The following is a 57,671-nucleotide window of genomic DNA, read 5'->3' as shown; positions in this document are numbered from 1 at the left end:
CTTACGGCCAGGATATGTGCTACCCCCGTAGCCGAAAAACGGTTCCGCACCTCCCGACTCATAGCTTGCCGGTAACCGACAGTGATAGTGGCCAGTACAGATTTCTCTTCATCGGTCAGATTTAGTTTTGCGATCGGTTCCAATAATCGTTGCTGTTCTTCCTGCGCCCAACGGGAAAGAAGGGAAACCGGATGTTCCGACGAGGATTCAGACTGCGAATAAGCAGTCTTTTGTATCGAAAGGAAAAGCAACAGAGACAAGAAAACCGCTCCCCACAGCCAACGGGTTTCATAACAAACATGCTCCTGCCCTCTCAAGGCAAGACCGGCTGTGGTAATGATAATAACAGGGAGCAATAGTAATACCCAGGAATAAGTACAACACGAAAAAACGGTCTGTAGTATAATCCCCGCAATCCAGACAAGCAGCGGACGGGCAAAGGGACGGATCTGTAATTCTTTTATCATAATGTAAGGTTTTGAAATGGTTGGTTTAAGGCTTGATCGGTATTGCACAAAAGACGTCATTCCGTAGGGGCAGGGCTCTGCTCTGCCCAAAGGACGTCATTTTCCGTAGGGGCAGGGCTCTGCTCTGCCCAAAGGACGTCATTTTCCGTAGGGGCAGGGCTCTGCTCTGCCCATTACATCCAATAAAGGTAGATTCTGACTGGGCGGAGTAGAACCCCGCCCCTACGAGGCGACATTATAATCCTTTCAGTTCCCGGATCGTCTTCAACGGGTCGGAAGAACGGAAGACAAAACTGCCGGCAACCAGCACATCCGCTCCTACTTCGAGCAGAGGTTTCGCGGTCTGCATGTTTACTCCGCCATCGACTTCGATCAAGGTGTCCGACCCTTTTGCCAGGATCATATCTTTCAGGCGAGCTGTTTTGTCTATCGAATGTTCAATAAACTTCTGTCCGCCGTAGCCCGGATTCACCGACATGAGCAACACCATATCCAAATCCTGCAGGATATCTTCCAACAAGGAAATCGGCGTATGCGGGTTCAATGTGACGGCCGCCTTCATCCCCGCTTCTTTGATTGCCGCCACCGTACGGTGCAGATGCGTGCACGCTTCATAATGCACATTCATCATATAAGCGCCCGTAGCGGCTACTTCGGGGATGAACTTCTGCGGTTCCACGATCATCAGATGGACATCCATCGGTTTTTTGCAGATTGGTTTCAATGCTTCCAAAACCGGAAAGCCAAACGATATATTAGGCACGAACACGCCGTCCATTATATCCAGATGCAACCAATCGGCATCACTCTCGTTAATCATTTCCACTTCTCGCTGCAAGTTCAGAAAATCAGCAGCCAGCAGAGAAGGGGCTATTTTATGTTTCATACTTTTTTTGCTTTTTGCAAAGGTAACCTCAGTTCATTACAAAACCACAAAATTCCGTGCGTAAAGCGGGTTCTGAATGATAAACCCTCGCAAATTGAGTAAGGAAATCAAGTGTTTGCCGACGTGGCGTTGTTTTCCTTTCTTTCCGGTTTCTGTCTGTTTTATTTTCTATTTCATTCATACATTGAGTAGAAAGTCTCTTCATAGGCAACTCGTTTTTTTATCTTGTTCGATAATAAAACGGTCTGCCTCTCTCCTTATTGTATGACAAGAAAATAAATTTTCAACATTCGATGTCCATCAATCAAGCCATCGACAGCTCGATGCTGTTTTCTTCCGCCATGCGGCGCATATTCAGAATCGCATAGCGCATGCGTCCCAAAGCCGTATTGATGCTCACACCGGTAATATCGGCAATTTCCTTAAAACTGAGATCCTGATAATAACGCATTTCCAATACTTCACGCTGGCTGTCGGGAAGATGTTTCACCAGTTTTTTCACATCAGACAACACCTGATGGCGCACGATGTTATCTTCGATCGTGCTGTCGCAAAGTTTGATATTATTGAAAAGATCCACTTCCACTTCGTCATTGGAAACCGTGTTTTCATTGCGTTCCTGACGGAAGTAGTCGATAATCAGGTTATGAGCGATACGGGTAATCCATGCCTTAAACTTACCGTTTTCGGTATAACGGCCTTGTTTGATAGTCATAATCACCTTGACAAAAGTCTCCTGAAAGATATCTTCGGTGAGATCTTTGTTATGAACTATAAAGTAAATGTAGGAGTGTATGCTGCTTTTATAACGATTCAACAACACGTCGAAAGCAGCATTATTACCTTCTGCATAAAGAACGACCAACTCTTCGTCAGTCATCATTCTTAAAGTTTTCATTACTTCTATATTTTTAGTTTTTTCTTGAGTAATGTTTATGCTATAGGCAATGATATTTAAAATTGTTAGACAATGATATTATTTATATTTACAAAGACAAAAGAACGAAAAGTATTTTAAATAGGCAAACATTTCCTTTTTTTTCACACAAAAAAGCCCCCTGTCCGTACGTTTCATGTACAAACAGGGGGCTTTTATGAACTAAACTGCATTTCAAGCGATGGGCTTAACTATTTCAATTCTTAGACCAAGTGCATTTATAATTCGGTAAAAAGTTGCAGCACTTGGATTGATAGCGCCATTCTCAATACGTGAAATATACGATTTGGTTGCATTGATTCTCTTTGCAAGCTCGGATTGCGTAACTTTTGCTTCTCGCCTTGCATCCAACAATATTTGACCAGTATAAAATGCGTAGGCTTCTTCATCAAATTTAGTGCGTTCAGGAGTTCCAGGTGCACCAAATTCATTATCAAGTTCCGCGCTGATATCAGTCAGCATGTTGTCTTTTGTACTCATAATATTCCTCCTTTATCTTTAATGCCTTCTCTATCTCTGACGGTGGAGTTTTAGGGGTCTTTTTCTGAAAACCATTAAACAATACTACTATTTGTCCTTCATCAAAAATAAAGAAGATACGGTAAATATTTCCATTGTATGATATTCGCAATTCATATAGACCATCACACATAATCTTTATGAACTTTACTGGCATCCGGTCTTCTGTTTCAAGCAGTGAAAGCACATACTTCACCTTTTGGAGCTCTTTTTCAGTCAAAGTCTTCAAAAAATCTTTATAATATCGACCGTATGCTACAATTTTTCTTCTCATGATACAAAGATACAAAAAGTTTCAATATCATACAACATTAAATACACATAGAATTTAGCGACCAACTATCTCATTGTACGACCAAAAACAAATGCTCCCTATCCATACATTACAATATAGGAACAGGAGTATATACCGTTGTTCTTATAACAGCCAATCCTCTCTCTGTAACTTTTTAATGTACGGAGAGAGGATTTACAATAACATCTATATATTTTTTAGAACTTGTAGCCTAAAGTCAATGCAACCTTTGTCGTGTTTCCTGACTTCGCCAACGTGTCACCCAAAAACAGGTGACACAAAATCACAAAATACTATTTATCAATCAATTATAATATTAGCATTCTTTGAGTGACGAAGTCAGAAAAAAAGCCCCCTGTCCGTACGTTTTATGTACAAACAGGGGACTTTTATGAACTAAACTGCATTTCACAACAGGCTGAATTTAATAAATTCTTCTATCTCTTGTGCAGTAACAGAATAAACAGGTTGCAATTGATCGAAACCGACATCTCTGGTGAAACGATTGCTATTAGTAAGCATTGCCAACAAATTTTTAGATTTCAACTTATGCCCTGAATAACTCAATGCCAAAGATATTAAATCATTTATAGACACACCACTCTTCAAAATAGAAAAGATATCATAATAATCACGGAAATTACTTCGCCGTAACATGACTTCCATCTTCATTGCCCCTATAGATCTGACATCTGCCAATCTGATGTTATTCAAATAATTCACTGGATTATTGACAGGAGAATACTTAGGACACGCGTAAAACGACAACTTTACCCCAGACACAAGAAACTCCACATGGTCTATATCCAATATATCTTTATGCTGAATTTCTCCAACCGAAGCAAGCTCTTTTTCTATCTGAAACCAAGCGACTTCCATGTTCTCTGTTTTTGAGGTACGCCATTTCATAAAGTCCAAATCTTCACTTTGGCGAGTTCCTATCTGTAGAGACAAAGCTGTGCCACCAACTAAAAGATAAGGCTTTATACACTCCAGATTAGAGACAGCCTCAAAAATTGCCTGTGTATACGGAGCCAATCCCTTCATACTAACATTTTATTAAGATGGCGAGTAGCCATAGATTTGATATAGGCATCCGGTTTCTTTACTTTAAAGTAATACCAGGCTAAAAAGCGGTTCAACGTATAAAGATATTCCTCTTGGGGAATAAGATAGTTCAGCCACACTTGTTTTATTTTCTTGAATGAAAATATCTGAAACAATTGGTTGATTTCTTCCAAATCCAAATGCAACAAAGTTTTCTCTATCAATATTTCATCCGAAACCTCATTGACAGAACTTTCATTGTACGACCAGAAACAATGCTCTTGTTTCAACTTCCCCAACAATTCTTGTTTTACCGCATCTACAAACATTACCTTCAGTTTTTAGAACTTGTAGCCTAAAGTCAATGCAACCTTTGTCGTGTTTGTTTTCAGTGTGGCGGGAACAGATTCCACCAGAACATTCTTATCGCTGTCAATCAGATGCGGGAATGGATAAACCTCCTCTTTCTGCATGCGATACACGCAAGCCAAATCCATATAGAAATTAGGAGTGAAACGATAGCCTAAACCCACCGTATAATAATTCACATGATGATCTACCGTATAAGCTGTACGCGTTCCGGTAGGAAGAACTTCCACTATGCTTCCTGTTTCACTATATTTCATGTGCTCCTGAACCGGACTATTTTGCCAAGCGCCTCCCAAACGAATTGCAAATTGAGGGGTGACCTTATATTCTGCTCCGACTTTCAGCATACCGCTGACACGAAAATCATCCTTTATATCACCATTATCTCCTTCCTGATCATATCCGTCCCGGTCCTGCAAACGCATCGATTTATTGTTTGTCAATTCATAATCAACACTGATAAGAGCATCCTGCCCTAAAATGGCTGCTGCACTGAATATCCACTTATCAGATGTACGAAGACGATACTCGGTATAGAAGTCCGTTGGTGTTTCAGCCTTCCGAGACATATCCGGATTATTCGGATCTATCGGATTCTGTTTGTCTCCTGCATAATAATCAAAGATATAAGCCTGGCTCTCCGCACTATAATAATTGGTCATCTTATACCAGGTAGGCGAATTATAAGCTACTCCCAAACGTAAAAAGTCGGTCGGACGAGCAATCACTCCTAAATTAAAAGAATAGCCCGTTCCATTTAACGATGAATAATTATCCCAATAAAGCTGATCCCTGAAATTATTTTTTTCAGCTTCCGCATTGAAATATCCAAAATCCTCATCATAAAGAGTCGTTGCATTATAATCGATATCTGTTACAGATACAGTTGCACCGATAAAAAAACGGTTTGATATATTCGTGGCAAACGAAAAGTCATATTTATCTATAGCCCCCTTTTCGGAGACAAACATATCAGCAGATTGCACCTCTAAAGATTGCCATTTATTGTTTTCGTCCTTATATCCAAAGGGAGAATAGAAACTTCCCGCTTGATTCTTATTGTCTGTATCAATCAGACCTCCGTTATAAGCCAACGTCGGCAGCCAATCTTGATATAAGTATGGATTATATGAATCTGTCGACCAAAGATCATTACCGGTCAACCCTTTATCAGTTACAGGGTCTTTCCACAAATTTGCATAACCGGCCATATAATCAGAGATGGAAAAACCTCCGGCTCCCCGCCCCATCCGATACTGACGGTTAAAATTTTTCACCCGGTTATAGGCGAAACCGACATTCCATCCGACCAGGCCTTCGTCATTTCCTGTAGGGAAATAACCGACATAAGCTATATTGTCAAAATTAAACCGGGTCTTCTTATCATCCATCCCGATTCCTAACCAATCCGTTTTTGTCTGAATAGAAGACAGACTTACTGTCGTCACGATCTCGGAACTTCTATAGATAGCCAAACCTGCAGGATTGGTTCTCATTGCCGAGATATCACCGCCCAATGCTCCGAAAGCACCTCCCATAGACAAATAACGGGCTGTCCCGTTCAAATCATATTGTGAGAACTTATAAGCATCCATTTCTCCTTGTGCGAACATAGAACCACTACCTAAAAGTAATGCTGATGCACATAAACAAATCACCTTCTTCATTGTCTCTCTTATTTCTAAATATCTTAATAAAGCAAGGACACGACTCGCGTGTCCTTTAATTATATGACTCTCTTATCCTATCTGCTACGTCCGCCACCACTGGAACGTCCGCCGCCGCCACCATAACTGCCTCCGGATGAACGGGAACCTCCGGATGAAGATGTTCCGATTGAACTCCGGCTACCGCTACTACTTCTCGAAGGAGAAAAAGTGCTGTTGCTACGCTGGGTACTTCTTTCATAAGTGCCTGAAGAACGGGTGGTAGAGTTGCTACTTCTTGCCGGAGCCGTGTATTGGCGATTCGAAGAACGGGTAGAACCGGAACCGACTGCACTCTCACGAGAAATCCGTGTACGTCCTTCTGTTACAGCAGATGAACGCGTTGAAGAAGATGTACGTGCAGAAGTACCTACGCTTGTACGACTTCTTGTTCCCGTACTTGTACGACCATTTATCTCCGAACTTGTACGCCCCCGAACTCCTTCTGCCGAACGTACACGTCCCGTACTGCTACTGCCTCGCAAAGATGTTGCGTTTCTGCTGCCGGCAGAAGTTCGGCTTCCAACCGATGATGCGCGGGAAACTCTGTTTCCGCTTGTGCTTGCATACGAACGACGCCCTACGGAAGTTCTCGAACCTACATAATTGTGTCTATACGGCGAAGCATAATGGTGATGATGCCCCCAGTAGCCACCGCCCCAGTAACCGCCGCCCCAATAGCCGGGTCCCCAACCCCAAGACGGGCCCCAGTAGCCGGCATAGAAGCCGCCCCAACCCCAGCCGAAGCCGAAGGACGGACCGTAGCCCCAATAACGGGCCGGACTGTAGATCCAAGGATCATACCAACCGCCGTACCAGCCGCCATACCAGCCGTTGTACCACGGGTCATAGTAACCACCCCAGCCGTTGCCGATGTTCACATTGACACTTACGTTGGTCAGGCCATCGGAATAATCCGTATCGTAGCCATAACCGTAATACCCGTCACTCAGATACAGATCGACCTGGTCTGCTCCGGCAATCGTTATCTTGCTCGGTGAATGGTAACGGATGATACGTTCGGTATATTCCGTATCCGAACGGCGTTCCTTTTTAGAAACGGAAGCAGCCGTTTTATCATTATCCATATCGTCGTTGTATTCAGCCAGGACTTCACCGTCCGAATCTTCATCATACGGTTCTTCCACATCGACCGAAGCATAGCGGCGGTTATATTCGTCTACATCGCGTTCTTCAGCAGACACGGTGCTTTTTCTTTTATCCGTGCTGTATGTAGACGCCATTGTCGTACGCGCGGCATTCTCTTTAGGCTGTATAACCTTCTCTTCTGTTTTTTCCTTTTTATCTTTTTTGCTGGAAGAGAAATACACATCATCAAAGAACTCCTCCTGGGCCGCGGCACTGAAGCCTACCAGAAGCATAACCATCAAAGATGTTAATTTCATGGGTTTCATATTCGTTTCTCCTCTACTTTATAATATTTCTACTCTTTAGACTAAATACCAAGGGGCAGGTTTAATACCTTTTCAGCCTCATTAATATAAACTATCCATTTTATTCACAAATATAGCTGTTTCCAAATAGCTTCCAAGCATTTATATATACTTTAACCATCCGGGCAGCATCATTGTCCGATAATCTCTATTTACAGATAAGATGCTTCAAAAAAAAGAAACGCTGCACTGCATCGCTAAAAGACCGTGTATCAAAATGCCGGAGACGCATCATTACGGCCGGATATATTCAACTTTCGGTTCCGTTTATATAACGCGCCAGCATATCCCGCATCCGACCGGTTGCTTTCTGCAATTGCACATCGACCGTATTGACGCTTATGCCCAACTCTTTGGCGACCTCGGCATAGGACTGCTTTTCTTCACGTACACGGATGAAGACTTCACGGCATCGCTCCGGCAGGCGGTCGAGGGCTTTGACATAGTGGGCGAAAAGCTCCTCGCTGACCAGGATGTCTTCTGGCGATTCGCCGGATATGGTCGTACCGTCAAAAGCATCCGCCGCCACGTCTTTCCGGCGTTGCTCTTTTTCGAGATAGTTCAGGGAAGCATTTTTTATCGTGATAAAGAAATAATCTTCCAGGTTGGCGATATGATGCAAGGACTCGCGGCGTTCCCACATTTTCAGAAACACATCGAGGACAACCTCCTGCGCCCATTCTTCCGTATGCAGGTAGTAGTAGGCAATACGGAAAAAACGGTCGAAGCACAGATTATAAAAGCTACGCAAAGCAGTCTGGGAATTTTCCTCTTCGATCTGTCTCAAATATTTTCTTATCTCCTGCTCAGTCATTGTCTCATCATCTTCTATAACCTGCACAAAAATAGTCAAATTTTCAAACTATGTTCATCTTAATAAAAAAATCAGGACGAAGCATAGGGTATTCGCCGGCTGAACCATCTTAGTAATACGAACAAGAGTATTAACTTATTAAACTATATGAGATATGAAAACGATGCATAAACAACTATGGGGCTGCTTGCTCATCACATTGTTGCTGGCAGGACTCGCTCCTCTGCAAGCTCAAACGGATCCGGCTGACGAAAAGGACTATATCACGGTCAGTGGTATCGTTAAAGACAAAAAGAGCAAAAAGAGCCTGGAATATGTCAATATTTCCATTCCGGGCAGTACGACCGGCACGGTCACGAACGCCGACGGCGAATTTTCTTTCAAGGTGAAGGATTCCATCCAGGCCAAAGAAGTGGAGATTTCGCACCTCGGATATTTCAACAGCAAAATAGAACTCAACGGCAAAGACGTGAAAGAACAGATCGTATGGCTGACCCCTTACACGAATATGCTCGACGAAGTCGTTATCCATGCCCGCGACCCGCGTTACTTGGTGGAAGAAGCAATCAAAAAGATTCCGGCCAACTACAATTCGAAGCATAGCCTCCTGACCGGGTTCTACCGCGAGACGGCTCAGAAAGGACGCCGGTACATCAACATTTCGGAAGCGGTGATCGATATCTACAAGACTCCTTACGACGAGGGAGTAGACCGCGATCGCGTACAGATATTCAAAGGCCGCAAGCTGCTCAGCCAGAAAGCGAGCGATACATTGGCTGTCAAGCTATTGGGAGGTCCTAACATGTCCGTCTATGTGGACGTGGTGAAGAATCCGGATGTCTTGCTCGACCTCGAAAGCCTTCCTTACTACAAATTCCGGATGGAAGAAGCGACAACGATCAACGACAGGCCACAATATGTCATCAATTTCGAACCGCAAGCCATATTGCCGTATGCCCTTTATTACGGAAAACTATATATCGACAAGGAACGGCTCTCTTTCACACGGGCCGAGTTCTTCCTCGACATGAACGACAGCAACAAGGCCACACAGGCGATCCTCCGGAAAAAGCCGTTCGGACTGCGGTTCAAACCGGTCGAAGTCTCTTTCCTGGTCAACTACAAGGAGCGTGACGGACTGACTTATCTGAGCTACATACGCAACGGCGTCCGTTTCAAGTGCGACTGGAAACGCAAGTTGTTCTCGACCAACTATACCATCCTTTCGGAAATGGTCGTAACGGACGGCAAGGATAGCAACGCCAACTCCATCCCCTACAAGATGGCATTCAAGCAGAACCAGTCCTTATCGGACAAGGTTTCCAACTTTGCCGACGAAGATTTCTGGGGTTCCTACAACATCATCGAACCAACGGAATCACTGGAGCACGCTGTCAACAAACTAAAGAAGCAACGTAGATAATATGCCAATTGAATAATGTGCCAATTTGCCAATAAAGATATTAATGTATAAATTAGCGACATTTCCTAATTGGCACATTGGCTCATTATCTCATTGAATAATTATTAAACATGAAAGACCTGCTTACACTTACAAAGATCAAAAATGGAGACGTCAAGGCTTTTGAAGAAGTTTTCCGTCTGTACTATATGCCTCTTTGTATGTATGCAGCCGGTATAACCGGGAGAATGGATATCGCGGAAGAGATCGTACAGGAATTATTCTATGTGTTTTGGAAAGAAAGGGAACGGTTACAAATGTTCCACACGATAAAAAGCTATTTGTATGGAGCCGTGCGCAACCAATCACTCCAGTATTGGGAACATCAGGATGTACGAAACCGCTACAAGGAAGCCGTCCTCTCCCGTCCGGACAAAGACGGCACACGAGACGACCCGCAAGAGCTGATCGAATACAAAGAATTGGAAGCCCTGATTAACCGGACACTCGATAAGCTCCCCGAACGCCGCCTCCGCATATTCCGGATGCATCGCTTCGAAGGGAAAAAATATGCGGAGATCGCTTCCTGCCTTTCCCTGTCGGTCAAGACCGTCGAAGCTGAAATGACAAAAGCACTCCGGACATTACGAGACGAATTAGAAAAATATATGAAATCATGATTGAAACAGAAAGAAATAAAAGAAAAACCGACCGGGCGTGGAACACGCTGTATCAACGTCTGGATAAAGAAGGCCTGCTTCCGGGCAAACCTGTTTCGCCGTTCAGAAACCTTGCATGGAAAGGGGGTGTGGCCGCTGCTGCCGTCGCCCTTCTCTGCCTGCTTGTGTCTGTGGCCTATCTGAACAACACCGGGCGGGATACGGACCCGAATCTGCTCACCCGTCAGAACAGCGAGACGGCAACGACATTGGTAACCACTCTCGAGGATGGTTCTGTGGTCTATCTGGCAGGAAACACGTCATTGAAGTTTCCCGAACATTTCTCTTCCGACCGGCGGGAAGTAAGCCTGCAGGGAAATGCCTTGTTCGACGTAACCGGCAACCGCAAACGGCCGTTTGTGATCGAAACCGAAGATACGCGTATCGAAGTGTTAGGAACTGCTTTCAACGTGAAAAGCAACGGTAGCTCCCCTTTCGAACTGTCCGTACAACGGGGGAAAGTGAAAGTGACATTGAAAAAGAGCGGCCAAGACATACACGTCAAAGCCGGGGAAACCGTTACCCTCCTCTCCCGGAGACTGCAATTGAGCACGACGCCCGATCCGGCGCTGTTCGACCGCTATACCGAACGAATCAGATTCAAGGATGAAAAGTTAGGCGATATCCTGCGGGTGATCAATCTGCAAAATCCGGAACTCCGGTTGGAAACGACACCGGAACTATGGAACCGGACGCTCACCGTCACCTTCTCCAACGATACGCCCGAAGCAATGGCCGAACTGATCTGCCTCGCCCTCGGCTTGAAGACAACACGGCAGGACAACACGATCCTTTTATTCAATTGACAATTAAATATTATTTGTAACAGGATGAAGATAATGGTTCGGATTTTTCGCTTTCTTTTTCTGTGCCTTTGGATGCTTTTGTTTCCGGCAGGCCTGTTACGCGCAGAGGAAGGCGATGATGTTCTGGCTCGCATGATTCATTTTCCCAAAGAAAAAAACACCGTCTACCGCTTGCTTGACAAAGTATCGGAACAAACCGGCTTTCTCTTTATCTATGACAGCAAACTGATCGATAATGAAAAAACGGTACACGTCCCGAAAGGCGACTACACCATCCGGCAGGCAATCTATCTGATCGTGGGAAACAAAAAGTTGAACTTGCGTGTCATAGGCGATCACATCCTGATCTCCGGACCGCAACCTGTCAGCCAAACAGCCACCCCCGACACCATTCCTCCGAAAGAGACTGACAGCCATTTTATTGTCAAAGGAATCCTGCAAGATAAACAGACGAATGAACCGATCGAGGCGGGCACCATAGGAGTCCTCAATACTTCGATCGGCAGCATCACCAATGCAAACGGGGAGTTTCGGCTCACACTGCCCGATTCGCTCCGCCAGTCCACACTCTACTTCTCCCACCTGGGCTACGAGCCACACAAGATTGAGACCTCCCTCCTCGCCGGGCAACACACGGTAATCGCGCTCGATGCCAAAATGATCCCGATCCAGGAAGTCGTCGTACGTATCGTCAACCCGCTCCGCCTGCTTCACGACATGAAAGAGAGCATCAGGAAGAACTATCCGCAATCGCCTGCTTACCTGACAACTTTCTACCGGGAAGGGATCGAACGGAAAAACAAATTCGTCGGGTTGACGGAGGCAGTGTTCAAAGTATACAAATCCGCCTACAAACACAATCCGGCACCGGATCAGGTCAAGCTGCTCAAAATGCGCCGGATCATCAGCCAACAGGAAAAAGACACGCTCATCGCCCGGATGAAATCGGGAATCAACGCCAGCCTTAACCTGGACCTGATAAAGGAATTGCCCGACTTTCTTCTGACGGATGAAAAAGCTGAACCTTATATGTATGCCTCTACCGACATCGCCGTGATCGACGACCGGTTGGCCCACGTGGTCTATTTCGATCAAAAAGAGAATATCAATTCCGCTCTTTACCGGGGAGAACTGTATATCGACACGGAAAACAACGCGTTGCTCCGCGCCCACTTCGAAATCAACCCGAAACATATCAAACAGGCTACCGGAATGCTGGTAGAGAAAAAAAGCCGTAACCTGAAGATCACTCCCCAGAAAGTGACCTATACCGTAACGTACAAACCCTACAACGGCCAGTATTACATCAACCATGTCCGGGGCGACCTCTTTTTCAAGATAAAGAAAAGGAAACAACTGTTCGGGACTTTTCCGCTGCATACCTGGTTCGAGATGGTTACCTGCAAAATAGACACGAACCAGGTGAGCCGCTTTGCCCGTAGCGAGGCACTACCGACACGGACAATCTTTGCGGAGACCCAATTTGCTTACGATGAAAAGTTCTGGGGCAACTTCAACGTGATTCCACCGGAAGAAAAACTCAACGAAGCGATCGGAAAAATATCGTCAAAAATAGAAGAGACAGAAGAATGACCTCCTATAAATCATAAAGAGGACCTTTTCGCAAAGGTCCTCTTTATAGGTTTTAATAGGTATTAGTCTTTAAGGCAAAAAGATTGTTTAGGTTATCTGCATGCAAAGATGCGGTATTTTAAATTACTGAACAAATAAAAAAAGATATTATAAAACACATTTTTAAGATTATCGAAACTTATTTGCAGCTTCTTCTATTTTTTAACAGTATCGGATTGCTGCCGGAATATTGGGACAGAAATTTCAGAACCTCTTCATTTCTTTGATTATGAAGCAAATTAATGCATAATATTTTTATTTTGCAACAAAAAAGGTCATTTTTACAACAGTTCTCTTCTTGTCCTTTATTTTAAATACATACAAACCGCTACAGAAATTTTTAATATTTCATCTTATTAAGTTCCGCTTCGGGACACGATTTTTTCTGTAAATTTGCACCCCGTACCGAGGTGACATTAGGTGCAGACATAACATTTTAAAACAGTTCTATCGTATGTATACCGTTATCAAACGCATGGAGATTTCGGCAGCCCACAGTCTGTCGCTTTCCTATCCGAGCAAATGTGAAAATCTGCATGGCCACAACTGGATTGTCACTGTGCATTGCCGTTCCAAAGAATTAAACGCAGATGGCATGGTGATCGATTTCAGCCATATCAAGCGGATAGTGAAAGACCAGCTCGATCACCGGAACCTCAACGAGGTACTACCTTTTAACCCGACAGCCGAGAATATCGCCCGGTGGATATGCGACCAGCTCCCTTGCTGCTACAAAGTGGAAGTTCAAGAATCAGAAGGAAACACAGCTATCTATGAGAAAGATTAACGAGATTTTCTACAGCCTTCAGGGTGAAGGCTTCCATACGGGCACGCCTGCCGTCTTCGTCCGTTTCTCCGGATGCAACCTGAAATGCAGCTTTTGCGATACTCGCCATGAAGAAGGAACCTTGATGTCTGATGAAGAGATTTTACAGGCTATTTCAGTTTTCCCTTCCAATGTCGTTATCCTGACAGGAGGCGAGCCTTCGCTTTGGATCGACCAGGCTTTTATCGACCTGCTACACCGGGCGGGAAAATATATCTGTATCGAAACCAACGGGACAAACCCGTTGCCGGAAGGCATCGACTGGGTGACCTGTTCCCCGAAAGGAACACCTTTGAGACTGGCACACATGGACGAGGTCAAAGTGGTTTATACGGGACAAGACCTGACGGAATATGCCGGATTGAAAGCGACCTGGCATTTCCTCCAACCCTGCTCCTGCCGAAACACCCAAGAGGTGGTAGAGTATATCCTCCGCCACCCCCAATGGCGCCTCAGCTTGCAAACCCACAAACTGATTAATATCAGTTGAAAATTGAAAGTTGAAAGTGACGGGGATGCGAAGTTAACTTTCAACTTTCAATTTTCACCTTTCAACTATACTGGACTTCCATCCCGCGGACCTCATCATCCACCCTGCCATTGTCGTAGGCTAACTGCCCGTTGACGAATGTTTTCCAAACGGCATGATGGAATGTGTAGCCTTCGAAAGGAGACCAGCCGCATTTATACAGTATGTTTTCTTTTGCCACCGTCCAAGTCTCTTTCGGATCAACCAGAACAAGGTCGGCATAATAGCCGGGACGGATGTAACCGCGACGATCCACGCGAAAAAGTTCAGCCGGCATGTGCGCCATCTTTTCCACAACCTTCTCGTAAGTGAAACGGCCCTCCATCGCCAACTCCAGCATGACAATGAGCGAGTGTTGGATCAGCGGCCCTCCGGAAGCGGCTTTCAGGCAGCTTCCCTCCTTCTCGGAAAGGAGATGCGGAGCATGGTCGGTCGCCACGATGTCGATCGTGTTGTTGTTGACGGCTTCGCGCAATGCCGTACGGTCTGCCAGTGTTTTGATAGACGGGTTCCATTTGATACGGTTTCCAAACAGTCCATAATCGCCATCGTGGAACCAGAGATGATGCACGCATACTTCGCCCGTGATCTTTTTCTCACTGAGCGGAAGCTTGTTGCTCAACAAAGAGAGTTCTTTTGCCGTTGAAAGATGCAATATATGCAGACGCGAACCGAGGCGTGTAGCCAGTTCGACCGCTTCGGACGAGGAGGCATAGCAGGCTTCTTCGCTACGTATTTTGCTATGAAAGGAAATATCCAGGTCTTCACCGTACAGGCCCGTATAATAGGCAATGTTCCGTTTGATGACTTCTTCCTTTTCGGCATGGATCGCGATAAGCATTCCGGCTTCGCCGAAAATACGTTCCAGGCTATCCTCTTTATCGACCAGCATATTACCGGTGGAAGATCCGAGGAAGAGTTTCAGCCCCGGCACACGGCTATGATCCAGCCTGCGGATTTCATCCATATTGTCGTTCGTCCCGCCGAAGAAGAAGGAATAGTTGGCGACCGACGTCTCAGCTCCCCGTTGCAGCTTCCATTCCAGGTCGGCAAGAGTCGTCGTCTGGGGCTTCGTGTTCGGCATATCCATGAAGGTAGTTACTCCACCGGCTACGGCGGCACGGCTTTCACTGGCGATATCGCCCTTATGCGTCAGTCCGGGTTCGCGGAAATGCACCTGATCGTCGATAGCACCCGGAAGCAGGAATTTTCCGGTAGCATCTATCACGGCCGCATCACCGGCTTCGGCCGGAATCGTCCCTTCATAGACGGCAGCAATCTTATCACCCTCGATCAGTACCGAGCCGGTAAAGGTACGGCCTTCGTTGATGACGGTTGCGTTTTTTATCAGTGTTCTATTCATATCTCTTTTATTTTAGTCGTGACAAAGGTACGAAATATTTTTCCCCGGTTCATGGCCAGAAGGAAAGACAATCTTCACATCCTTCCCGTTCATTTTGAGCGACAGGGCATGTTGCTTGTGTGTCGGATCGGCAGCCTCGATCAGCCAATTTCCGTTATGCAGGCGGAACATATAAATGCCCGGAGTCTGTAAATCGACCTGCAAGCCTTTTTGCAGGTCCAGTACCTGAGGCTCATAAGCCGTCACATAAAAACAATCGCCGGCGGCAACCGCCTGGACGGATTTATCATTCCGGATCACCCGGATATCCTGCACCGCAAAAGCGGCCGTCTTCTCAGCGGTAGAAGCCGGAAGTACCAGATACCGGTAACCGGCGTCATCCGCTTTTCCATGATCGATATGGAGACCGACAATCTCGCCTTCCACCGTTTTAGGAGCATACGACCCCATAAAATCACACCAGCGCCCGGATCGTTTTTCCGAAACGGCCACACATACGGCGGGCTGCAACAGGATATACCCTGTGTTATCATGGAAAAAACGCTGTTCCTCCGGAGAAGAGACATACTTTCCACGTACCGGTTCCCAACTGTTGCCTGCATAACGGAGCAAATCGCCATGTTTCACCCGCTGGTCGATGGAGGTCGTAACCGTCAAGGAGCTGTCCGAACAGATACCGGCACCTAAGCAAAGGACATAATCGCGAGTGAAAATCCAGGACTTATGCGCTTGCAAACCATCCCGGTCCAAGACCATCGCCGTCATCCCGGTCTCACCATCCGTCACGCCTCCGACAAAGTCGGCCTTATTCCTCACATGCGCCCCGTAATTGAAAAAGGCAGGAACGGGAGCCTCGCTCTCATAAGCGGTAATACCCGGAATTTTCCGCCAGTCCCAGAAAGGGAAAACATTCAGATATTCGTCGCCACGGCAGTACGTGTAAAGAGCGCCGTCGCCCATATAAAAACCTTTCAAGTTGTCTTCGTTCACCAGTTCCGTGCCGATCACCCGGTCGGAGGCCATCTTGACCGAGGCCATCCAGGTGGAGGAACGATGAACGGTCTGGTCGGAATCCCAGAAATGTTTATGTCCGGTGAAAGTGCTTCCTTTTCTTCCGGGCGCATAGTTATCTTGCAGGAACTCATTCATCTGCCGGATATCTTCGGCAGAACTGCCACGCATCAGGGCATTCGTGGCAAAGGCCAGACTGAACGCCTTATGGATCTGTGCGCTGTGAAACAATTGCCGGTCCAGAGCATTGACATCCATATATCCTTTCCAGACAATCCAGCGGTAGCCGTTCAGAAGGAAAGAGTTCAAAATCCCTTGCTGTTCCTTGTTCAAGGCAAAAACGGTTCCCGCAAACAGGCCGGAATAGGAACTCATCTCCGTCAGGAAAGCCAATCCGTAGTTGCCGAATTGCTGCTGTGGCCCGTGCTGATGAAAGCTCCAGTCGCTTTTGATCCCTTCCTGCATACCGGTCGTTATCTCGGAGACAATGGTATCACGGGCTGCCTTTACCAATTCGAAGTCGTCCTGCAACAACCCGCGCATCAACACGTTCCCGGCAAGCCATACTTTATTCTGCCCCGTCATGCCGAACTTGGCATTTTCCATCACTCCAACGGCAGCCTCCTTTTCCTCCGGATTCAATTGTTGTTTCATCAGGAGGAAAGCCGGTCCCAATGTCTTAGGTATGCCGATCTGGTTATACCACCAGTTCTTACAGACCGGTTTCTCCCGAAACCAATAGCCCAACGCCCGGTGAATGACCGATTCGAGTTTCGGTCCCCAATGGCAATCGCCCTCTTCGGCCCTGTACAGCTTGGCAAGTTCCAACACCCGGTCGGCATGTTCCTTGACAGACCAGCCCGATCGTTTCTGGTCGTCATAGTTAATATCGGGCCAGGAACCGTCTTCCCGGATCGTTTCCATATATCCCGTTATCTTTTCTACGTTGAAAGGATAACGCTGGTGAAGTTCAACAACGACCTGGTCGGATATTTCCGTCTCAGGTTGTATGCCGGAGAGGAGTTCCACCAATGAGGCCGTCCGGTCGTCATTCGATATAAAGGACTGGATATAGTTTTGCTGAAGCCGTTCCAATTCCTGCTGCGGTGTTTGTGCAAACAATGGAACCGTTACAATAGAAAACAGAAGGACAGAGACTTTGTTTCGTAAGTTCATGGTATATAAAATTATAGATTATTTATGCGATTAATCCGTAGCCCAGTTCAGACTCCTCCCGACCGCCTTATGCCATCCTGCAAGCAAGGCCTCGGCCGTTTCTTCATGCATTTCTGCACTAAAGATGTTATCCAGAGACCATTGTCCTTTCAGTTCGTCCATATCTTTCCAGTAGCCGATCGCCAGCCCGGCCAGATAAGCGGCGCCCAAAGCCGTTGTTTCGAGGACATGCGGACGGACTACCGGACAACGGCAGATATCTGCCTGGAATTGCATCAGGAAATTATTGGCAATCGCTCCGCCATCCACACGGATCTCTTTCGGTTTGGCATGTATATCGTTTTCCATGGCCATCAGGACATCGTAGACTTGGTAACAGATACCTTCCAGGGCGGCACGGGTCAGATGGGCGGCACTCGTTCCGCGCGTGATTCCGACAATGGCGCCACGGGCATACTGGTCCCAGTAAGGCGCTCCCAACCCGGTCAGCGCCGGAACAAAATAGACACCTCCGTTATCCGGCACGGAATTGGCTAACTGTTCCGTGATAGCAGCGCTCTGTATCAGCCCCAATTCGTCGCGCAACCATTGAACGACCGCCCCACCGACAAAAACACTTCCTTCCAGGGCGTACGTCACTTTCCCGTCCAACTTCCAGGCAATCGTCGTCAGCAGGTTGTTTTGAGACAAAACGGGCTTGCTTCCGGTATTCAGGATCATAAAGCATCCTGTCCCGTATGTCGTCTTGATCATGCCGATATCCGTACACAGTTGGCCGAACAGGGCGGCCTGCTGGTCGCCCGCCATTCCCGAAACCGGGATACCGGTCTTAAAGACAGGGGTGGAAGTCTCGCAATACACCTCGCTGCTGCTTTTCACTTCCGGCATCATGGAGGCCGGGATTTGGAAAAGGTCGAGTAGCTCCTTGTCCCATTCCTGCGTATGGATATTGAACAGCATCGTACGGGAGGCATTCGTGATATCCGTAATAAATTCGGTTCCGCGGGTCAGTTTCCAGACCAGCCAGGAATCGACCGTACCGAAACAAAGTTCCCCCCGTTCGGCCCGCTCGCGGACTCCTTTCACATGATCCAGAATCCAGCGTATCTTCGTGGCGGAGAAATAAGCATCGATCACCAATCCGGTCTTCTCCTGGATTAGAGAGGCATATCCCTTTGCTTTCAATTCTTCGCAATAGTCTGCCGTACGTCTGTCCTGCCAGACGATGGCATTATAGACAGGGAAACCGGTCTCCCGGTCCCATATTATCGTTGTTTCGCGCTGGTTGGCAACACCGATACAGGCAATATGCGCATCCGTCACATCTGCCTTAGCCATAGCCTCCTTGATGGCTGACGACTGTGTGTACCAAATCTCGTTCGGATCGTGTTCGACCCAGCCGGGTTTAGGAAAGTACTGCTGGAATGTTTTCTGCGCCAGCGTAATGATATTGCCTTGATGGTTGAAAAGAATGGCTCTCGAAGAGGTCGTGCCCTGGTCGATAGCCAACACGTATTTATTTCTGAAATTCATATCCTTCATTTCGAAAGTTAACATTTACAAATCTAACAAATAAATTTCGATTATGGTTCCACCGCCATGAAAAAGAAACGCACCGGCATAAAAAAAGAAATGCATGGACATGGAATGACAATTCCACAACCATGCATTTCTTTCTTGCCTTCAATGGCAAATCGCCTTTTACTCAAACATCTTATCGATACCACCCACGTCTGCCGGTGTTTGCTTCCGCTCCTCTTCGGTGGTCATCTTACACGGATTTTGATATTGTTCGGGGATTTCGAAATCTTCTTCTTGCGAATAGCCTAATGTTTTATCGGCATAGACCTTCTGCATATAAAGCCCATAGATCGGCAAAGCCATACTGGCTCCCTGCCCTTCCGACATCCGGTCGAAATGGATGGAACGATCCTCACCGCCGACCCACACACCGGACACCAGGCTCGGCGTAAAGCCCATAAACCAACCGTCGGAGTTATTCTGTGTCGTACCGGTTTTTCCTCCCATCGGCGCTTTGATGCCATAACGGGAACGAACGCGTCCGCCTGTACCACCGTCTATCACGTTTTTCAGCATATGGAGCATCTTATAGGAAGCATCTTCCGTCAGCACCTCGCTCATCTGGGGATTGAAGTTGGCAATCGTATTTCCTGACATATCTTCTATGCGGGTCACATACAACGGTTCCACACGGATTCCTTTGTTGGCAAAAGTCGTATAGGCACTTACCATTTCGCCTACCGACACATCCGGAGTACCCAAACAAATCGAAATCACCGGATCCATCTCGTTCTTCAAACCAAACGAATGGAGCAAACGGACAAACGTATAAGGGGACAACTGGCTCATCAACCAGGCTGTCACCCAGTTATCCGAATTCTGCAACCCCCATTGCACGGAAACCATTTCGCCTATAAGTTTCTTGTTCGCATTACGGGGTTCCCAAAGTTTGCCATTCTCATCGGTCAACCGTTGCTGCACATGCAACATCTCATCGCAAGGGCTGATCCCCTCGATCATCGCCAACGAATAAAGGAACGGCTTGATAGTAGACCCGATCTGGCGTCGTCCGCCATTTACCATATCATACTGGAAGTCATTATAATCTATTCCTCCCACATAAGCCTTCACATGGCCGGTACGCGGATCCATCGACATAAATCCGGTACGCAGGAAACTCTTGTGGTAACGGATTGAATCCATCGGCGACATGATCGTATCGATCGCCCCGTCCCAACTGAAGACACGCATTTCGACAGGCTCGTTGAAGGCCGCCTTGATTTCTTTTTCACTCGCCCCGCTCTTTTTCATCGCGCGATAACGATCTGTCTGATGCATCGCACGCATGAAAATCGTATCGACTTCACCTTGCCGCAAATCATGCGAGAACGGAGCATAGCTCTTACCTTTCTTTTCTTTGAAGAAAGCAGATTGCAAATACCCCCCGATATGTTCACGGACAGCATCTTCGGCATATTTCTGCATACGGGAATCGATCGTTGTATAGATTTTCAGCCCGTCGGTATACAAGTTATAAAACTCTCCGTCCGGTTTCTTGTTCTTATTGCACCAGCCATACATCGGGTTTGTCTCCCAAGCAAGCGAATCTTCCTTAAACTGCTGCATCTGCCATCCCCGATAATTCTTGCGTTCGGGTTTCTTCGCCGTCAATGTCAAGCGCAAATACTCACGGAAATAAGGCGCCAGGCCGTCTTTATGGTCCATGCGGCTGAAATGTATGGTAAGAGGCAATTTTTTCAGAGAATCGCATTCGGCCTGCGTAATGTAGCCGGCTTTCAACATCTGATCCAGAACCGTATTCCGGCGTCCGCGCGTCCGGTCGTTATGCCGCACAGGATTGAAATAAGAGGGATTCTTACACATCCCGACCAACGTAGCGGCTTCCTCTATCTTCAATGTCTTGGGCGTTTTTCCGAAATAAACACGGGCTGCCGATTGAATGCCGACAGCATTATAGAGGAAATCGAACTTGTTCAGATACATATTAATGATCTCTTCCTTCGTATAGAAACGTTCCAACTGAACGGCAATCACCCATTCGATCGGCTTCTGGAACAGACGCTCCATCACATTGTCCGCACTCGGCGAGAAAAGCTGTTTGGCCAACTGCTGCGTAATGGTACTACCGCCACCGCCGCTTTTCTGCATCAGGATTCCACGTTTCACGACCGCACGGAACAAACCTTGCGCATCGATACCGCTATGTTCTGCAAAACGGACATCCTCGGTCGCGATCAAGGCTTTCACCAAATCAGGCGAGAGGTCGTTATAGTTGACAAAAATACGATTATCCTGACTGTGGGCATAAGTCGCAAGCGTCTTCCCATCGGCAGACACGACCTGTGAAGCATATTTATCAATCGGATTTTCAAGCTGTTCGACCGGAGGCATATAACCTATCGAGCCTTTGGCTATTGCTGAAAACAATAAAACGACAGCACCTACTGCCATGGCAAACAGCACCCAGAACGAAATTATAATTCCTTTTGTTATCTTTGAAGCCACTTTTCTCTATCTTTCTTGTTTTGGCCACAAAGGTAATAATTTATAGGACACACCTTCACCACAGCACCAAGCAAATTATGTTAAACCCCCATCCATACTTACCATAAAAATACGATTATAGAACTCACGCTTTTCCTTTTCTGCTTTATCTTTAACAAATATGTTATTTATTAATTGGGGTAGTTCCATCCTGCTCTATTCCGGCAAATGTTTCATGATGATTGTAAAGATAATCAAAATGTCACTACTACCCCCTCAAAATCGGATTAGTACCCCATGTTTTTGGAATTACACCTAAGGGTAATATTTTTTAACACGACAAAGTGTAGGCAAGCCTGTAACTACCCTTCCCCTGATTAAATCATTTTAATCTTCTGATTACAAACAATTTGCCATACACTTATAATAACAGAAGATGATTTTTGTGAAATATCAAAATGTCATGCATATTTGCCTTAGTAATGTCAAAGGAATGTATGACTCTACTTAATCTACAGACCGCATGGAGTTTATATCCGTAATAATACACCCCTTGTGATGCGCAGTATCCAATTGACGGAGCTTTCTCAAAATCCTTCTTTCCCATACGGCAACGCTTGGAACGAGCTAAACGACATACTTCTATCGGCTTCGAATCAATGCAGAAATAATCTTCGCCTCCATCCATTTCTGCTGCCATTCTTTCCCGGATTACATTACATAGGGACGAAGTAATTTTACGTCTGTCATTGTATTGTCTGGGGGATATAAGATTGGGAATTTCATTCCTATATTCTTGTAGCTTTGCAAACAACAATGACTCACTGTTTATACCAACAGCCTCTGATGTCATGTTCAATGCCACTATTTCAAGGTCTGAGAATCAGGGAACCACTCCTTTTCTTGGTACATTCCCTGATTCATTGACTAAATTGCCGGCTACTTGCTTGCATATGTTCAGAATTTTTGCGAATATTGCATATAGGTTGTGTATACGATATTTGGCTATTAAAAGTTTAGTCGCCTTTAATTTGCTAAATATCAATAATATGCACAACTTTTTATTCATAATTCTTTTATAAATTTAATTTCGCCAACAGGTTTAGTTAAAGTTCTAAATCATTTACATTAAGGATTGAATTAGAAAACGTAATCATGAACGAAGATAACAAAATCATACTCTATCAAGACGATAACGAAATAACCCGTGTTTCGGTGCGTTTCGCTGATGAAGATTTGTGGCTGACACAAAATCAGTTGGCAGATATTTATTGTACTACACAACAGAATATTAGTCAGCATGTAGATAACATCTATAAGGATGGAGAACTGACCATGGAAGCAACCAACAAGAAATTCTTGTTAGTTCGTCAGGAGGGAAATCGTCAAGTAAAACGTAACATTGACCACTATAATCTTGATATGATCATCGCCTTGGGCTATCGTGTCCAGTCTCAAGTGGCAACTCGTTTCCGCCGATGGGCAACACAACGGCTTCATGAGTATATCCAAAAAGGATTCGCGATGGATGATGAACGTTTAAAGCAAGGAGGTAACCGTTATTTCCGTGAGTTGCTGCAACGCATTAGGGATATTCGTAGTAGCGAACGCAACTTCTATCAGCAAGTCACTGATATTTATGCTACGGCTACGGATTATGACCCACGCGACAGTATGACAAAGATGTTCTTCGCCACCGTACAGAACAAACTGCATTATGCTGTTCATGAAAATACTGCGGCAGAAGTGATATACAATCGTGTGGACAACGAGAAGCCGTTTGTGGGTATGACGAACTTCAAGGGAAACTATGTGACCAAAGATGATGTAAAGATTGCCAAGAACTATTTGTCCGAGATCGAACTTCAACGTCTGAATCTGCTTGTTTCCGGTTTCTTGGACTTTGCCGAGTTCCAAGCGTTGGAAATGAATCCTATGACAATGAAAGATTGGATAGAAGCACTGGACAACCAAATTATAGCACACAAGCGAAAGGTTTTGATTGGCAAGGGAAACATCTCGCATAAACAAGCGATTGAGAAGGCAGAAAAGGAGTTTGAAATCTACCGCAAACGCGAAATGGAACTGCTTGAAAGCGATTTTGATAGAGAAATCAAAAGATTTAAAGATAAATAATTTCAGCACACACATGGTTACTATATATTTTGACAAACAACTTTTTAGTCATCTGTTCAAATCGCAAGAAGAAAAATATCTTGTTTTGCGTGAGAAAATACTGTCACATCGGGACGAGTTTATTTTCCCGTATTCAAATGCTCATTTATTCGATCTTCAGCAGGATACGACTGATATTAAGTATGATGAGATGGATTTCATACAATCTATTGTGGATGGTAATCATATTTTTTATGAATATCCTAATATTGGTGTAACAAAAGAGTCACCACGTTCCGCATTTAGTAATGTAGCAAAAGCGGATGATTTTTCTTGGCTTTACAATCTTGATTTGTCACAGATTACAGAAGAACAATGTGATGCCATTAATAATACAATAGACATAGCCATCAAAGATTTAAGAGGAGAATTGGGGTTTGATTGGTTAAAGAAAAGGACTCCAATACACTCAAAAGAACTAACAATAGATAAAGGGAATCTTATCTCATTCGTGAAGTTTGTAAAGGATAATTTTTACAAGGACCAAAATTCATATAAAAACATCAGGGATAATGCTGTCAAAAATTACAACCCAACATCAATAACTTCGGACAATGAGAATGTTTTCAACGATCAATTGAAAGCAGCCCCATTAGGATTATCTTTTATAGAAACGATTAAAGCTGTCATAAACCAATTTGGCGTTAAATCATCTGACGCGACTATTGTATATTATGTATCCTATATGCTCCTTGATTTACTTGGAGTTAGTAAAGAAACTCGAAGGAAAGTTAAGCTCCATAATATGCAAACTGACTGCATGCATAGCTTCTTTGGTGGATATTGTGATTGTTTTGTAAGTGACGATGCGGGTATACTCAAAAAAAGTAAAACGTTATATAAGCTCTTTAATATTGAAACTCAAATATATTCAATAGACGAATTTATAAAAGTATTTGATGAAGCTATAAAGAATAATCAAAAATCTGCTTCTGAATACTTTGATGAAATTTGTGGTGATTACCAACGAAGAATTGTTACAAAGACAGAAACGATTCCTCCATATACCTTGACACATTTGGGCGCATCTCACATATATTTTGGATATTTCAATTATATGTTGGAACGAACGTCAAAAGATGAAACTGTAATAATGCTTGTGAAAAATAAAAAGGCAAACCAACTTTTACTAATTCAAGAAATAGAGATTATTGTTAATAGGCTCGTATATGTTTTTAATAATTTGGGAGCAACATTCACTTTATTCAATAGAGAATTGGAAATTCCCCAAATACAGACAGGCAATTGGAATAGAATTCTAATATTAAATGATGCAGATATATGTCTAACAAAAGTCAAAGGACCCTCTATGCTTTGTTTATGGATAAAACTTAAGCAGCCTGTATCTACCCAATCGTAAAAAGCATTATCTAATATTGGAAATCCTTTACACGACCTATATTTTCTCTTTTCTCTTTTATTTCTATATTCACCATTCACGGCTCTTTCATTAAAAATAGAAGTAATGATATATTGAGTATTATATACTCATGTATTGACAAAGCGGACGGTAAAGAGATACAATATCGCCTGAAAGAGATAACTCTTGTTTCCGATAATCAATATAGTTTTGCTATAAACAAGTCATTAACTAATGATACTCTCTCGAATAAAACAGTTTTGGAATCCACACAGGCGACCGTACAAAAAGACACGTCCACAGTCATACAATCCAAAGTGTCCAACCAACCCGTTACAACTTTCGAACAAATCGTAAGCGAAATCAAAGTCACCTTACATCAAAATATAGATTCTGTTGTCCCCATAAACTTATGTGTGCTGGACAGTATGTTAAATATAGAACTGGCAAATAGAGGTATACACTCAAAAGTCTATTATTCTGAGCTGATAGACCTCAAAGAAAAGAAGATTATCAGGACTTCAAATCCGGATCCGGGAATAAAATATGCGGATGAAGAAACAGTCCTGTATGTCTATGACAAGGCTAAGCAATATGCTTACCAAGTACATATGCCATCACTTACCGGTCTCATATTAAGACAGGTGGCAGGGCTTTTGGTTTCCACTCTGCTTATAATTATTTTGTTAGGCATAGCTTTCGGATATCTAATTAAGGTTCTCATACGGCAAAAAAGTCTTGAAGAAATGAAAGATGATTTCACTAACAATATGACACACGAACTCAAAACTCCGATAGCAGTGGCTTATTCGGCTATTGATTCGTTGTTGAATTTTCATCAGGGTGAGGACAAAAAGAAAAGAACCGAATACTTTCAGATATGTCTTGACCAGCTATCCCAATTGGGTGGATTAGTGGAGCAAATTCTCTCAATGAGTATGGAAAGGCGGAAATCTCTTGCACTACAGAAAGAAAATCTTCCTCTACAAGATATAATAAACCAGCAAGTAGCTTTACACCAGCTAAAATCAGACAAACCGGCAATCTTCAAAATCCATATTGATCCTGCCGAAATGGAAGTCTATGCTGATAATGTACATCTTAGCAATGTTATAAGCAATCTGATAGACAATGGCATGAAATACTCAAAAGAAACTGCTAATATAGAAATAAACTGTTCTCAAGATGAAAGATACAGCTACATATCCTTTAAAGATTGCGGCATTGGGATTGAAGTTCAAAATGTAGAACGCATATTTGACAAATTTTATCGGGTGCCGAATGGAAATATCCACAATGTCAAAGGGTATGGACTGGGACTTTTTTATGTCAAACAAATTGTAGAAAAACATGAAGGAGAAATTTCTGTGAAAAGTACTTTGGGAAGAGGGAGTATATTCACAATAAAAATACCAAGAAAATGAAAAAAGGGAAATCTAAGGTTCTTTTGGTAGAGGACGAAAAGACATTGGCCATGATCATCAAGGATACACTTGAATATGAAGGATTCGATGTGATATGTGCCATGAATGGTGTAGAGGGATTAAAACTTTACTATACAGACAGTCCTGATGTGATCATTGCTGATATTATGATGCCGGAGATGGATGGCTTTTAGATGGTAAAGCAAATCCGGAAGGACAATCAAGCTATTCCCGTATTATTTCTCACAGCACGCTCTTCTATCGAGGATTTGGTGCACGGATTTAATTTAGGGGGAAATGATTACCTCAAAAAGCCATTCAAAATGCTGGAACTGGTAGTTAGGGTCCTTCATGTTTTTATCTGTAAGTTACGTAAAAAACTTTCCTGCGATGAAAGAATCAGGATCATTAATATAAGAGGTATCGGGTATAAACTGATTTTGAAACAAGAATAAATTTTACAATATCCCCCGTTTTTTCTATTTCAGTTGGAAAGCCGGATGTTTTCGGATTGACTTTTGTACACCGAAACAGTGCTTCTCGTGGCATACAGGCTAACGGTCCGCTTGAAAGATGAAAAAAAGCCGACTGTTTGTCAATCTTTTTGCCGGAATTTTCGACATTCCGACAAAGCTAAACTTCCGGAGAATCGAATATCCGGGAAAACAAGAGGGAGAGTGAGGGAATACAAAAAGAAACCGGAGGGCATTTTCAAGGATTCCGGCAACTTGTTTCCGTGACGACCGTCTTCATCGCCGTAAGGATGGACTTCATCGCTCCAGAGTGCCGACTTCCTCCCATACAAAGACGGTCGTCATGGCAACGAAGACCGTCTTCGAGGGAAAAAACTGCGCACCTCACGGGAACAACCTTTTTCCAACCTCCTTTTACACCCAAAAACAGACCTCTGAAAACCGTCTATTCAAACTCAGATTTTGTAATTTCAGCTCGTTTTTGACAATAAGGGGCCTCACCATGCATACCCATGAGCCAATCTTCAAATGGCAAAATGGAATGAGCTTTATAGATGGATTATTCAAAAAAAGGGGACAGATACATTCCGTCATTTCCGGCTTTTTCATACATTTGTTCAAAATAATTCTTGACAGGAATATACGTGAGATAGAATAGATATGAAAAAGAAAATACTGACGATCATCGTTCCGGCTGTTGTAACCCTTGTTTTCATACTACCGGCTATCGGGTTCAGTATTCTGAACTGGGGAGTATTGCCACCGGAGAAACTGACACCGCTGGTTATCGAGCAGACAAATAAGTTCATCGATGCTCATTTGGATTGCGAACGGGTGGAACTGACCTATTTCGAAACTTATCCTTATTTAGGCGTGAAGTTGACAAACGGCCACCTGATCTCGCACGCTGCCGAAGATTCGACCGCTCATAAAGATGAACTGGCGATCCCTTCCGATTCGTTGCTTGCTTTCAGCCGGGCAACTCTGTCTTTGCAACCGCTCGATTATCTTTTCGGCGGCAAGATCACCATCAAGGACCTTTCCATCGAGCGACCACGCTTCTACGGATTCGTCAACAAAAACGGACGTGCGAACTGGGATATCTACAAAAGTGAAACGGAGTCGACAGAAACTGAGACCGGTAAAAAAACTTTGCCTCCTATCGACCTGCAAAAGGTACGCATTCATGGAGGGCATTTCACGTATGACGACCGCCAGGCAGACCTCTTCACCGAGATCCGGGGGTTCTTCGTGCGCCTCGACGGCTCATTGACGGGAGGAGCCAATATGCTCGATTTCGAAACGGGCTGTTCTTCTCTTCTTTTCAGAAACCCGACTTACACACTGAAGAACGACTTGTCGCTTCGCCTCAAAAGCAGGTTGGTACTTGCCGAACACTACAATTCGATGACTTTGAAAGATGCGGAATTGATGGTAAACAATCTGCCTTTCACTGCCAACGGTGCCATACGCCACTTTCCGGAAGACCGGCGCACACGTATCGACATGGATATGGGGCTGAAAATATCGGACATGAACGATCTGTTGAAATTCATACCCGATGCATATTTCCAGAATCGCGACAAAACACTGGCGGCAGGTTCGATCCTTACGGAAGGAAGCATTCACGGTTTCTTGGGTGACAGTATCATGCCTAACGTGAACCTGTGCTGCAAGATAAAAAACGGCTCCTACCACATCAAAGGGATCAAGCAAGGTCTCGACTCACTGGAGATGGATCTGGACATCCATCTGAACGGACCTTCTCCGGATTCTTCTTTCGTCTCGCTCGAACAGCTCACGATGAAAGGGCTCGGCACTTCGTTGGATATGCAGGCAAAAGTGACCAATCTGTTCGAGAACCCGGCTGTTCGGGCGGGGATGAAAGGGAAGGTGGATTTCACCCGATTGGGACAGGAATTCCTTAATCCGGACACACTGCTGCTGGAAGGCATAATGGATGCAGACCTTTCGACCTCCTTTACCGTGGAAGACCTTGTCGAAAGCCGGTTCGGAATGATACACTGTTCGGGAAAACTCAATATAGACAAACTGAAAGCATTCAGCCAACCGCTCGGCATGGATATTTTCGTTTCCGCCGCCCATCTGGCAGTCGACACGACACATCAGAAAAGCCTCTACATAGAATCGCCCAACCTGATGCGGATAACGATGGGGATAGATAGTCTGAACATTAAATATAAAGATGAAATCAGCACGAACATCGGTAAAATGGAGATGCTTGTGCAGACCTCGCCTGTCATCGACACAACTGCCGTCATACCGCTGACCGGACGATTGGCTTTCGACCATCTGAGAACCCGCACGGCCGATTCCGTCTGGATCGTGGCCGGGCGTACCGAACTGAAAGGGGGCATCAAGCCGTCGGTATCCGACAAGCAGATGCCGACAGCCGCTGCCGTCATTTCGATCGACACGCTGAAATATATCAGCGCCCCTCTACGGACAGGAGTCTCACTGACGGAAAGTTCATTTACGATCGAAGCTCTCCCCTACCAGGACGCACGACGCCCCCATATGGCCAACCGGCTGCGGCGCCGCATACCGACCGACGAACAACGCACACGCTCCAACCATTTCCTACACAAATGGGAAGCCCGGGGCAGCATCTCCTTCAAACAAATGCGAGGGTTCAGCCGTCTGTTCCCGCTCCCGATGTGGATGGAGCCGACAACGATGACATTCAACACAAACGACATCACGCTGACAGACGCCCGCCTGCATCTCGGCAAAAGCAACTTTACCCTTAACGGCGAGATCAGCCATATCCGAAGGGCAATGCTCCGCGGAGGAAAATTGAAAGGGAATTTCAATCTAAGTTCGGACTATATCGATTGCAACCAGTTGATGCAGTCGATCAACAGCGGTATGCAATATGCAGAAAATTCGAACCAGCCGGCACTCAGTGACGAGAACTTAGCTCATCTCAACGCTGAATCGCTGCAAGACAGCCTCGCCCAAACGAAAATCGACACGACCAGCCAATTATTTGTTCTCCCGGCTTTTCTCGACATGGCTCTCCATACGAACGCAAAGCGCATTGATTTCAAGGATCTAAAGTTAGAGAATGTGACTGGTGAGATTGTCCTGCGCGATCAGAGCATCAACCTGAGCAAGCTCGATATACAATCCAATATGGGAAAAGGAAACCTGACAATGGTCTACCGTGCCAAGAACGGACAGGAGGCAACCGCCGGTTTAGACCTCGACATGGAAGACGTGAAGGTGGAGAGATTGATCGCCCTCTTCCCTTCGATCGACACATTAGTTCCGATGCTTCGTTCGTTCGAAGGAGTCTTGGACTGCCAGATCACGGCTACTTGCAAGATGGATTCGACCATGTCTCTCATTATGCCGTCCATCAATTCTTCCTGCTATCTGCACGGGAACAATATGGTACTGCTGGACGGAGAGACATTTACCGAAATATCCAAAACGCTGATGTTCAAAAACAAGAAACGGAATATGATAGACAGTATTTCCGTGGATCTCGCCATTCAGGACAATAAGATCGAAGTCTTTCCTTTCCTGGTGGAGATGGACCGTTACAAGGTGGCTGTCGGAGGAACACATAATTTGGACATGACGTTCAATTATCATCTATCGGTTCTCAAATCGCCTGTTCCTTTCAAGTTGGGAATCGACATCACCGGCAATCCGGATGATTTCAAATACAAGATAACGAAATGTAAATACAAGGATATATTCAAACCGGCCAAGCAGGCGGAACTCGACAGCACACGCAAGAACATCAGGAAAGATATACGCGATGCCGTACGCAAACAGCTCAGGGAAGCGGCACCGGAATTAGGAGAAAAAACAGCTTTGGCTAAGGCTGCGGAAGAAAGGGAACCTTAACGGTTCCCGTACATCTGCTCGTAATATTTCATATAGTCTCCTCCCGTGATGTCTTCCACCCATTTCTGGTTGTCCAGATACCAGCGGATCGTTTTGACGATACCGGTTTCGAAAGAAGTTTCGGGCGTCCAGCCCAGTTCGTTCGTGATCTTTGTCGGATCGATGGCATAACGCTGGTCATGCCCCAAACGGTCTTTTACAAAAGTAATCAGGCTGTCGTTGATCCAGTCGATGGAAATCTGCCCGTCCGCACCGATCTCTTTTTTCTTCAGAACCCGGCGGTATTCGGGTTGTTCCGTCATCAGCCGGCGGATGGTACTGATTGTCAGCTTCACGATCTCGATGTTCTGCTTCTCGTTATGGCCTCCTACGTTATAGACCTCCCCAGCCCGTCCCTTATGGATCACCAGGTCTATAGCCTTGCAGTGGTCTTCGACATACAGCCAGTCGCGCACATTCGTCCCATCGCCATAAACCGGAAGCGATTTGCCTTCGAGGATATTCTTAATAATCAGGGGTATCAGCTTTTCCGGAAAATGATACGGCCCGTAGTTGTTGGAACAGCGGGTGATGCTGACCGGCATCTTGTAGGTTTCGGAGTAAGCCTGCACAAACAGGTCGGCACTCGTTTTGGACGCACTATACGGGCTGCGCGGATCCAGCGGAGTCGTTTCATGGAAATAGCCTTCAGCCCCCAGGCTGCCATACACCTCGTCGGTTGAAACCTGGTGGAAACGGACTCCCTCGCGCCATTCGGGATAGCCGGTTGCCGCCTTGCCTGTCACCCAGGCTTTACGGGCGGAATCGAGCAGGTTTTGCGTACCCAATATATTCGTAACCAAGAAAAGCTGCGGATTCTCGATACTACGATCCACATGGCTTTCCGCTGCAAAATTAACGACATAATCGAACTGGTATTTGGCAAAGAGCTCGTCCGTCAACGCGCGGTCGCAAATATCACCTTTCACAAACTCGCAACGCTTTCCGTCGATATCTTCGGCAATCGTTCCGAGATTACCTGCATAGGTCAGCAGATCCAGAACAACAATCTTTATTTCAGGATATTTTGCCAACATATATTTAATGAAGTTCGCGCCGATAAAGCCGGCGGCTCCGGTAACCAAATAAGTCTTCATGTTTATGATTTATGATTTTAGATTTATAATTCGAAATTCAATTCGGCATCCTGCAACAAGGGGGCGTTCTTGTCTTTATCCGACAAGTTGAGGATAGACGGATCCTGTATCTTCCAATCCACACCGACCACCGGATCATCAAAACGCAATCCGCGTTCATGGGTAGGCATATAGGGATTATCGACCTTATAAGTAAAAACTGCCTCCTCGCTCAAGACATGAAAACCGTGGGCGAATCCCTGCGGAATAAAAAACTGGCGTTTGTTCTCGTCCGACAACTCAACGGCGACATATTTCCCGAATGTCGGAGAGCCTTTGCGCAGATCGACGGCCACATCCAAAACACATCCTTTTATCACACGCACCAACTTGGACTGCGAATAAGGAGCCAATTGGTAATGCAACCCACGCAACACACCTTTCGACGAACAAGACTCGTTGTCCTGCACAAACTCTACTTTGCCGATATGTTCTTCAAACTCCGCCTTTTTCCAAGCCTCCATAAAGTAACCGCGTGCATCTTTAAAAACTTTCGGTTCAATGATCCACACGCCGGGAATTTCAGTTTCAATGTATGTCATTATCTTATTGTTTACGCTAACAGATGACAAAGTAACTTCTTTTTCCTTACTTCTCCAAGCCTCCCTGAAAACAAAAAGGGAGAAAAAGATTTGCATATTCCAAATATATTCTCTTTCTTTGCACTCGCTAAACCGGAATGGTTATTTTGAAAACATATTGGTTCCTTGGATGAGTGGCTTAGTCAGCGGTCTGCAAAACCGTTCACGGCGGTTCGAATCCGCCAGGAACCTCTTGGTAATTGAAAATTCAAAATTGAGAATTGAAAATTACTTCTTACTATTTTATTTCGGTTCCTTGGATGAGTGGCTTAGTCAGCGGTCTGCAAAACCGTTCACGGCGGTTCGAATCCGCCAGGAACCTCCAAAAACAAGAAAGGATTAGAAAGATAATTTCTAATCCTTTCTTGTTTTTCAAGCAGATAACGCCTTTGCGGTAGAAGATTAACCCTGTTCAACTTTGCTTTACCTGTTTTTTTGTTTTACACATACAATTCGTGGAATTATGTTTTGCTATATGGAATTTTATATATACCTTTGTGATAAATATCATGCCGATGAAGATTATCAAGAAAAAGCCACTTGTTGATTTCTACGAGAAACATGCAGATGCAAAGACTCCATTGGAGGAATGGCACTCAAAAACTAAAAAAGCAGATTGGAACAACTTTAGTGATTTTCATTGATGGAAACAAACGTACCTCCCGAATGGTGGAAAGCATTACTTCCTAAAATAAGCAAGTAGAACGAATTAAAGAAATAGAATGACCATGAGTGAAGCGATAAAGAAACTTCTGAAAGAAGTGGATGCTCTCAAAGAACAGCTATCCATTTTGCGTCCACTGCCCGAAGAAGCCCTGAGGAAGATTCAGGATGCTTTGGATATTGAATACACCTACGAAAGTAACCGTATAGAAGGCAATACGCTTACTTTACAGGAAACCGCTCTTGTGGTAAACGAAGGTGTTACCATTTCAGGGAAGTCCATGCGTGAACACTTAGAAGCTATCAATCATACCGAAGCCATCAGTTATATTAAAGATATTGCCAAGCAGGACATTGAGATAAGCGAACGTACCATCAAAGAGATACACGCTCTTATTCTTCATGGGATAGACCGGGAAAATGCCGGAAGGTATCGTACTGTTCCTGTTATGATTTCAGGTAGCGCGCATATGCCACCGCAACCGTATCTCATAGAGAAGCAAATGGAGGACTTTATGATTCGGTTTAAGCAAATGGAGAAAGAAATGGTACATCCTGTTCTTGTTGCCGCCTATCTGCATGGTGAACTGGTGCGGATTCATCCGTTCATAGATGGCAATGGGCGCACTTCTCGCCTTTTGATGAACTTGTATCTTCTTCGTAACGGTTACGTTATTATCACCTTGAAAGGTAGCAATGATGAAAAGGTAAACTATTACATGGCATTAGAGAAGTCACACACAGAACATCTGCCGGAAGATTTTCAGAAGCTGGTTGTTGAAGCGGAGATAGCTGCTTTGAGGAAGTACTTGTCTATCATGGCTTAGACGCACTTCATAAGAAGAAATAGAATAAATCTTTCCGTTTTTTCTTTGCAAATCAAAATTATCAGTTTATCTCTGTGCTTATTAATAAACGATTTAAACAGAATATTTGTTTTACAGTAGCGGAACTAAGAATATTCTAATTAATTGAGAATAAAGAGATTATATTGACAGATTTTAAACCGCCAGGAACCTCAATTAACCGAAAGGCTTCAGTCGAAAGACTGAGGCCTTTCGGCATTTATATATATCAATCATTTACGCAAAATCGGAATAGCGTGGTATTATGGCGAGATATTGCGTGACCGCCGGAAAGAACTAAAGATTACCCAGCAAGAGTTAGCCGAAAAGGTCGGCACAGCAAGGAGTTATATTGCTCGTGCTTTGGGGATTGAGTTTACTCCTACCTTTTTATGAAACAGGAAATTATTCTCCGTATGCCAATTATTCCTGAATAAACAAAAATGCTATAATAGCCATTGGACATGCAATAGCTATTATAGCAATAAAAATGAGAGCTTTCTCCCTGGGTTGAGTTTTTATCGTGTCGTTGAGCCAGGGAAATGCGTTTATTTATAAATCCTGGCAGCCCAACCGCCACCGGGAGCCATCTTCACCTTTACCTTGCGATCGGCGGGAACAGGAATGACCTCCTTCTTATAATCGCAGGCGGCACGATCGGCATTGATACCGTCTTTGAACAATTCCAGCTTATAGTCGCCGTCGCCCAAGAAAGACAAGTCAAGCTCCATCTCACGGGCATCCCAATTCGTCAAAGCGCCGACATACCAGTTATCACCGTGAAGGCGGGCAATGGCTACAAACTCACCTACTTTACCATCCAGAGCAACCGTCTTCTCCCATACAGTCGGGATGTTGGCAATAAATTCCGTACATTCGGGTTCCCGGTTATAGTTGGAAGGGTTATCACACAACATGTTCAGCGGAGACTCGAAGATCACATAAGTAGCCAGCTGGTGGCAACACGTTCCCTGGCTCATCGGTTCGGTATAGACCGGAGCATAATTCCTGCGGATCGCATTGCGCATGGCACCCTGTGTATAATCCATCGGACCGGCAACCATACGGACAAAAGGAATCGTCACGTCGTATAGCGGCATATCGTAGGTGTTGGCCGCCCACTTCATGTTTTCCAAGCCATGAACGCCTTCGTAGTTGATCACGTTCGGATAAGTGCGTTGCAAACCTGTCGGCTTGCAGATGCCATGATAATCGACCAGCATCTTGTATTTCGCACAAGTTTCGGCACCTCTGTAGAGGAAGTCGATGATCTCCTGGTCATCGCGGTCCATAAAGTCTACCTTAAATCCCTTCACTCCCATCTCGGAATAATGTTTCACCACCTTTTCCATATCCCGGTCGAATGCATGGTAGCCGGCCCAGAGGATGATACCGACATTCTTGGATTTACCATAATCCACCAGTTCGGGAATATTGATTTCCGGGATAACCTGCATCAGGTCGGCAGCCATATTGACAGACCAGCCTTCGTCGAGAATCACATATTCGATACCATGTTCGGCAGCAAAGTCGATATAATATTTATAGGTTTCATTGTTGATGCCGGCACGGAAATCCACGCCATAGATATTCCAGTCATTCCACCAGTCCCATGCAACCTTGCCCGGTTTCACCCATGAAACATCTTGCAGGCGGCAGGGAGAAGCCAGACGATACACCATATCGCAATCCGCCAACTGCTTGTCATTCTCGGAAACAACAAACACACGCCACGGGAAAGCACGCGTACCGTTTGTCTTGGCAATATAGTCTTCGCGTTCTTCCACCAACATCTGCAGATTGTTGTGGCCGCCTTGCTTTTTCACTTTCGGGCAAGGAGCGAACACAGGTTTCAACATCGGTTTGTCTGTCGAATTATTCAGGAACATACCGGGATAATCTTCCAGGTCCGCCTCAGTGATACAAAGTTTCTTGCCGCCATCCAGTTCAACCAAGAACGGAAGGATCATCAGACGTTTGCTGTTCAACTTCGTGATCGGTTCGTGTACATAAGGCTGCTCGAATGAATTCATGAATTGCTCCTCGAAAGTAGCCTTCTTGCTGTTCACATAAGGAGCAAAAGCCGTATGGTCGGAAGAGAAATTATAACCGGCCTCTTCATTCACCACGATGATATCATTCTTCATCTTTGTCGTGAAACGATAGGCCAGGCCGTCATTATACATACGGAAAACAAGACCGTAATTACCCCGGAACGAGAGTGTCATTTCATTATAAACATCCTGCACTTCTGCTTTTTTATAAATAGGAGAAGGAATCACTTTATCGACTGCCGCTTTCAGCACTTTCGAAACTTTGGGGTCTGCCCCCAAGACGACTCCATTCTGCAATGTCATGGATATCGGAGAGGCGGCAAGCACTTCGGTCCCATCGTGTGTAAACGAAAAACGGATATCGTCGCCTACCGTAACAACTGCTTGCAGTTTTTTGTCAGGCGATTGCAACTGATAGTTTTTCTGTGCCGCCAGCGACACGCTTCCCATCAGGAAGAATGCAATAAGAGCTTTTATTTTCATGGCTTTCAAATTTTGTTATTGTGCAACAAATATACTGGATTTACTAATAAATGATTTTGCAAAATTGTCTTATCTTTGTTGATATTGTATCATAATACGGTTATTAAAGAGATAATATCCATGAAAAAGCTTATTTATTTACTGTTTTGTTGCCTGTTTTTCCTTTCGGCCTCAGCCCAATGGAAATGGCACAACCCGATGGAAGCCGGTTTTCCGGTTATCCAAAACCAAGGATTCATTAAAGAGATCGGAAACTCTTACACACGCCTGCCCGAACGGGCAAAAGGCCAGGTGAGCGAAGCTGTATGGAACCTGTCACGACATTCGGCAGGACTCGCCATTCATTTCTACAGCGACGCACCGCAGATCAAAGTCCGCTATGCCGTTACCGGCAGCCTGAATATGCCGCATATGCCTTCGACCGGAGTGTCGGGTGTCGACCTCTACAGCATAAACAGCGACGGGGAATGGCATTTTTGTTTCGGCAATTATTCATTCAAAGACACGGTCACCTATACATATAATAATATAGGCAAAGACCGCTACCACAAAAAAGGCTTCGAATACCGGCTCTATCTGCCTCTGTACAACGGAGTGAAATGGCTGGAAATAGGTACGCCTGAAGAGGCAAAACTCGAGTTCATCCCCGTTTCACCCGAAAAGCCGATTGTCTTGTACGGGACTTCTATCGCACAAGGAGCCTGCGCCTCCCGCCCGGCAATGGCCTGGGGAACAATCCTCCAACGTTCGCTGGACTATCCGCTCATAAACCTCGGTTTTTCCGGTAACGGCAAATTGGCGAAAGAAGTTTTGCAATTTATCAATGAGACGGATGCCCGGTTGTACATACTGGATTGCATGCCGAACCTGCCCAATCAGAAAGAAGAAGAGGTGACCGCCCTGGCAATCGCCGCCGTCAAGCAACTCCGCGAAAAACACTCGGCGCCTATCCTGCTGATCGAACACGACGGATACAGCAACATGCATACAGACACCATAAAGCACAAAGAAATCGAGCAGGTGAACCGTGCCTCCCGCAAGGCCTACGAACAGATCCAGTCCGAAGGAATCAAAGATGTATATTATCTGACACGCGAAGAACTGGACATGCCTGCCGACGGTTGGGTAGACTATGTGCATCCGTCCGACTTCGGGATGAAGCAACAAGCGGCTGTCGTTGAAAGAAAGGTTCGGGAAATCCTGCATATTCCTGTTGGCTCCATGCCGACAACCATCCCCGTCACCCAACGCCGGGAACCGCACATGTACGAATGGCGCACACGTCACCGCGCTTTCCTGGAGCAGGTACGCAACCATCCGCCTAAAGCCGTAATCTTAGGCAACTCGATCACCCACTATTGGGGTGGCGAACCGGAACATCGCAACAAGAACGGACGGGAGACATGGGAAAAAGTCATGCGCCCTGCCGGTTTCCAGAACTTAGGTTGCGGATGGGACCGCATCGAAAATGTGCTCTGGCGCGTATATCATGGCGAACTGGATGGCTATAAAGCCGAAAAAGTCGTTTTGATGATCGGCACGAACAACTGCGGCCTGAACAGCGACAAAGAGATCGTCGAGGGCCTTCGCTTCCTCCTTTCCGCCATTCGCCAGCGGCAACCGGAAGCCAGCATCAAAGTGATCGGCATCCTTCCCCGCCGCAATCAGGAACAATGGGTAAGGAACATCAACGTCGACATTAAAGAGATGGTAGAAACCGAAGGCTACGAATTTGCCAATCCGGGAACAGCCTTATTGCAGCAAGACGGCAAAATAGACGAAAGCCTGTTTATCGGCGACGGCCTCCATCCGAACAACAAGGGGTATGAATTGATTGCCGGAGAGATTTCTTCCGGCAACCCGAAGAATGGCGAAACATTCATTTCCGCTCAAGGACAGTAAACACGCAATCCGTCGTAGGCCAGATGAACATGAGGCGGCAACTCCTTCTCCACCACCGCATGCAATCCGATACGGTGGCTCATGTGGATCAGATATGTTTCCTTCGGCCTTATCCGTCCGACATTGACAAGGGCCTCTTCCAGCGATTCATGCGTAGGATGAGGCCCTCGCCGAAGGGCGGTCAGGATCAGCACGTCCAAACCTTCGAGTTTGGCATATTCTTCTTCCGGAAGATACTTCACATCTGTCAGGTAAGCCATATTCCCGATACGGTAACCTAAGATCGGCAGTTTCCCGTGCATCACCCTAACCGGCGTAACCTGGATCCCGGCAACCACAAAAGGCTCGTTCCCAATCCGGTGAAGTTCCAGGTTCGGAACTCCGGGATATTTCTGGGCACGGAACACATAAGGGATACGCGTCTCGATAGCTTCCGCCACATTATCTTCCGCATACACGTCCACTCCCTTTTCGCGGCAAAAAGGACGCAGATCGTCCAACCCGCCGACATGATCGTAATGTTCGTGCGAAATCAAGACCGCATCCAGGTGATACGTCTTGTTGCGGATCATCTGCCAACGAAAATCCGGGCCGCAATCCAGCAGAAACTGTTTACCATCCGTTTCCACCAGCACGGATGTACGCAGACGCCAATCCCGCTTATCCGAACTGGTACACACCTCACACTGACAACCTATTTCGGGAACTCCGGTTGAAGTTCCCGTTCCTAAAAACGAAATTTCCATTTATCCTACATATTTCACCTCAGGCATAATCTCGATGCCGAACCGGTCGTGGACGGCCGTACGGATACTTTCGGCAACCAATGCGATCTCATGCCCTTTGGCTTCACCTAAATTAATCAATACCAACGCCTGCTTTTCATATACGCCGACCGCACCATGCGACTTGCCTTTAAAACCGCACTGCTCGATCAACCAGCCTGCCGGCACTTTCACCTTCCCCTCTCCCGCCGGGTAAGACGGCATGTCCGGATGCTGCTCTTTCAGCTTTTCGTAACGGGCAACCGGAATAACCGGGTTCATAAAGAAACTTCCGGCATTTCCCAATTTATCGGGATCAGGCAATTTCTGACGACGGATCGAAATCACGGCCTCCCGCACAGCTTGCAACGTAAGCTCCGGATATTTAGCCAGCTCCTCTTTCAAATTACCGTAATTGACGGAGAATCGAGGTTTTTTGCTCAAACGTATATATACGAAAGTAACAACATGCGGATCGTTATGTTCATTCTTGAAGAAGCTGTCCCGGTAACCATAGAGACATTCTTCATTTGTAAACGTACGTTTCTCGAACGAAAGCTGGTTATATGCCTCCACCTTCTCGACCACATCCTTGATTTCCGAACCGTACGCCCCGATATTCTGGATAGCGGCAGCACCGGTTTCGCCCGGTATGCCGGACAGGTTTTCGATTCCTCCCCACCCTTCAGACACGGCATAAGCGACCACATCGTCCCATTTCTCGGCCGCTCCGATACGAAGCAGCACCGAATCGTCCGTCTCTTCCGCGACAGAGATGCCTTTGATCTGCGAATGCAGGATAATCCCGTTAAAATCATTTATGAATAACAGATTACTGCCACTTCCGATATGCAACGACAAACATTCCTGGAAATATTCGTCCCTGAAGATCCGTCCCAGTTCTTCTTCATTCTCATATTCCATAAACCAGCGGGTCTTCACCGGAAGGTGAAAAGTATTATGTTTCTCCAGCGAGTAATTCTCTTCTATTCTCATTTTGCATCTGTTTTATTTTGCAGGACAAAAGTAACGATAAATATCAAATCAATCAGCAGGTATATAAAAAAGCCTTCCAAATATTGCTTTCAAAGGCTATTTAACATTTTTTGTTCCGTATACCGTAACAAATGTACATACATGCTGTTAAATAAGAAATGAACGTTGATTTCTTTATATGCCAAAAAAGATACAACATATCAATGAAAAGCGTACATTTGCCTTGAATATCATTAATTAATTAAAAACATTCATGAACAAATCAGATTTAATTGAGGCTCTGGCCCTAAGATCGGGATTATCAAAACAAAAAGCGAAAGGCATGCTGGAGGCTTATGTTGAGATCGTAACCGAAGCTATGTCTCACAACGAAGAGATCGTATTGATCGGTTTCGGTACATTCATACCGCGTCCGCAGACTGAGCGTTTAGCTCGTAATCCCAAGACTGGAACCCCGGTTATGATTCCAGCCAGAACAACCGTGAAATTCAAACCGGGCAAATATTTGCTGGACGCAATTAACAAACCCGGAGAAAAGAAGTGATACTTTTTTTACCTGACAAAGGAAGGCAATCTAAAAAAGGTTGCCTTCTTTTTTGCGACCTATCCAAATTATGAGTAATTTCGGCGCCGAAAAAATGACATTCTAATCATGAAAATAGTTAATCTTGGAGAATCAAACTCGGTGTTAAACCGGTTTGTCGCAGAATTGCGCGATGTCAATATACAAAAAGACAGCATGCGCTTCCGTCGTAACATCGAGCGAATCGGTGAAATTATGGCTTACGAAATCAGTAAAAATTTTACCTACAGCACAAAAGGTATTCAATCTCCCTTGGGAATCGCACCGATGAACACACCCGACGATTCTGTCGTCATCAGCACGATCCTGCGTGCCGGGCTTCCCTTCCATCAAGGTTTCCTCAGCTACCTGGACAATGCGGAAAATGCATTCGTTTCGGCTTACAGAAAATACAAGGACCGCCTGAACTTCGATATTCATATCGAATACATCGCTTCTCCCCGATTAACAGACAAGACATTGATCATAACAGACCCGATGTTGGCTACCGGCAGTTCCATGGAACTGGCCTACGAAGCGTTGCGCACCAAAGGCCACCCGGCACATATCCATGTCGCTTCCATCATTGCCAGCAAGCAAGCGATCGAATATATCAAACGTAAAATGCCGGACGAGCTCACAACCGTGTGGGTAGCGGCTGTCGACGACGAACTGGACGATCATTCTTATATCGTTCCCGGATTGGGCGACGCCGGCGATTTGTCCTACGGTGAAAAAGAATAAGGAATAAATCTAACGGGGTAAAGTAAACCAGAAACGGGACCCTTTCCCTTCCTCGGACTCTACCCCGATTTTTCCACCTATCTGTTCTATTATGCTCTTGCAGATAGAAAGCCCCAATCCTGTTCCCTGCTTGAAGCTGTTCCCCTTATAGAAGCGGTCGAACACATGTTGCTGCACTTCAGGCGACATGCCGTCTCCGGTATCCGCCACAGAGAACTCTATTTCATCCTGCCGAACTTCATAACCAAGCATGATTGCCCCCTTTCCGGTGTGCTTGATGGCATTATTGATCAAGTTGGATATGATCTGTGTCAGCCTCATCTTATCACAACGTATAATACAGGGCGGCAGGTCCGAAATCACACAAAGCGCGACTTCAGCAGGTACTTTGATACGCATCGAAACAACCAGTTCTTTACACAGTTCCCGCAGGTCGACATCGACAAACTTCAATTCGATTATGCCGGATTCTATCTTTGCCAGATCCAGCACATCGGAGATCAGTTGCAACAACAGTTCGTTGTTTTTCTGGATAATCCCGACAAACAACTTCTTTTCTTCCGGATCGTCCGTATCGACCAGCAACGTGGAGAAACCGACAATAGCATTCAGCGGAGTCCGTATCTCATGGCTCATATTGGCAAGAAATGCTGATTTCAAACGATCCAACTCCTCCGCTTTCTCGCGCATCATCTGTGTTTCCTTTAGTTCGGTGATGTCATAGTTCACACTGATCATTTCCAACTTCGCCGGGTCGGCAGAGAGCGTATTACGCATTGCATTCACACGAGTCCAACGCCAACCCTCCCCATGCCTCACTCTTAATTCTTTCCGAATGCTATCAGCCCGCCCAACCTTTACCTGCTCAAAGAAATCAAGCATAGCCTTCCGGTCTTCAGGATGGATGTGCTTATAAACACCTATGATTTCCGATAACGGCGTTCCATCCTTTTCACCCAAATTCTGATACCATTGCCCGATAGCATACCCATCATGATTTAACAAATCGAATTTAACATACCCGACTTTTGCAAAACGGCTGACCAAACTGAAGAAATGCTCAAACTCTTCGATACGGTTATAAGCGACAGCCCTATCCGTATTATCAAGATTGATAAACATATAATTAATCAAATCGCCATGTATGTCATACAACATGCTGACTTTCGTAAAAATATCGATCGTTCCTTTCTTCATTGTCGGATAAAAGCAATTGTCCTCGATCGTTTTAAATGAATAATCCATGTGAAAAGAGACCGGTTCCTTGCGAATTAGTTTTTCTCGTATTTCATCGTTTATTATCGGATTTTCAAAGATATTGATACCTAAAGCAGATTCTTTGGAGGGAAGGCCGAATATCTCGACATCCATATTATTCAGATCCTCCAGATAACCGTTCTTATCATACAGTTCGATCCCGACCGGAATATTGGTATATATGTTCCGAAGCAATTTCTCGCTATGGTCCAACGCTTCGTTGGTCCGGGCCATCTTCGTTATTATACTGATGATATTGGAAATGGACGATAGCCATTGATAGTCCTCCAAGCTCCACATGCGATATTTATCTACTATATCGATTCCCATATACCCCCAAGATTCACCTTTGATTATCAATGGGATTAATATCAGAGAACATGTTCCGCGTGCTTTCAGGTAACGTTTTTCCTCAACCGCTTCAGGAGGTAATTCATCCAGATTATTGATCAGGATCGGATATAAATTTTGAATTTTCTTTGTAGACCAAGACAATGTCGCGACCGGAATATTTTGCAGAGACGAACGGACCGGTTCAACCCCTTCATTGCACACCTCATACGTACAACCGACCAACCCTTCATCCTCATATTCCATAATATATGCACGACCTTTCGTATCGATCGAAAACAGAATCTCCGTAAGGGCCGAATGGATCGATTTATGCAAATCATTTGTCTGGATAAAGGAATACAAGGCACGCGACAAACTCCCCAAGTGCCTTAGAACACTATCGACCTGCCCGTTCACAGGCCTGTTCTCTTCCGTTTCGCTGAAAGGGATCAACTGTAAAATTCCCAATATGGTCAATTTGCCATCAGTAGCCTTTTCCCATTTGCAAATCTTTGTACGGACAAACCTATACCCATAACAAGTTTTTAGTGAAAAGATCTGTTCATATATGCCGATACCCTTAAAAAAAGCGAACTCGCTGGCAATACGGTCCCGATAGTCTTCACGGATCAACAAAAGAAAATCAGCCATAAGGATTTTCGCTCCCTTCAATTCCAGGAGACTGATCAAATAATCCGAACAAATATAACACCCTTCTTCTAAATCGGCTTTCCACCAGCCAACCTGAGCATTGTCTAATATTAATTGATACTGGTCTGCATCCATGAATATGAGTTATTTATTATCTTCCGCACAAAAGTCGTGATAATAAACCGAACCGACAAATTTTATTTCCCCTAATATTCAAGGATTTTCTACATACTATTTACCACACAAAAAAAATAGCAGCATAAGCAAATTTCTGCCTATGCTGCTATTTAACTATAGATAAAAAAGCGTTATTTCAGCTCTTTAATACGAATATTGCGGAACTTAACGGGAGAACCATGTCCCAAGAAACCGATATGTCCTTTCTTATTGAACAAGCCCGGATGTTTCTTATGGTCGGCAGTACCGTTCTTCGTTGCTTCGCGGATATTACCTTCCATGATCACCACACCGTTGACCGTCACCTTGATATTATCGCCATCGGCCACAATCTCTTCATAATTCCATTCGCCCGCAGGTTTGAATGCATCATGATGGTCTGCCTTGGCCGGGATAATGCCATAAACGGAACCGTGATGCTGCAAAGGAGTAATATTCTTATAAATAGGATGTTCGCAATCCAGAATCTGGATCTCCATACCGACATAAGCGGCATCTCCTTCCATCGGGGTACGGATACCGACACCGTTATTGGCACCCGGCGTCAACTGGAACTCGAAACGGTACACAAAGTTTCCGTATTCATTCTTTGTGTATAAATTACCGCCGTAGCTCTTGCTCGGGATCATGGAAATGCAACCGTCCTCCAAAGTATAGTCGACTGTATTGCCTGTCCATTCATGCATATTCGTGCCGTCAAACAAAACCTTGAACCCTTCTTTCTCTTCCTCTGCCGAAAGTTTGAACGGCTCCTTGCGTTCCAGTTCCTTTACATAGATATTCCGGTAATACACCTTGCTGCCATGAGCCTGCAATTCGATCTGTTCGATCGGGAAGATCGGGAGTTTACGATCCCAATAGTTCTCCAGGATCACATCATCCACGACTTTCTCGCCGTTCAGCACGACCGTTACGCGGTCACCGACCATCTTAATATAGAAGCTGTTCCATTCGCCCAGCTTATTGTCCGCCACTTTCGAAGGTTTGCTTTCGTTCACCTGGTTGTTGTACAATCCACCGGAACCGACCTGCGCACCTACGTTCACACGCGAAGTATCCCATATCTGTACCTGAGGCGTACCACGCAGATAGATACCGGCATCCGCTTCGGGACCGGCCGGATCAAGCATCCAGTCCACATACATTTCGAAGTCGCCGTATTGCTTTTCCGTACACAGGTTGTCGTAACCGCTACCTTCGAATACCAACAGGCCATCTTCGACTTTCCAATCCCGACGCATGTTTTCATCGGCCTTTGCCTGTTCCTTGGCCAACTGTGCCGGTTTCATCTTCGCACGGGCAATCGGGTTCTGCACCAGACCTTTCCAACCGGTCAGATCCTTGCCGTTGAACAAAGAAACAAATCCTTCGCCCTGCGGCATTTCGGCCAGATGCTTCTTGATCGCTTCCTTCTGATAGCCGGCATCCGGATTGTCAAGTACTTCCATCACCTTGTTCAACAAGGCACGGACATTCGTGCCCATATATTCCTTATTACCCAAAGCAATATTCATGACAGCATTGGCAGCAGCCTGTTGCACGGGTTTCTGATCCAAGAATTCTCCTGCATACAGCATACCCAAGAATGTTCCTGTCTTCTCTATCTGTTGCAAGATTGCATTCTTTTGTGCATCCGTTTTGGCTATTTCCATTGCCTTACGCAGGCTTAACAAACGGTTTTCACCTGTAAACGCCGGATTGGAAACCAATTTCACATAAGCGGTTAGAGCCGGATCAAAATAATTGGAAGAAGGATTTTCCTTGCAGATCGCATACAATTCGTCTGCCACTTCGATACCCTTCCAGTTCAGCAAAGCTTCGAAGGCAGCATCACGTTTGACACCCGTATTGGAACGGAACCCCTTCACGATCGTTGCCAAAGCATCCGGTTGGCCGGTAGAAGCCAACACCAGGTAATACAAATAGTCCTTATTGCCGGCCTGCAACATACGGCGCGTCACCGTTTCGACCCGGTCGGCAGCAGAAAGAGAGGACAAAGCCGAAATAACAGCCCGTTGCATAGGAGGAACAGCCAATGCATCAGCCGTTTCCAGCATTCCGCACATATTGGTTATATCCCGTTCTCCCACCACATCCTTCAAGGCTACATAAGCCGCAGCTTTCACTTCGGGAGAACCCGTCTGGATCTGATCCAACACCGTGTTGATATTGGCGGTTGCCTTGCGCATGGCCAACAATTCGAGTCCGGCTATTTTACCTTCATTGGCAGCAGAAGAGACAGCTTTAGCCACCGCACCGTCGATATCTCCGGGGAAGGCAGCCAACGCATCTTGCCCCAACAGGACAACTTGCTTGTCGTCGCTCTTCAACAATTCAGCCAACGAAGGGATATAGGACTTATCGCCTATCTTCACCAATGTCCAGGTGGCAGCCTGCTTCACATCGAAGTTAGCATCGCCGAGCTGCTCCAGCAAGATTTGCTTGGCAGGAAGGTCGAAACGTATTTCCAGATCCCGGATAACATCGTGTTTGGACGGATTCTTGGCTTCGCGTCCGATCCAGTTCAAGATGTCTACCTTCAGTTCCGGTTTGGCTTTCGGAACCATTTTCATCAATTCGATATACAGTTCCTTATCGGCAAAGTCCGACGCGTAGCTCAAAGCCGCGTTCCGGTAGTTCTTGCTCGGATCTTTCATGGCGGCGATGATCATCTTAGATACTTTGGCCGGTTCTTCGGCTGCCAAAAGTATCTGCAGGGCAGCTTCCCGTGTCTGTTCCTGTCCGGCTTTTACTGCATCTTTCTGCAATTTCTTTGCGGCTTTCATCACCGCATCCCGATTGCTCGGAACCAATTGTTTCAACAATGCGATATAGGCTTCGTTGGCACCGGTCACTTCCATCGTGTAGCCGGCCTTCTCGGCTGCTTTCGCCAAAACCGGCATCGAATTAATACCACCGACACGGCTCAAGGCGTACAAGACATCTTTCTGCATATCCGGATCGGCTGCTCCTTGCAAGGTCAACAAGACAGCTTCCGCCTCTTTCACCTGAGCATCGGCAATCGCACGGATCACATCCTTTTGTGTTTTGGGAGAACCCGAACGGCTCTTCAAGGCTGCAACCAAAGCCTGTCCGGCCTTTTCGCTGCCGTTGGCAGCCAGTGCGCGGGCAGCAGGACCGCTCAACGACTCATCATTCAGGTAAGAAGCCAGTGCATCTATGCATTCGTCTTTTCCCAAAATCTGAAGCTGGCGGATAATGAATGCTTTTGTTTCGCGCTCGTTCACCATTTCCAAAGCTTTCAGATAAGCATTGGCAGTCACTAACCGGGCGTTTTCCTCCCCTTTCGCCATGACGTAATGCGTCAAGCCGCTCAAAGCGTAATCTACATTCGCATTATTGCCTTTGCCCGGAGCGTTTATCATGTTTACCAGCAGCAGGACACCCTCTTCGCCGGTAGAACTCAAATCACCAATCAGTTTATTGTATGCCGCTTGTTTCGCCGCAGGCATCTGAGCCAACACATCGGCTGCGGTCGTTTTGGCCGTACGGTTGGCCGGAGTCTGCGCCATCAGCATGCTTCCGCATAACAGTAAGGCAGCTATTGATATATATGCTTTTCTCATTTTATTTTATTTTACGTAATTGTCAATTGCCAACTATCAATTGTCAATTAATTAGATATTCCAAGGAGCTCTCATCGGCTGGTCCAGCAAACGATTTGCAGCCTCGTCGTCAATAAATTCAAGTTTTACAGGGTCGAAATTCAGTGTCCGGTTCAAACGTAGAGCCACAGCTCCCATATTGACAATCGTTGCCGAACGGAAACCGTTCTTTTCGTTCAGGGCAAACGGTTGGCGCGTCTTCACACATTCGATAAAGTCCGTAACCTGCGGTTCGGGTTCGGGGAAGTCGGCCAGTTTCTTTTCCCAATCAGGGATATCGCATACGAAATTCTTATAAACATTTCCTTTCGGTCCGGCAATATACGGCGTATTCGGATCTCCGAAATCACCACCCCAGAGGACTATCTGGCAACCATCGTCATAGGTATAAGTGATGGAACGCCACGTACCGACAGCGTCCGGATGTTGTTGAGGAGCATCCACTTCCACTTTAACGGGGCTGGTATCGTCTTTACCTAATATATATTGTACGGGGTCGATATAGTGTTGTCCCATATCTCCGAGTCCGCCACCGTCATAATCCCAATATCCACGGAAAGTCTGGTGTACACGATGTGCATTATAAGGTTTATAAGGAGCCGGGCCGAGCCACATGTCGTAATCCAACTCTGAAGGAACCGGTTGCGGTTCGAGATATTCTTTTCCTACCCAGTAGAATTTCCAGTTGAAACCGGTATGCGCACTGATCGTCACCTTCAACGGCCATCCCAACAGCCCGCTTTGCACCAGTTTCTTCAACGGTTTGACGGGAGTTCCCAATCCGTAGAACTGGTCCTTGAAACGGAACCATGTATTCAGGCGGAACATACGTCCGTATTGCTGTACGGCTTCCATCACGCGTTTTCCTTCACCGATCGTACGGGTCATCGGTTTTTCACACCAGATGTCTTTTCCGGCTTTAGCGGCCTCGACAGACATGATGCCATGCCAATGAGGCGGAGTGGCGATGTGCACGATATCGACATTCGGGTCCAGGATCAAATCGCGGAAATCATGATAAGCGGCTATTTTTTCCTTCACCAAATTCTTCCCCAATTCAAGGTGATTTTTATCAACGTCACAAACGGCAACCAAACGTGTACCGGCATAATTGACATGGCCTCTACCCATTCCTCCGGTACCAATAATACCTTTAGTCAATTGATCACTCGGAGCGATATACCCGTTTCCCAACACATGGCGCGGTACAATCGAAAAGAGTGCAACCCCTCCAAGGGTTTTCAGAAAACCTCTTCTGCTTGTTCTCATAGTAAAAAATAATAATTTATATAGATTAGCTACTCTAATTGTTTCAAAATAAAACAAATATCAGACAAATATACTACTTTTCCAATAATCCTTGCAGATATTCGCGTGTTTTTACGACATAATCATGTCTTGCTCCATTCAGTTCACATTCAATCGTCAATGCTCCCTGGAACCCTTGCTTCTTCAGTTCGGCTATGACAGCCGGGAAATTCACCTCTCCGGTAGGGATGGGCACTTCTGCTCCCAACTCATACGGATTGTTCGGATCCGGATATTTACCGTCTTTTGCATGAAATTCTTTGATCAGGCTGCCGAACAACTTCACGGCATCCAGAGAATTCGATTTCCCGTACATCAACAAATTGGCCAGGTCGCAATTGATGAACACGTTGCCGGTGGCGATGTCCTTAATGGTACGGATCAGAGTCGTCGGCGTTTCCTGCCCTGTCTCGAAATAGATCATCACACCGCGCTGTTTGGCATAATTCGCCAAGTCTTGCATGACATTGATGAAGTCCTTATATTGTTCTGAAGAGGGATCTTCCGGTATAAAACCGAAGTGAGAGTGCATGGCGGGAATTTCTGCCATCTGGCAAAAGTCGATCATTTCGTGATATACTTTAATCTTTTCTGCCCGTTCTTCTTTCGGGACCAAACCGATCGTAGCCGGTCCTTGTCTGAAATTCCATCGGTTTTTGCTTCCCGGAACACCGACAACCGTTGTCACCTTAATATTATGTTTTTTGGATGCAGCCTTTACTTTTTCTGCAAATTCTTTCGTTAGCGTATTCTTCCTATAATTCAGTTCGCAAGAGCCGAACCCTTGTTCATGCAATTCTTTAAAGCTTTTATCAATATCGCTCAAATCATATTGAATAACCCCTATCGTTATCTTTTCTTGGGCCTTCAACCCGGAACACAAAAACAACAAAGCAAAAATTAATAAAGAAAATTTAGTTTTCATCGCCTGATACAGATTAAGTTAATAAATTATGACTATAAAAAAAGAGGGACAACCAAAAGGTTGTTATTCTTTTTTGGTCTCCCTCTTCATTATTTGCTATTACAAAAGTAATAATTTATTCCATTGTCGGATTAAAAGTTCCGCCCCAATTATTATTTTGTTCGAGATTCGGGTTTTCCAATATTTTACTTTCCTGGATCGGGAAGAAATAATAGGATTCCTGAATTAAAAATTTATTTTCTGCAATGGCACTGATCGGAACCATTCTAAGAACATATTTGAAATTATCAGGAGTCAACGAATAGGAATCCGCTCTTTTTTTGGCCTCCGCTATCGCCATTTCCGATCCATCTTCATTAATGGCAATCGCTTCAATTCCAAATTTCTGCAATCCATTCAACTGCATCATATTGCGTGTTCTTCTAAGATCCATAAAACGATGTCCTTCAAAGCACAGTTCCACATTGCGTTCGTCCAAAATTGCCTGCCGGATTTCTTCGCGACTACCGACTTTCAATCCATACAGTCCATCCTCTCCGGCTTCGATCCCTGCACGTTTCCGAATTTGCTTCAACATATCGACAGCCACATCCTGGTGTCCCGTTTCATTCGCTGCTTCTGCATAAATAAACATCACTTCCGCTAATCTCATAAACGGATAATCATGATCGAAAGTAGATACCAAATCCTGACTTAAAGAAACATCAGAGCCTTTACGGACATACATGCCACTAATAGCATCATTTTGCGTTGCCGTACTTCCTACATTCGGGTTGATTCCATATGAATCTTCTCGAACGGCGATTCCGACAGATGTGTATTGGCGATATCCGGTCAATGTCCCGGCCACGGGATACAACTCGGCATTATACAAAATACAATCTTCAAACCGAGGATCTCTATTCTTCCAGAATTTCTGCAAAAAGTCTTCCTCATTTCCTGCATAATACTTGCCGGTCGGATCATCAAACCTTTTGCCATCTAACATCGGGAATGCTTTCACCATATCCCAAGTCGGCGTGTTACTTGCATTACTACGACTCAATGAAGCCGGTCGAATCGTATTCTCCCAACCTGCCGTTTTATCAGGATTGCTATATATGATAGGGAATATGACCTCCGAGTTTCCATCCACCAACCAGTTGTCGCTATATTTATTCGTCAGTTTTATTCCTTGAGAGATACAAAAGTCATAAGCCTCTTTTGCAGCCTCGTAAGCTTCACTCCAATACCTGTTATCATACATGTTTGAGGGGTTAAACTGCGGAGAAGCCTTATAAAGTAACATCTTCGCCTTATAGGATTTCGCAAAGCACTGGTCTATGCGTCCATAGTCGTTTCCTTTCGCTTTTGCCGGAAGCAAACTGATGGCATCATCCAAATCCTTTATGAGCAGATCAAAGCATTCGGCTGTAGAATTCCGGGTCACATACAGATCGTCCTTATCTTTATCCTGCGCTTTTGTGATATAAGGCATTCCTCCATGATAAACAATCATTTCGCCATATTGATAGGCCCGCATAAAGAGCATTTGTCCGGTCAAACTGTTTTTAACAGACTCGGAACAAGTCCCTTCAGCCAAAGATTCGATTCCTAAATTGATATTACGTATGTTCGTATAATTCCAACGTTTATAACCGCCTCCGGAAGTCGTAATCGTACTCAACATAAAAGGAATTCCAGTCTGTTGTTCGGCCGTATTATCCGCACCGGTACTCCAACCCGAAAAAATATCACCATAAAGGTCTGTCACATACGCAGTAGCCAGATTATCATCATTCCAAACCAAATTTGCATCATAATTCCATAAATTCTCTATATCTAAGCTATTGCATCCATCAAACAACAGAACGGCTGCTAAACCGACCAATGAATGTTTTAATTTATTCAGTTTCATAATTTCAATTTTTAGAATGAAAAGTTAAGTCCAAATGTAAATGATCTCATCAAAGGGAATGAATCATAATATTTTTGCTCCGGATCCATGAATTCATTCATAGCTGAGATAGAAAACAAATTCGTTGCATTCATAAACACCTGAGCCTGGAGCAATCCTAACGGACGTAAGATCGAAGCCGGTAAATCATACCCTATATTCAAATTCTTCAAACGGACATAAGCACCATTACGCATCCAGAAATCCGTGTTTCCATAACCCGATTCATACTGGTTCTTACCGATCACCCGCGGATAAACTCCATTCGGATTTTCCGGACTCCAGCACTTCTCGCTTGTCCAAATCGGATAATAAGGACGAGTGTTTCCACCATATTGCGGCATACCGTTGGTTGCTTTACAACCGATCAGACGATCATAGCTACCCACTCCCTGGAAGTGCATATCGATCGTTATACCTTTCCAGCTAAAGCTTCCACCGAAACCATAATTGATACGGGGAGTTCCATTTTCACTTAACAAGTTATAAGCATCATTTCCGTCAATCTTTCCATCCGGTCCTAAAGAATAGCCATCACCACGAGTATCCTGGAACAAAAGCCCACCCAAATAAGGATCTCGGCCATATTGTTTAAAACCTTTGGCAATCAACTCATCCACTTCAGCTTGATCTGTCAGCAAATGGTCTACCTTCAGTCCGACGATACGTCCGGCCGACATGCCGACCAAAGACAAGTCCTTAAGATTACCAGTCATATAAATAACAGATTCGTCCAAGACATCCCAACGGTCTTTAGAATATCCGATATTCATATACAAGGAATAATTCATACCTTGTTTTATTTTATCCCTCCAACTCAACGTTAATTCTCCACCTCTCCATGAACGTTCTGCATAGTTTTCAGGAGCTAAAGTAGCACCATAAGTACTTGGTAACGTAGTGGTCCGGGAACCCAAAATATTTGTTTCTTTCCGATAAAAACCATCGATCGTTCCACTCAATCTATTGCCTAACAAGGTGAAATCCAATCCACCGTTAATAGTGGCCGAAGTCGCCCAAGTCAAATCAGTAGTCGGCATGCTACCCGTCTGAATACCATTTGCCAATCCCTTTCCAAACAGATAACTACTACCCGTTGTATACTTTTCTATATATTGGAAATAACCGATCGAATTATTAGCCGTATTCAAGTCATTACCGGTCGTACCATAAGAGACACGCACTTTCAAATCATCAAGCCATCCCGAAGCATTTTCCATAAAAGCTTCCCTGCTCATACGCCATCCAAGAGATGCAGAAGGGAAAAAGCCCCATCGATGATTTTTCGGGAACTTATTATTTCCATCATACCGGAATGAGAATTCCGCCATATATTTGGAATCATAATTATAAGTTGCACGTCCGATCCAAGAAAGATGCGAGCCTAAATTTTCAGATTCATTGACAGACACGGTCCGTCTCTCTGGATCTGTAGAATATACAAACCACTGGTCGTAGTTCGTCAAAGGTTCATTGGCTGTAGCATAGATTGCCTCTCCCTGGCTTTCTGCTTGTTCAAAAGTGATCATTCCGCCAACTTCGTGCTTCCCGAATGAATTCTTGTAGTTCAATGTCCAGTCGAATTGTTCATTCCAGAACTGGCGAGCGCCATAAGTCAAGCTCTCATAGTTAGAACCGAACGTATAAATATTATACTTATTCAAATCCAGGGGACCTGGCACAAATCGGTTATTGGGATCTCCAGACTGGAAGTTGTATGCTTTCTGGTGAGACATATATTTCTTACGGGCATAGTCATTTATAATGTAATTTCCCGTAACCTTAGTTGACAATCCCGGTAAAAACTTACCCAAATCAATGTTTAAAGACAAAATGCCATTCACATTGCGTCTACGTGTTTTGATATAACGGTCACCTAACACAACGTCTGCGACATTCCAACCTTTAAAGTTACTTACATCCGGGTAAACTGGATAATCTGTTTTTTCATTTGCCGGAGTTCCATCCAAATAAGCGTAAGAAGGCACTGTTCTCAAACAGTTAAACGTAGTCCGGTAAAAGTCAAATATATCTTCACTATCATCCTCACTGCCCGGCCAATTAAACCGTCTGTCATTTTTTTGATAACCAGACACATTGGCATTCAAAGATATATATTTAGATAAATTCACCGTCAAATTTGAACGGAAAGAATATTTATTATTTTCCAAGTTCTTGTAAGAACCCTCTTCTCTAATAAAATTACCTAACACATAATATTTTACTTTTTCCGTTCCTCCTGTTGCACTGATGGAGTGCTTCGTGTTCCACGGATTTTGCCAAATCAAATCATTGACATTGTAATCATGTGTTTTTGCATACTCCATTTCTTCTTCATTATTGGGTATCGGCAAACCATTGGCTTCAGCCACCAGATTTTGATACACCAATTCTTTATAAGCGCTCATTTCATCAGAGAAGAGCTTACGCGTCGGCCTGTTGAATGTATAAGATCCCTGATATTCAAACTTCGGTTTTCCCATTGCATCCACACCGGATTTCGTTGTAACCAATACAACACCGTTTCCTGCTTTGGAACCATAAACAGAAGCCGTAGCAGCATCTTTCAAAAAGCTAAGCTGGTCGATTTCATTGGGTTCAAGAGCATCAAACGCCGCCTTGTCGCGGATAATCCCATCGATGACAAACAACGGATCCCCAAAACTACCACGCATACGAATTTCAGAACTGGCTCCCATAAAACCGGAACTACCGACAATTGTCAAACCCGGTGCGCGTCCGGCCAAAGTGTTTGACAAGTTAGTCGTTGAAATCGTCGACAGTTCTTCTGTCTTTACATTGGTTATTGCACCTGTCAGATTGACCTTTTTTTCGACACCATAGCCAATCACAATAACTTCATCCAATTTCTGAGTATCTTCTAACAGCGTTATCCGATAAGAATTTTGTCCTCCTTCGATCTTAATCTTTTGATCTTTATAACCGATATAAGAAACAAGCAGAGTGGCGCCATTCGGTATTTCATTCAAGACAAAATTTCCGTCTACATCCGTTATTGTACCGACTCCTTTGTTTCCTTCAAGCGTAACATTCGCACCGATTATCGCCAAACCATCCTTGTCGACAATCACCCCGGATATCGTACGTTTTTCTTGTTGTATTCCGTTCGAAACGACCTCTGTCTGTTTCATCTTTTTTACACTATTATCCTTCAGGAATACACGGTTATTTACGATCTTATAAGAGATACCGGTGTTCTTAAACACCTCTTTCAGAACATTTTCTATATGTTCATTTTTTAGATTAACAGAGACTTTGGAAATTTTCTTCGATAATAAAGTTTCATCATAAGAAAATTCATACCCTGTCTGTTCACTGATACTTTGTATGACGGCACCAACAGTCGTTTGGTTTAGGGCCAGTTCCAGATTCACATACAAAGAATGCGCATCGCTTGTCGCCATAGCAGGCGATGCAGCTGATAAAAACATTGCTAATGTAGCAATTGATGCATTTTTAATCATACATGTGATTCAATAATGTTAGTACTAATTTTTCTAGTTATAGTTTTTTTGTTGTGTGTGTTAACTTTACTTTTCCAATCTACTATTTCTTCATAGGCATTCACTTTTAATTATTCATATATAAAGACTTCTTTCCCCTCTATCCGGTATTGGATGGGAGCCAAATACTTCAAGAGTTTCAAGATATCAGGTAAACTTTCATCTTCATTGATCACACATCGGAACTTACGCCGGGCAAGCTTCGTTGATTCCAGGTTTATGTTCACATTAAATTTTACGGAGAGTTGGTTGACTATTTCCCTCAATGTGACATTTTCGAAGACAAACTGGTTCAATCGCCACGCCGTACAGATATTCACATCCACAACCTCTGTGGTATATTCGTTCTTATTGCTGTTGTATGTCACCTTTTCTCCCGGTGACATGTCTAAAACTGCGTTCCATTGCTTATCGAGCAAAGCAACTTTACCTCTTGTCAAAACGGTTTCTACGTTTTGCCGCTTCTCGTCTGTCTTTACATTAAAAGCAGTTCCAAGAACCTTGATATTCACATAATTCGTTGAGACATACAGTGGAAGTTGGTCATTCTTTGCAACGTCAAAGAATGCTTCTCCTTGCAAGGAGAGTTTACGATCGTTTTTGGCAAAAGTTTCCGGAATTTTCAATGACGAACCGGCCTTTAACCAAACAGAAGAACCATCCGCAAGCACGATTTTTTTCACATCTTCCCCTTGTTTCACCGTAACCGTCACATAACGGTCGGGCTTCAAATAATTCCATCCTACATAAGAGAAAGAAAACAACAGCAAAATCACAGCTGCATACCTCATTACAGTACGGAATACCTGAAACCGCTTTCTATTATTTATCTTGGCATTCAATCCATCCAATGCCTTTTCAATACGCTCCGGCGTATTATATTGAGTAAACTTCCACGAAACACGAAGCCTTATTAATTCAGAAAAAACTTCTTCATTATCAATTGATAATGCACGCCATTCTTCCACCTGCTTCATTTCTTCAGGAGAAAGCATTCCTGTCAAATATTTTGCTAAAAGTCTATAATCAAAATCCATTTTTAGTTCATATTACTTATACTAAACGAACAACTTCAGAAAAATACTGAGCAAAAATGCATTTTTTTTTCATCAATTAATAGACAATTATTCCACAGACAAACAAGGCTATTAATAATTAATCACTTACGACAAATCAGTAGTTTCAGTCTCAGGCAACCGGACAAACTAATCCGTTTCCTGCCACAAACTAAGTCAAATCATCCGAAGAACTAAATGAAAACATATAGTAAAGTATCTGTTAGTAGTTACCACCAATCGACTTTATGTAGTACTACCAATCGACAATAGGTAGTACCACATAAGGAGGATAGGTAGTACTACATATCAGCAATATGCTATATGTTTTGAATTAGTTTACTATGACTTTCGAATTAGTTTCCGGCATATTCCGCATCAGTTGCACCGTGGAAACGAGGAAACTCCGGACAAACCTCCGGAAACAAAAAGGTGTCGGTTCAGTGCCGGTTGCAAAACCCAACCGACACTCTTTAATTGAATGTTTATTAGAGAGATACAAACAAAAGTGCCAGGTGTCGGTTCCCTGCGTGTTTTTACTTATAACATCATCTGCAAACTTGGTTTCAAACCTGTTTAAACTTTTCATCTCTACTTGATATACAAACCCGTAAAAGCTCCTTCCAATAAGTTTCAATTCCAAATACCGGAAAACAGACAGCTTCTCTTAACTTCACCGGAATTTCCTCTATAACCAAAGCTGGATGATGACATGCTTTGTAAACGAACTCCAAATCAAACAAATATGTATCTATACAAGTAGAAAGAAAAACAAAACGACCTTTGCGATTAAACCCTTTCAAACCGGCTTGCGT

The 57,671-nt window shown here is 44.7% G+C and carries 42 protein-coding genes, 2 tRNA genes and 4 pseudogenes (1 of these 48 running past the window's edge); 19 read left to right on the top strand and 29 right to left on the bottom strand.

What is annotated here, in order from left to right; all coding sequences use genetic code 11:
- The 10 genes from BQ9893_RS00235 to BQ9893_RS00190 form a co-directional block, all read right to left on the bottom strand.
- Positions 1–467, bottom strand: the 5' portion of a protein-coding gene (locus BQ9893_RS00235) for a ComEC/Rec2 family competence protein (protein WP_075964211.1). Its footprint begins 808 nt before the window's first position; only the first 467 of its 1,275 coding nucleotides appear in the window; its start codon is at positions 465–467; the stop codon falls past the left edge of the window.
- A 235-nt stretch (positions 468–702) separates the two neighbouring features.
- The gene (rpe, locus tag BQ9893_RS00230) at positions 703–1,353 is read right to left on the bottom strand and encodes a ribulose-phosphate 3-epimerase (protein ID WP_075964210.1); all 651 of its coding nucleotides are present in this window, start codon (positions 1,351–1,353) and stop codon (positions 703–705) included.
- A 304-nt stretch (positions 1,354–1,657) separates the two neighbouring features.
- Entirely contained in the window at positions 1,658–2,251 is a 594-nt protein-coding gene (locus BQ9893_RS00225) for an RNA polymerase sigma factor (RefSeq protein WP_075964209.1), read from the bottom strand.
- A gap of 213 nt (positions 2,252–2,464) precedes the next feature.
- On the bottom strand, positions 2,465–2,770 hold the full coding sequence (locus BQ9893_RS00220) for a helix-turn-helix domain-containing protein (protein WP_075964208.1): 306 nt from the start codon (positions 2,768–2,770) through the stop codon (positions 2,465–2,467).
- Positions 2,742–3,083 (bottom strand): type II toxin-antitoxin system RelE/ParE family toxin, encoded by a 342-nt coding sequence (locus BQ9893_RS00215; protein WP_075964207.1) that lies wholly within the window; start codon positions 3,081–3,083, stop codon positions 2,742–2,744. Before BQ9893_RS00215 ends, BQ9893_RS00220 begins: the two co-directional genes overlap by 29 nt.
- Positions 3,084–3,512: 429 nt before the next feature.
- On the bottom strand, positions 3,513–4,151 hold the full coding sequence (locus tag BQ9893_RS00210; RefSeq protein ID WP_075964206.1) for a nucleotidyl transferase AbiEii/AbiGii toxin family protein: 639 nt from the start codon (positions 4,149–4,151) through the stop codon (positions 3,513–3,515).
- A complete protein-coding gene (locus BQ9893_RS00205; protein ID WP_075964205.1) occupies positions 4,148–4,480 on the bottom strand; it encodes a hypothetical protein in 333 nt (110 codons plus the stop codon). The genes BQ9893_RS00210 and BQ9893_RS00205 overlap by 4 nt, the downstream gene beginning before the upstream one ends.
- 12 nt (positions 4,481–4,492) lie before the next feature.
- A complete protein-coding gene (locus tag BQ9893_RS00200) occupies positions 4,493–6,187 on the bottom strand; it encodes an OmpP1/FadL family transporter (protein WP_075964204.1) in 1,695 nt (564 codons plus the stop codon).
- Positions 6,188–6,264: 77 nt separating this feature from the next.
- Positions 6,265–7,632 carry a hypothetical protein gene (locus tag BQ9893_RS00195; RefSeq protein ID WP_075965332.1) on the bottom strand — a complete coding sequence of 456 codons (1,368 nt, stop codon included), beginning with the start codon at positions 7,630–7,632 and terminating at the stop codon, positions 6,265–6,267.
- A 298-nt stretch (positions 7,633–7,930) separates the two neighbouring features.
- The gene (locus BQ9893_RS00190) at positions 7,931–8,494 is read right to left on the bottom strand and encodes an RNA polymerase sigma-70 factor (protein WP_075965331.1); all 564 of its coding nucleotides are present in this window, start codon (positions 8,492–8,494) and stop codon (positions 7,931–7,933) included.
- 154 nt (positions 8,495–8,648) lie between these two features.
- Between BQ9893_RS00190 and BQ9893_RS00185 the strand changes: the two genes are divergently transcribed.
- From BQ9893_RS00185 to BQ9893_RS00160, 6 genes are all read left to right on the top strand, one after another.
- Entirely contained in the window at positions 8,649–9,917 is a 1,269-nt protein-coding gene (locus BQ9893_RS00185) for a carboxypeptidase-like regulatory domain-containing protein (protein WP_075964203.1), read from the top strand.
- Positions 9,918–10,027: 110 nt separating this feature from the next.
- Complete coding sequence (locus BQ9893_RS00180; RefSeq protein ID WP_075964202.1) at positions 10,028–10,576, top strand: RNA polymerase sigma-70 factor; 549 nt, start codon at positions 10,028–10,030, stop codon at positions 10,574–10,576.
- Positions 10,573–11,421, top strand: a complete 849-nt coding sequence (locus BQ9893_RS00175) for a FecR family protein (protein ID WP_075964201.1) — start codon at positions 10,573–10,575, stop codon at positions 11,419–11,421. Before BQ9893_RS00180 ends, BQ9893_RS00175 begins: the two co-directional genes overlap by 4 nt.
- A 24-nt stretch (positions 11,422–11,445) precedes the next feature.
- Positions 11,446–13,014: an STN and carboxypeptidase regulatory-like domain-containing protein gene (locus BQ9893_RS00170; RefSeq protein WP_075964200.1), complete on the top strand. Its 1,569-nt coding sequence runs from the start codon at positions 11,446–11,448 to the stop codon at positions 13,012–13,014.
- 493 nt (positions 13,015–13,507) lie between these two features.
- Positions 13,508–13,840: a 6-carboxytetrahydropterin synthase QueD gene (queD, locus tag BQ9893_RS00165; protein WP_075964199.1), complete on the top strand. Its 333-nt coding sequence runs from the start codon at positions 13,508–13,510 to the stop codon at positions 13,838–13,840.
- Positions 13,827–14,369 carry a 7-carboxy-7-deazaguanine synthase QueE gene (locus BQ9893_RS00160; protein ID WP_075964198.1) on the top strand — a complete coding sequence of 181 codons (543 nt, stop codon included), beginning with the start codon at positions 13,827–13,829 and terminating at the stop codon, positions 14,367–14,369. The genes queD and BQ9893_RS00160 overlap by 14 nt, the downstream gene beginning before the upstream one ends.
- Before the next feature lie 61 nt (positions 14,370–14,430).
- Here BQ9893_RS00160 and BQ9893_RS00155 read toward each other — a convergent pair whose 3' ends face one another.
- The 5 genes and pseudogenes from BQ9893_RS00155 to BQ9893_RS00135 form a co-directional block, all read right to left on the bottom strand.
- The gene (locus BQ9893_RS00155; protein ID WP_075964197.1) at positions 14,431–15,771 is read right to left on the bottom strand and encodes a dihydroorotase; all 1,341 of its coding nucleotides are present in this window, start codon (positions 15,769–15,771) and stop codon (positions 14,431–14,433) included.
- A 12-nt stretch (positions 15,772–15,783) separates the two neighbouring features.
- Positions 15,784–17,958: a polysaccharide lyase 8 family protein gene (locus BQ9893_RS00150; protein ID WP_075964196.1), complete on the bottom strand. Its 2,175-nt coding sequence runs from the start codon at positions 17,956–17,958 to the stop codon at positions 15,784–15,786.
- A gap of 30 nt (positions 17,959–17,988) precedes the next feature.
- Entirely contained in the window at positions 17,989–19,491 is a 1,503-nt protein-coding gene (gene glpK / locus BQ9893_RS00145) for a glycerol kinase GlpK (RefSeq protein WP_075965330.1), read from the bottom strand.
- A gap of 168 nt (positions 19,492–19,659) precedes the next feature.
- Positions 19,660–22,005: a transglycosylase domain-containing protein gene (locus tag BQ9893_RS00140; RefSeq protein WP_075964195.1), complete on the bottom strand. Its 2,346-nt coding sequence runs from the start codon at positions 22,003–22,005 to the stop codon at positions 19,660–19,662.
- 436 nt (positions 22,006–22,441) lie between these two features.
- A pseudogene (locus tag BQ9893_RS00135) lies at positions 22,442–23,053 on the bottom strand (transposase); the annotation flags it as partial.
- A gap of 86 nt (positions 23,054–23,139) precedes the next feature.
- On the opposite strand from BQ9893_RS00135, the gene BQ9893_RS00130 reads away from it, so the two are divergent.
- The 4 genes and pseudogenes from BQ9893_RS00130 to BQ9893_RS00115 all read left to right on the top strand — a co-directional run bounded on the left by BQ9893_RS00130 (position 23,140) and on the right by BQ9893_RS00115 (position 27,398).
- Entirely contained in the window at positions 23,140–24,120 is a 981-nt protein-coding gene (locus BQ9893_RS00130) for a virulence RhuM family protein (RefSeq protein WP_075964194.1), read from the top strand.
- Entirely contained in the window at positions 24,074–25,519 is a 1,446-nt protein-coding gene (locus tag BQ9893_RS00125; protein WP_244155010.1) for a hypothetical protein, read from the top strand. The genes BQ9893_RS00130 and BQ9893_RS00125 overlap by 47 nt, the downstream gene beginning before the upstream one ends.
- 428 nt (positions 25,520–25,947) lie before the next feature.
- Positions 25,948–26,943, top strand: coding sequence for a sensor histidine kinase (locus BQ9893_RS00120; RefSeq protein ID WP_139322545.1), 996 nt, complete (start codon positions 25,948–25,950; stop codon positions 26,941–26,943).
- Positions 26,940–27,398 (top strand): annotated as a pseudogene (locus tag BQ9893_RS00115) (response regulator transcription factor). The gene BQ9893_RS00120 and the pseudogene BQ9893_RS00115 overlap by 4 nt, the downstream one beginning before the upstream one ends.
- Positions 27,399–27,654: 256 nt before the next feature.
- On the opposite strand, the gene BQ9893_RS21510 reads toward BQ9893_RS00115, so the two are convergent.
- Positions 27,655–27,804 carry a hypothetical protein gene (locus BQ9893_RS21510; RefSeq protein WP_167369813.1) on the bottom strand — a complete coding sequence of 50 codons (150 nt, stop codon included), beginning with the start codon at positions 27,802–27,804 and terminating at the stop codon, positions 27,655–27,657.
- A 272-nt stretch (positions 27,805–28,076) separates the two neighbouring features.
- Between BQ9893_RS21510 and BQ9893_RS00105 the strand changes: the two genes are divergently transcribed.
- Positions 28,077–31,295, top strand: coding sequence for an AsmA-like C-terminal region-containing protein (locus BQ9893_RS00105; RefSeq protein ID WP_075964190.1), 3,219 nt, complete (start codon positions 28,077–28,079; stop codon positions 31,293–31,295).
- Here the strand turns inward: BQ9893_RS00105 and rfbB are convergent.
- Together rfbB and rfbC are read right to left on the bottom strand one after the other, a co-directional pair.
- Positions 31,292–32,431: a dTDP-glucose 4,6-dehydratase gene (rfbB, locus tag BQ9893_RS00100; protein WP_075964189.1), complete on the bottom strand. Its 1,140-nt coding sequence runs from the start codon at positions 32,429–32,431 to the stop codon at positions 31,292–31,294. The genes BQ9893_RS00105 and rfbB overlap by 4 nt on opposite strands.
- Before the next feature lie 23 nt (positions 32,432–32,454).
- Positions 32,455–33,012, bottom strand: coding sequence for a dTDP-4-dehydrorhamnose 3,5-epimerase (gene rfbC, locus BQ9893_RS00095; protein WP_075964188.1), 558 nt, complete (start codon positions 33,010–33,012; stop codon positions 32,455–32,457).
- Positions 33,013–33,171: 159 nt separating this feature from the next.
- Here rfbC and BQ9893_RS00090 point away from each other — a divergent pair.
- The 5 genes and pseudogenes from BQ9893_RS00090 to BQ9893_RS00075 form a co-directional block, all read left to right on the top strand.
- A tRNA-Cys gene (locus tag BQ9893_RS00090) sits at positions 33,172–33,243 on the top strand.
- A 58-nt stretch (positions 33,244–33,301) separates the two neighbouring features.
- Positions 33,302–33,376 (top strand) — tRNA-Cys (locus BQ9893_RS00085).
- 190 nt (positions 33,377–33,566) lie between these two features.
- Positions 33,567–33,695: a type II toxin-antitoxin system HigB family toxin gene (locus BQ9893_RS22315; RefSeq protein ID WP_262497363.1), complete on the top strand. Its 129-nt coding sequence runs from the start codon at positions 33,567–33,569 to the stop codon at positions 33,693–33,695.
- 84 nt (positions 33,696–33,779) lie between these two features.
- Positions 33,780–34,541 carry a Fic family protein gene (locus BQ9893_RS00080; protein ID WP_075964187.1) on the top strand — a complete coding sequence of 254 codons (762 nt, stop codon included), beginning with the start codon at positions 33,780–33,782 and terminating at the stop codon, positions 34,539–34,541.
- Positions 34,542–34,811: 270 nt separating this feature from the next.
- A pseudogene (locus BQ9893_RS00075) lies at positions 34,812–34,955 on the top strand (helix-turn-helix domain-containing protein); the annotation flags it as partial.
- 152 nt (positions 34,956–35,107) lie between these two features.
- Here BQ9893_RS00075 and BQ9893_RS00070 read toward each other — a convergent pair.
- A complete protein-coding gene (locus tag BQ9893_RS00070; RefSeq protein WP_075964186.1) occupies positions 35,108–37,096 on the bottom strand; it encodes a glycoside hydrolase family 97 protein in 1,989 nt (662 codons plus the stop codon).
- Between the two features lie 120 nt (positions 37,097–37,216).
- Here BQ9893_RS00070 and BQ9893_RS00065 point away from each other — a divergent pair, with 120 nt between their 5' ends.
- The gene (locus tag BQ9893_RS00065) at positions 37,217–38,998 is read left to right on the top strand and encodes an SGNH/GDSL hydrolase family protein (protein WP_075964185.1); all 1,782 of its coding nucleotides are present in this window, start codon (positions 37,217–37,219) and stop codon (positions 38,996–38,998) included.
- On the opposite strand, the gene BQ9893_RS00060 is transcribed toward BQ9893_RS00065, so the two are convergent.
- Together BQ9893_RS00060 and murB are read right to left on the bottom strand one after the other, a co-directional pair.
- Positions 38,986–39,744, bottom strand: a complete 759-nt coding sequence (locus BQ9893_RS00060; RefSeq protein WP_075964184.1) for an MBL fold metallo-hydrolase — start codon at positions 39,742–39,744, stop codon at positions 38,986–38,988. The two genes, BQ9893_RS00065 and BQ9893_RS00060, sit on opposite strands and share 13 nt — an antisense overlap.
- Complete coding sequence (gene murB / locus BQ9893_RS00055; protein WP_075964183.1) at positions 39,745–40,758, bottom strand: UDP-N-acetylmuramate dehydrogenase; 1,014 nt, start codon at positions 40,756–40,758, stop codon at positions 39,745–39,747. It lies immediately after the preceding gene.
- Between the two features lie 253 nt (positions 40,759–41,011).
- Between murB and BQ9893_RS00050 the strand changes: the two genes are divergently transcribed.
- Entirely contained in the window at positions 41,012–41,302 is a 291-nt protein-coding gene (locus tag BQ9893_RS00050) for an HU family DNA-binding protein (RefSeq protein ID WP_075964182.1), read from the top strand.
- A gap of 108 nt (positions 41,303–41,410) precedes the next feature.
- Complete coding sequence (gene upp, locus BQ9893_RS00045) at positions 41,411–42,064, top strand: uracil phosphoribosyltransferase (protein WP_075964181.1); 654 nt, start codon at positions 41,411–41,413, stop codon at positions 42,062–42,064.
- 9 nt (positions 42,065–42,073) lie between these two features.
- Here the strand turns inward: upp and BQ9893_RS00040 are convergent, their stop codons facing one another.
- From BQ9893_RS00040 to BQ9893_RS21505, 8 genes and pseudogenes are all read right to left on the bottom strand, one after another.
- Positions 42,074–44,440, bottom strand: coding sequence for a sensor histidine kinase (locus BQ9893_RS00040; RefSeq protein WP_075964180.1), 2,367 nt, complete (start codon positions 44,438–44,440; stop codon positions 42,074–42,076).
- 173 nt (positions 44,441–44,613) lie between these two features.
- A complete protein-coding gene (locus BQ9893_RS00035) occupies positions 44,614–48,069 on the bottom strand; it encodes a DUF1080 domain-containing protein (protein WP_075964179.1) in 3,456 nt (1,151 codons plus the stop codon).
- Positions 48,070–48,120: 51 nt separating this feature from the next.
- The gene (locus tag BQ9893_RS00030; protein WP_075964178.1) at positions 48,121–49,377 is read right to left on the bottom strand and encodes a Gfo/Idh/MocA family oxidoreductase; all 1,257 of its coding nucleotides are present in this window, start codon (positions 49,375–49,377) and stop codon (positions 48,121–48,123) included.
- A gap of 73 nt (positions 49,378–49,450) precedes the next feature.
- Positions 49,451–50,341, bottom strand: coding sequence for a sugar phosphate isomerase/epimerase family protein (locus tag BQ9893_RS00025; RefSeq protein ID WP_075964177.1), 891 nt, complete (start codon positions 50,339–50,341; stop codon positions 49,451–49,453).
- Between the two features lie 115 nt (positions 50,342–50,456).
- Positions 50,457–52,238 (bottom strand): RagB/SusD family nutrient uptake outer membrane protein, encoded by a 1,782-nt coding sequence (locus BQ9893_RS00020; protein ID WP_075964176.1) that lies wholly within the window; start codon positions 52,236–52,238, stop codon positions 50,457–50,459.
- Positions 52,239–52,249: 11 nt separating this feature from the next.
- Positions 52,250–55,762 carry a TonB-dependent receptor gene (locus tag BQ9893_RS00015; RefSeq protein ID WP_075964175.1) on the bottom strand — a complete coding sequence of 1,171 codons (3,513 nt, stop codon included), beginning with the start codon at positions 55,760–55,762 and terminating at the stop codon, positions 52,250–52,252.
- A 110-nt stretch (positions 55,763–55,872) separates the two neighbouring features.
- Entirely contained in the window at positions 55,873–56,796 is a 924-nt protein-coding gene (locus tag BQ9893_RS00010) for a FecR family protein (RefSeq protein ID WP_244155009.1), read from the bottom strand.
- 626 nt (positions 56,797–57,422) lie between these two features.
- Positions 57,423–57,671, bottom strand: a pseudogene (locus BQ9893_RS21505) (hypothetical protein); the annotation flags it as partial.

It is taken from the genome of Parabacteroides massiliensis (genome assembly GCF_900155425.1).
In the GTDB taxonomy this organism is placed as follows: Bacteria; Bacteroidota; Bacteroidia; order Bacteroidales; family Tannerellaceae; genus Parabacteroides; species Parabacteroides massiliensis.
The sequence above is the reverse complement of the archived record's forward strand: the minus strand, read 5'-3'. Positions and strand labels throughout refer to the sequence as shown.

What these genes read in the sequence shown, in the direction of transcription:
- rpe (WP_075964210.1), bottom strand. Translation starts at nt 1,353, where the DNA reads ATGAAACATAAAATAGCCCCTTCTCTGCTGGCTGCTGATTTTCTGAAC.
- BQ9893_RS00225 (WP_075964209.1), bottom strand. Translation starts at nt 2,251, where the DNA reads ATGAAAACTTTAAGAATGATGACTGACGAAGAGTTGGTCGTTCTTTAT.
- BQ9893_RS00220 (WP_075964208.1), bottom strand. Translation starts at nt 2,770, where the DNA reads ATGAGTACAAAAGACAACATGCTGACTGATATCAGCGCGGAACTTGAT.
- BQ9893_RS00215 (WP_075964207.1), bottom strand. Translation starts at nt 3,083, where the DNA reads ATGAGAAGAAAAATTGTAGCATACGGTCGATATTATAAAGATTTTTTG.
- BQ9893_RS00210 (WP_075964206.1), bottom strand. Translation starts at nt 4,151, where the DNA reads ATGAAGGGATTGGCTCCGTATACACAGGCAATTTTTGAGGCTGTCTCT.
- BQ9893_RS00205 (WP_075964205.1), bottom strand. Translation starts at nt 4,480, where the DNA reads ATGTTTGTAGATGCGGTAAAACAAGAATTGTTGGGGAAGTTGAAACAA.
- BQ9893_RS00200 (WP_075964204.1), bottom strand. Translation starts at nt 6,187, where the DNA reads ATGAAGAAGGTGATTTGTTTATGTGCATCAGCATTACTTTTAGGTAGT.
- BQ9893_RS00195 (WP_075965332.1), bottom strand. Translation starts at nt 7,632, where the DNA reads ATGAAATTAACATCTTTGATGGTTATGCTTCTGGTAGGCTTCAGTGCC.
- BQ9893_RS00190 (WP_075965331.1), bottom strand. Translation starts at nt 8,494, where the DNA reads ATGACTGAGCAGGAGATAAGAAAATATTTGAGACAGATCGAAGAGGAA.
- BQ9893_RS00185 (WP_075964203.1), top strand. Translation starts at nt 8,649, where the DNA reads ATGAAAACGATGCATAAACAACTATGGGGCTGCTTGCTCATCACATTG.
- BQ9893_RS00180 (WP_075964202.1), top strand. Translation starts at nt 10,028, where the DNA reads ATGAAAGACCTGCTTACACTTACAAAGATCAAAAATGGAGACGTCAAG.
- BQ9893_RS00175 (WP_075964201.1), top strand. Translation starts at nt 10,573, where the DNA reads ATGATTGAAACAGAAAGAAATAAAAGAAAAACCGACCGGGCGTGGAAC.
- BQ9893_RS00170 (WP_075964200.1), top strand. Translation starts at nt 11,446, where the DNA reads ATGAAGATAATGGTTCGGATTTTTCGCTTTCTTTTTCTGTGCCTTTGG.
- queD (WP_075964199.1), top strand. Translation starts at nt 13,508, where the DNA reads ATGTATACCGTTATCAAACGCATGGAGATTTCGGCAGCCCACAGTCTG.
- BQ9893_RS00160 (WP_075964198.1), top strand. Translation starts at nt 13,827, where the DNA reads ATGAGAAAGATTAACGAGATTTTCTACAGCCTTCAGGGTGAAGGCTTC.
- BQ9893_RS00155 (WP_075964197.1), bottom strand. Translation starts at nt 15,771, where the DNA reads ATGAATAGAACACTGATAAAAAACGCAACCGTCATCAACGAAGGCCGT.
- BQ9893_RS00150 (WP_075964196.1), bottom strand. Translation starts at nt 17,958, where the DNA reads ATGAACTTACGAAACAAAGTCTCTGTCCTTCTGTTTTCTATTGTAACG.
- glpK (WP_075965330.1), bottom strand. Translation starts at nt 19,491, where the DNA reads ATGAATTTCAGAAATAAATACGTGTTGGCTATCGACCAGGGCACGACC.
- BQ9893_RS00130 (WP_075964194.1), top strand. Translation starts at nt 23,140, where the DNA reads ATGAACGAAGATAACAAAATCATACTCTATCAAGACGATAACGAAATA.
- BQ9893_RS00120 (WP_139322545.1), top strand. Translation starts at nt 25,948, where the DNA reads ATGTTAAATATAGAACTGGCAAATAGAGGTATACACTCAAAAGTCTAT.
- BQ9893_RS00105 (WP_075964190.1), top strand. Translation starts at nt 28,077, where the DNA reads ATGAAAAAGAAAATACTGACGATCATCGTTCCGGCTGTTGTAACCCTT.
- rfbB (WP_075964189.1), bottom strand. Translation starts at nt 32,431, where the DNA reads ATGAAGACTTATTTGGTTACCGGAGCCGCCGGCTTTATCGGCGCGAAC.
- rfbC (WP_075964188.1), bottom strand. Translation starts at nt 33,012, where the DNA reads ATGACATACATTGAAACTGAAATTCCCGGCGTGTGGATCATTGAACCG.
- BQ9893_RS22315 (WP_262497363.1), top strand. Translation starts at nt 33,567, where the DNA reads ATGAAGATTATCAAGAAAAAGCCACTTGTTGATTTCTACGAGAAACAT.
- BQ9893_RS00080 (WP_075964187.1), top strand. Translation starts at nt 33,780, where the DNA reads ATGAGTGAAGCGATAAAGAAACTTCTGAAAGAAGTGGATGCTCTCAAA.
- BQ9893_RS00070 (WP_075964186.1), bottom strand. Translation starts at nt 37,096, where the DNA reads ATGAAAATAAAAGCTCTTATTGCATTCTTCCTGATGGGAAGCGTGTCG.
- BQ9893_RS00065 (WP_075964185.1), top strand. Translation starts at nt 37,217, where the DNA reads ATGAAAAAGCTTATTTATTTACTGTTTTGTTGCCTGTTTTTCCTTTCG.
- BQ9893_RS00060 (WP_075964184.1), bottom strand. Translation starts at nt 39,744, where the DNA reads ATGGAAATTTCGTTTTTAGGAACGGGAACTTCAACCGGAGTTCCCGAA.
- murB (WP_075964183.1), bottom strand. Translation starts at nt 40,758, where the DNA reads ATGAGAATAGAAGAGAATTACTCGCTGGAGAAACATAATACTTTTCAC.
- BQ9893_RS00050 (WP_075964182.1), top strand. Translation starts at nt 41,012, where the DNA reads ATGAACAAATCAGATTTAATTGAGGCTCTGGCCCTAAGATCGGGATTA.
- upp (WP_075964181.1), top strand. Translation starts at nt 41,411, where the DNA reads ATGAAAATAGTTAATCTTGGAGAATCAAACTCGGTGTTAAACCGGTTT.
- BQ9893_RS00040 (WP_075964180.1), bottom strand. Translation starts at nt 44,440, where the DNA reads ATGGATGCAGACCAGTATCAATTAATATTAGACAATGCTCAGGTTGGC.
- BQ9893_RS00035 (WP_075964179.1), bottom strand. Translation starts at nt 48,069, where the DNA reads ATGAGAAAAGCATATATATCAATAGCTGCCTTACTGTTATGCGGAAGC.
- BQ9893_RS00030 (WP_075964178.1), bottom strand. Translation starts at nt 49,377, where the DNA reads ATGAGAACAAGCAGAAGAGGTTTTCTGAAAACCCTTGGAGGGGTTGCA.
- BQ9893_RS00025 (WP_075964177.1), bottom strand. Translation starts at nt 50,341, where the DNA reads ATGAAAACTAAATTTTCTTTATTAATTTTTGCTTTGTTGTTTTTGTGT.
- BQ9893_RS00020 (WP_075964176.1), bottom strand. Translation starts at nt 52,238, where the DNA reads ATGAAACTGAATAAATTAAAACATTCATTGGTCGGTTTAGCAGCCGTT.
- BQ9893_RS00015 (WP_075964175.1), bottom strand. Translation starts at nt 55,762, where the DNA reads ATGATTAAAAATGCATCAATTGCTACATTAGCAATGTTTTTATCAGCT.
- BQ9893_RS00010 (WP_244155009.1), bottom strand. Translation starts at nt 56,796, where the DNA reads ATGCTTTCTCCTGAAGAAATGAAGCAGGTGGAAGAATGGCGTGCATTA.